The 57,671-nt window shown below is 47.5% G+C and carries 42 protein-coding genes, 1 tRNA gene and 1 pseudogene (2 of these 44 cut by a window edge); 30 read left to right on the plus strand and 14 right to left on the minus strand.

The genetic code is table 11. The features are described 5' to 3' along the window. From SOHN41_RS03895 to SOHN41_RS03915, 5 genes are all read left to right on the plus strand, one after another. Positions 1-1,481 carry the 3' portion of a peptidase M17 gene (locus SOHN41_RS03895; RefSeq protein ID WP_007645864.1) on the plus strand. The gene continues 58 nt to the left of window position 1, outside the view, so 1,481 of the gene's 1,539 nt are visible here — the last part of the coding sequence; the start codon falls outside the window, past its left edge; the stop codon is at positions 1,479-1,481. Between the two features lie 1,207 nt (positions 1,482-2,688). After that, on the plus strand, positions 2,689-4,860 hold the full coding sequence (locus tag SOHN41_RS03900; protein ID WP_007645866.1) for a TonB-dependent siderophore receptor: 2,172 nt from the start codon (positions 2,689-2,691) through the stop codon (positions 4,858-4,860). Positions 4,861-5,274: 414 nt separating this feature from the next. Continuing rightward, entirely contained in the window at positions 5,275-6,564 is a 1,290-nt protein-coding gene (locus SOHN41_RS03905; protein ID WP_007645868.1) for an NCS2 family permease, read from the plus strand. A 184-nt stretch (positions 6,565-6,748) separates the two neighbouring features. Next, positions 6,749-7,867, plus strand: coding sequence for a glutamate 5-kinase (proB, locus tag SOHN41_RS03910; RefSeq protein WP_007645870.1), 1,119 nt, complete (start codon positions 6,749-6,751; stop codon positions 7,865-7,867). 12 nt (positions 7,868-7,879) lie between these two features. Next, complete coding sequence (locus SOHN41_RS03915) at positions 7,880-9,157, plus strand: glutamate-5-semialdehyde dehydrogenase (protein WP_007645871.1); 1,278 nt, start codon at positions 7,880-7,882, stop codon at positions 9,155-9,157. Positions 9,158-9,293: 136 nt separating this feature from the next. Here the strand turns inward: SOHN41_RS03915 and SOHN41_RS03920 are convergent, their stop codons facing one another. From SOHN41_RS03920 to SOHN41_RS03930, 3 genes are all read right to left on the minus strand, one after another. Further along, positions 9,294-9,596, minus strand: a complete 303-nt coding sequence (locus SOHN41_RS03920) for a hypothetical protein (protein WP_007645875.1) — start codon at positions 9,594-9,596, stop codon at positions 9,294-9,296. A 120-nt stretch (positions 9,597-9,716) separates the two neighbouring features. After that, the gene (gene ybaK / locus SOHN41_RS03925; protein ID WP_007645877.1) at positions 9,717-10,193 is read right to left on the minus strand and encodes a Cys-tRNA(Pro) deacylase; all 477 of its coding nucleotides are present in this window, start codon (positions 10,191-10,193) and stop codon (positions 9,717-9,719) included. A gap of 89 nt (positions 10,194-10,282) precedes the next feature. Then, the gene (locus SOHN41_RS03930) at positions 10,283-11,209 is read right to left on the minus strand and encodes a DMT family transporter (protein WP_007645879.1); all 927 of its coding nucleotides are present in this window, start codon (positions 11,207-11,209) and stop codon (positions 10,283-10,285) included. A 291-nt stretch (positions 11,210-11,500) separates the two neighbouring features. Between SOHN41_RS03930 and dnaK the strand changes: the two genes are divergently transcribed. The 3 genes from dnaK to SOHN41_RS03945 all read left to right on the plus strand — a co-directional run bounded on the left by dnaK (position 11,501) and on the right by SOHN41_RS03945 (position 15,678). Beyond that, entirely contained in the window at positions 11,501-13,420 is a 1,920-nt protein-coding gene (gene dnaK / locus SOHN41_RS03935; RefSeq protein ID WP_007645881.1) for a molecular chaperone DnaK, read from the plus strand. Positions 13,421-13,529: 109 nt separating this feature from the next. Next, positions 13,530-14,663, plus strand: coding sequence for a molecular chaperone DnaJ (gene dnaJ, locus SOHN41_RS03940; RefSeq protein ID WP_007645883.1), 1,134 nt, complete (start codon positions 13,530-13,532; stop codon positions 14,661-14,663). Between the two features lie 694 nt (positions 14,664-15,357). Next, complete coding sequence (locus SOHN41_RS03945; RefSeq protein WP_158091849.1) at positions 15,358-15,678, plus strand: hypothetical protein; 321 nt, start codon at positions 15,358-15,360, stop codon at positions 15,676-15,678. A 561-nt stretch (positions 15,679-16,239) separates the two neighbouring features. Here SOHN41_RS03945 and SOHN41_RS03950 read toward each other — a convergent pair. Next, positions 16,240-16,509, minus strand: coding sequence for a hypothetical protein (locus SOHN41_RS03950; protein WP_007645885.1), 270 nt, complete (start codon positions 16,507-16,509; stop codon positions 16,240-16,242). Between the two features lie 325 nt (positions 16,510-16,834). On the opposite strand from SOHN41_RS03950, the gene SOHN41_RS03955 reads away from it, so the two are divergent. The 3 genes from SOHN41_RS03955 (at position 16,835) to SOHN41_RS03965 (ending at position 19,600) form a co-directional block, all read left to right on the plus strand. Next, positions 16,835-17,383 (plus strand): DUF4256 domain-containing protein, encoded by a 549-nt coding sequence (locus SOHN41_RS03955; RefSeq protein ID WP_007645886.1) that lies wholly within the window; start codon positions 16,835-16,837, stop codon positions 17,381-17,383. 151 nt (positions 17,384-17,534) lie between these two features. Beyond that, entirely contained in the window at positions 17,535-18,878 is a 1,344-nt protein-coding gene (locus tag SOHN41_RS03960) for a DEAD/DEAH box helicase (RefSeq protein ID WP_007645887.1), read from the plus strand. A gap of 137 nt (positions 18,879-19,015) precedes the next feature. After that, on the plus strand, positions 19,016-19,600 hold the full coding sequence (locus SOHN41_RS03965) for a GNAT family N-acetyltransferase (RefSeq protein ID WP_007645888.1): 585 nt from the start codon (positions 19,016-19,018) through the stop codon (positions 19,598-19,600). Between the two features lie 529 nt (positions 19,601-20,129). On the opposite strand, the gene SOHN41_RS03975 is transcribed toward SOHN41_RS03965, so the two are convergent. Further along, on the minus strand, positions 20,130-22,283 hold the full coding sequence (locus SOHN41_RS03975) for a TonB-dependent receptor (protein WP_007645892.1): 2,154 nt from the start codon (positions 22,281-22,283) through the stop codon (positions 20,130-20,132). Between the two features lie 311 nt (positions 22,284-22,594). On the opposite strand from SOHN41_RS03975, the gene SOHN41_RS03980 reads away from it, so the two are divergent. The 6 genes from SOHN41_RS03980 (at position 22,595) to SOHN41_RS04005 (ending at position 30,501) form a co-directional block, all read left to right on the plus strand. Continuing rightward, positions 22,595-23,398, plus strand: coding sequence for a M48 family metallopeptidase (locus tag SOHN41_RS03980; RefSeq protein ID WP_007645894.1), 804 nt, complete (start codon positions 22,595-22,597; stop codon positions 23,396-23,398). Positions 23,399-23,594: 196 nt separating this feature from the next. Further along, positions 23,595-24,212: an FKBP-type peptidyl-prolyl cis-trans isomerase gene (locus tag SOHN41_RS03985; protein WP_007645896.1), complete on the plus strand. Its 618-nt coding sequence runs from the start codon at positions 23,595-23,597 to the stop codon at positions 24,210-24,212. 73 nt (positions 24,213-24,285) lie between these two features. After that, positions 24,286-25,098, plus strand: a complete 813-nt coding sequence (dapB, locus tag SOHN41_RS03990) for a 4-hydroxy-tetrahydrodipicolinate reductase (protein WP_007645901.1) — start codon at positions 24,286-24,288, stop codon at positions 25,096-25,098. A 170-nt stretch (positions 25,099-25,268) separates the two neighbouring features. Then, positions 25,269-26,429, plus strand: a complete 1,161-nt coding sequence (gene carA, locus SOHN41_RS03995; protein WP_083820730.1) for a glutamine-hydrolyzing carbamoyl-phosphate synthase small subunit — start codon at positions 25,269-25,271, stop codon at positions 26,427-26,429. 27 nt (positions 26,430-26,456) lie between these two features. Further along, a complete protein-coding gene (gene carB / locus SOHN41_RS04000; RefSeq protein ID WP_007645906.1) occupies positions 26,457-29,681 on the plus strand; it encodes a carbamoyl-phosphate synthase large subunit in 3,225 nt (1,074 codons plus the stop codon). An 88-nt stretch (positions 29,682-29,769) separates the two neighbouring features. Next, positions 29,770-30,501 (plus strand): RluA family pseudouridine synthase, encoded by a 732-nt coding sequence (locus SOHN41_RS04005; protein WP_007645908.1) that lies wholly within the window; start codon positions 29,770-29,772, stop codon positions 30,499-30,501. A 29-nt stretch (positions 30,502-30,530) separates the two neighbouring features. Here SOHN41_RS04005 and SOHN41_RS04010 read toward each other — a convergent pair whose 3' ends face one another. The 4 genes and pseudogenes from SOHN41_RS04010 to SOHN41_RS04025 all read right to left on the minus strand — a co-directional run bounded on the left by SOHN41_RS04010 (position 30,531) and on the right by SOHN41_RS04025 (position 34,150). Further along, positions 30,531-31,304, minus strand: a complete 774-nt coding sequence (locus tag SOHN41_RS04010) for a substrate-binding periplasmic protein (protein ID WP_007645910.1) — start codon at positions 31,302-31,304, stop codon at positions 30,531-30,533. A 196-nt stretch (positions 31,305-31,500) separates the two neighbouring features. Next, a complete protein-coding gene (locus tag SOHN41_RS04015) occupies positions 31,501-32,589 on the minus strand; it encodes a methyl-accepting chemotaxis protein (protein WP_007645912.1) in 1,089 nt (362 codons plus the stop codon). 237 nt (positions 32,590-32,826) lie between these two features. Beyond that, positions 32,827-33,381 (minus strand): annotated as a pseudogene (locus SOHN41_RS04020) (magnesium transporter); the annotation flags it as partial. A gap of 55 nt (positions 33,382-33,436) precedes the next feature. Beyond that, entirely contained in the window at positions 33,437-34,150 is a 714-nt protein-coding gene (locus SOHN41_RS04025) for a hypothetical protein (RefSeq protein WP_007645916.1), read from the minus strand. A 588-nt stretch (positions 34,151-34,738) separates the two neighbouring features. On the opposite strand from SOHN41_RS04025, the gene SOHN41_RS04030 reads away from it, so the two are divergent. Beyond that, the gene (locus tag SOHN41_RS04030; protein ID WP_007645917.1) at positions 34,739-35,950 is read left to right on the plus strand and encodes an endonuclease/exonuclease/phosphatase family protein; all 1,212 of its coding nucleotides are present in this window, start codon (positions 34,739-34,741) and stop codon (positions 35,948-35,950) included. Positions 35,951-36,059: 109 nt separating this feature from the next. On the opposite strand, the gene SOHN41_RS04035 is transcribed toward SOHN41_RS04030, so the two are convergent. From SOHN41_RS04035 to SOHN41_RS04045, 3 genes are all read right to left on the minus strand, one after another. Beyond that, positions 36,060-36,872, minus strand: a complete 813-nt coding sequence (locus SOHN41_RS04035) for a DNA-binding domain-containing protein (RefSeq protein WP_007645919.1) — start codon at positions 36,870-36,872, stop codon at positions 36,060-36,062. After that, complete coding sequence (locus SOHN41_RS04040; RefSeq protein ID WP_007645920.1) at positions 36,869-37,768, minus strand: DUF692 domain-containing protein; 900 nt, start codon at positions 37,766-37,768, stop codon at positions 36,869-36,871. Before SOHN41_RS04040 ends, SOHN41_RS04035 begins: the two co-directional genes overlap by 4 nt. A 102-nt stretch (positions 37,769-37,870) precedes the next feature. Then, positions 37,871-38,323 (minus strand): hypothetical protein, encoded by a 453-nt coding sequence (locus SOHN41_RS04045; RefSeq protein WP_007645921.1) that lies wholly within the window; start codon positions 38,321-38,323, stop codon positions 37,871-37,873. 497 nt (positions 38,324-38,820) lie between these two features. Here SOHN41_RS04045 and SOHN41_RS04050 point away from each other — a divergent pair, with 497 nt between their 5' ends. After that, on the plus strand, positions 38,821-40,011 hold the full coding sequence (locus SOHN41_RS04050) for a class I SAM-dependent rRNA methyltransferase (protein WP_007645923.1): 1,191 nt from the start codon (positions 38,821-38,823) through the stop codon (positions 40,009-40,011). Between the two features lie 132 nt (positions 40,012-40,143). On the opposite strand, the gene rpiA is transcribed toward SOHN41_RS04050, so the two are convergent. Then, positions 40,144-40,806, minus strand: coding sequence for a ribose-5-phosphate isomerase RpiA (rpiA, locus tag SOHN41_RS04055; protein ID WP_007645925.1), 663 nt, complete (start codon positions 40,804-40,806; stop codon positions 40,144-40,146). A gap of 250 nt (positions 40,807-41,056) precedes the next feature. On the opposite strand from rpiA, the gene SOHN41_RS04060 reads away from it, so the two are divergent. Genes SOHN41_RS04060 through SOHN41_RS04070 form a run of 3 tightly spaced genes read left to right on the plus strand, consistent with a single transcriptional unit; the run spans position 41,057 to position 43,938 of the window. After that, positions 41,057-41,992 (plus strand): DUF808 domain-containing protein, encoded by a 936-nt coding sequence (locus SOHN41_RS04060; RefSeq protein WP_007645930.1) that lies wholly within the window; start codon positions 41,057-41,059, stop codon positions 41,990-41,992. A gap of 58 nt (positions 41,993-42,050) precedes the next feature. Further along, complete coding sequence (locus SOHN41_RS04065; protein WP_007645931.1) at positions 42,051-42,953, plus strand: 3'-5' exonuclease; 903 nt, start codon at positions 42,051-42,053, stop codon at positions 42,951-42,953. Between the two features lie 34 nt (positions 42,954-42,987). Further along, on the plus strand, positions 42,988-43,938 hold the full coding sequence (locus SOHN41_RS04070; RefSeq protein ID WP_007645932.1) for a hypothetical protein: 951 nt from the start codon (positions 42,988-42,990) through the stop codon (positions 43,936-43,938). Positions 43,939-44,026: 88 nt separating this feature from the next. Here SOHN41_RS04070 and SOHN41_RS04075 read toward each other — a convergent pair whose 3' ends face one another. Then, complete coding sequence (locus tag SOHN41_RS04075) at positions 44,027-44,365, minus strand: PBPRA1643 family SWIM/SEC-C metal-binding motif protein (RefSeq protein WP_007645933.1); 339 nt, start codon at positions 44,363-44,365, stop codon at positions 44,027-44,029. Between the two features lie 345 nt (positions 44,366-44,710). Between SOHN41_RS04075 and SOHN41_RS04080 the strand changes: the two genes are divergently transcribed. The 8 genes from SOHN41_RS04080 to SOHN41_RS04115 form a co-directional block, all read left to right on the plus strand. After that, a tRNA-Trp gene (locus tag SOHN41_RS04080) sits at positions 44,711-44,787 on the plus strand. 489 nt (positions 44,788-45,276) lie between these two features. After that, positions 45,277-48,015, plus strand: a complete 2,739-nt coding sequence (locus SOHN41_RS04085) for a TonB-dependent receptor (protein WP_237703901.1) — start codon at positions 45,277-45,279, stop codon at positions 48,013-48,015. Positions 48,016-48,108: 93 nt separating this feature from the next. Beyond that, the gene (locus SOHN41_RS04090; protein WP_007645935.1) at positions 48,109-50,454 is read left to right on the plus strand and encodes a glycoside hydrolase family 2 TIM barrel-domain containing protein; all 2,346 of its coding nucleotides are present in this window, start codon (positions 48,109-48,111) and stop codon (positions 50,452-50,454) included. 26 nt (positions 50,455-50,480) lie between these two features. Then, positions 50,481-51,524, plus strand: coding sequence for a UDP-glucose--hexose-1-phosphate uridylyltransferase (locus tag SOHN41_RS04095; RefSeq protein ID WP_192825500.1), 1,044 nt, complete (start codon positions 50,481-50,483; stop codon positions 51,522-51,524). Positions 51,525-51,526: 2 nt separating this feature from the next. Then, positions 51,527-52,756: a galactokinase gene (gene galK / locus SOHN41_RS04100; RefSeq protein WP_007645937.1), complete on the plus strand. Its 1,230-nt coding sequence runs from the start codon at positions 51,527-51,529 to the stop codon at positions 52,754-52,756. Positions 52,757-52,796: 40 nt separating this feature from the next. Beyond that, entirely contained in the window at positions 52,797-54,359 is a 1,563-nt protein-coding gene (locus SOHN41_RS04105; RefSeq protein WP_007645938.1) for a sodium/sugar symporter, read from the plus strand. Between the two features lie 4 nt (positions 54,360-54,363). Then, the gene (galE, locus tag SOHN41_RS04110; RefSeq protein ID WP_007645939.1) at positions 54,364-55,392 is read left to right on the plus strand and encodes a UDP-glucose 4-epimerase GalE; all 1,029 of its coding nucleotides are present in this window, start codon (positions 54,364-54,366) and stop codon (positions 55,390-55,392) included. Between the two features lie 12 nt (positions 55,393-55,404). Then, positions 55,405-57,671: the 5' portion of a hypothetical protein gene (locus tag SOHN41_RS04115; protein WP_007645940.1), read on the plus strand. It continues 352 nt past the right edge of the window; 2,267 of the gene's 2,619 nt are visible here — the first part of the coding sequence; it begins with the start codon at positions 55,405-55,407; the stop codon falls past the right edge of the window.

Genomic DNA, 57,671 nt, shown 5'->3' on the forward strand with positions numbered 1-57,671 from the left:
GTTGGGATGCGGTTGTGGTGGTGACGCCAGATCTGGATGCCATCAATTTTGATGAGATAAGTTTATTGGCCAAGCACGGTGCCCACGTGGATAAGCGCGTAGGTAAGAGTCCGACATTACTGTTTGCCCCGGGTCTGGCGGGAGGCCGCTTGATTATCGCGCCTGTTACCCAAGTGAACGACGAGTATGTCGACGTGCGAGTGTATGCCGATGCCGCAAGGGCGGCGATTGCCATTGCCAAAGACGCGGGAGCAAAACGTCCGCTGTTATATGTAGTGCCATCGAAGGATCTGCGTTTTGGTTTTGCCGCTGAAGTCGCGGCGTTAGCCTGCGGTCAAGAATTGTGGCAGACCTTAGAGCTGCGTGAGGCGACGGGTCTAACACCTGCATTTGATGCCATAGGGTTATTATCCTTATCAACCCATAACAGCAATTTACTCAATGCTTTAGAAGCGGGCCGCGTATTAGCGCGGGATTTATGCGGTACTGAGCCCGAGCGCATGTCGGCTAAAGCCTTTGCCGATTATTGTCTGCAATCCTTTGCGGGCAGCGTGATTAAAACGGCAGTGGTGGAGGACCGAGATATTTTAGAGCGTGACTATCCTCTGCTCAGTGCCGTGGCGCGTTCCTCCTTTGCCGTTGGACGTCATCAACCCCGTGTTGTGAAATTAGAGTATCTGCCAGAGGGAGAGGTGACTCGCACTTTCCTGTTTGCGGGTAAGGGGGTGATTTACGATACCGGCGGCGCCGATCTAAAGGTCGGTGGTGCTATGGCGGGCATGAGCCGTGATAAGGGTGGAGCATCTGCAGTGGCGGGGTTATTCAAAACCCTATCAATGCTCAAGCCTAAGGGAATTCGAGTGATTGCCGAGTTAGGTTTAGTGCGTAACAACATAGGTAGTGAAGCCTTTGTGACCGATGAAATCATCACCAGCCATGCGGGTGTGCGGGTACGAATTGGTAATACCGATGCCGAAGGGCGTTTAGTGCTGGCGGATTTATTGAGCCATTTACGGATTAAAGCCGTGTCGGCGGTGCAACCTGAACTATTTTCGGTGGCAACGCTTACCGGGCATGTTGTGCGCTGCTATGGCGGGTATCCTGCAGCGGTGGAAAACTCGGTGGCGGGTGCGCAGCAATGCGCCGTGACTTTACAACGGCAGGCGACTCAGTGGGGTGAGCCCTTTGAAGTGTCTAGCCTGCGCCGGGAAGATTTTGCCAAGATCCGCGATGTGTCTGGTGCTGCTGAAATATTATCCTCAAATAATGCGCCGTCATCGGTGACTGCCCGTGGACATCAATATCCTGCGGCGTTTTTACTGAAGGCGTCGGGGCTATTTGACCATGGGATAAGTGCTCCTATTCCTTTAGCTTATACCCACTTAGATATCGCAGGCAGTGCGACCGAAGGGGATCCGCTCTATGGTAAACCGACGGCCAGCCCACTCGTGGCGTTGTATCAATATCTGATCAATCGATAACGGATAGGGCGTGTTGACGTTTCAGGGGGATTTTTACAGCGAGTTGGCTGGCTTTTATGCAAGGTAAAGTCCGTGCGGTGTACTTATTCTACATAAACGGGCGATAACGCAGCAGAAACGCTGCCCGAAGGGGTCGTCTGGCAAGCTCTTGCTCTTACTTTCTTTCATACGAGCCGCTCGTCATTTGAGTAGAATAACTACACGTCATTCCTCGTTTCGCGAGCACGAGTTTGCCAGATCGAACAAAATTTAATCTCGAAAGGTCAACACACCCTAGTAACAAATAGAAATAATTCTGTAATATCCTACTTATTAGGTGGTTACAGGGTTATTCCCGTTTTTTTGTGAAGCAGATCGCCATTAACCCCACTATAATTGTGTAATTTAATTACATCAAAAAGCGTTAATTAAAAAAATACAAATAAAGGTTGTAATAAAACTACAAATCCATATAATAGCTTTCGTGGATTAGGCACTGAGCCTTTCCTCTCTAGTCTATCCAGGATGGATATTTTTCTCCAAGGACCCGAGTGACAAGTCGTCTCAACGGATTTGAGAATCTCTAGTTCCAAGGAACCGAGCCAAGCTTCACTAGAGCACTTAATCACAACTTATTTAGGAGCATTGACTATGTCTTATACAGGCAACAACCCTTTTTATTGGCAGAACACTTGGTTCAACACTGATGTTTTGCGTGGCGGTTTATTCGCCATGAGCTTTAAGGCCTAACCCTCTTTAAAGTTTAGTTTCCATCATCCATCATCCATCATCCATCAACCTTTGTATCGCCTTTTTTGGCGTGTTTAGACTCAAGTAGCATATCGGTGTTTTTGCATGGGTATGCCAGGTTTTCCCGCTAGCGCGGTAATGTACTTCCCCGAAAGGGACGCTTGAAATATGTCTTTGCCTGCTCATTGAGCAGGCTTTTTTTTTGCTTTTTTCCTCCTAACGCTTAAAAACTAATACCCATGAACGGATACCTGTTGCACATAGGGGGATTTATTCATGCATGACAGCGCCATCTCTGGGAAAAAGAGATTTTATAACGTCATGTTATTTGTAATAAAAAATAGCTGTTGATGTTCGATGGCAATGTTATACGACTAAAGAATGACAGAATTGCTATCCTGGTCACATAAATTGCAAATGCAAACCATTATCAATAGTGTTACCGTATGCGCATCCTGAAGCAACGACCTAACTAACTATGCGCTTTAATCTACTTCCTCTTGCGGCTGCTGTGACTCTGGCATTAAACCCCTTGGTGGTTTGGGCTGAAGAACAGTCTTCCGCTGCCGATGCAAAAGATCAAAATATCGAAAAAATTACTGTGATGGGTAAATACACCATTAGCAGAACCATTGATACTGCGACGGGCTTAGGGCTATCGCTACAGGAAACACCGCAGTCAGTCAGTATCATGACCGCCGAACGGATACAGGATCAGGCATTAAATACCGTTGTCGACGTGGTTAATAATACTGTGGGTTTGTCTTCATCTAAGACAGATAACGTGCGTAATGGTTTTTCGGCCCGTGGGTTTGATGTGCAAAACTATCAAATTGATGGGGTGCCTCTATCTTGGAGCTTAGGTGGGGATGCGGGGGAAACTGTCTCCGATGTCTCTATTTACGAGCGCGTTGAAGTGGTTCGGGGAGCGACAGGATTACTCACTGGTGCAGGGGATCCTTCAGCCTCCATTAACCTTGTTCGTAAACACGCAGATAGTTCCGAACTTAAGGGCTACATCGATGTGGCGACGGGCAGCTGGGATAAAAAGCAAATTACCGCCGATGTCTCCAATGGTTTGAATGACAGCGGTAGTGTGCGTGGCCGTATGGTGGCTAAGTATGTTAATAGCGATTCTTATCAGGATCTCTATGAGGATCGTAAGACGATTCTTTACGGTGTTGTCGATACAGATATCACCGAGAATACGCTGCTGAGAGTCGGGGGAAGTTACAATCATAATGACCCTAAAGGTGCGATGTGGGGGGCATTGCCGGCGGTATTCAGTGACGGTTCTGCCACCGATTGGGATGTTTCTACGACTACGGCCGCCGACTGGAGCCGCTGGGAAACGACCAATATCAACTACTTCGCTAACCTTAATCACTACTTCAGCAACGGCTGGCAATTGGTGGCGAACTATAATCGCATGGAGTATGAAACCACCACCAAAATGATTTACATGTCTGGCTTACTTGATGAAGAGACGGGGGCCGGATTAAGTGGCCAGCGTTATCATAGCCATGGCGAGAGTAATTCCGACAACTTCGATTTGCAGTTGAAGGGCGATTATCAGTTATTTGGGCAAAACCATGACTTTGTGACCGGTGCTCTCTATAGCAAACAAAAATCCTATGCCGATACCTTTGAACCTATCCGTGACAATATGTCGGAGTGGGATTCTCAGGTGGTCGATAACTTCTATGAATGGCAGCAAAATCAATTTGCAGAGCCTGAGTGGTCGAGCAATGCGAACCGTCAGCTCAATATGGATACGGAGCAGAAAGGCTTCTATGCGGCGACTCGCCTAGCCATTACCGATGATATTAAAGTTATTGCCGGTGGACGTATCTCCAGTTGGAATCGTGAAGGTGTTAGTTATGGCACCGATACTAACTTCGGTGATGATGGGGTATTTGTGCCCTATGTGGGCGCCTTGTACGACATCAATGAAGCGCATCGGGTTTATGCCAGCTACACCGAAATCTTCAATCCGCAAAACTATGTAGATATTAATGGTGATTATCTTGATCCATTAGAAGGTAAAGCCTATGAGGTGGGCCTTAAGAGTTCCTATCTCGATGATCGTCTACACACCACTGTGGCATTATTTCAAATCGATCAGGATAATTTAGCCATTCTTGCGGGCAGTGTGGTTATTGGTGGCCAACTAGTGAATTATTATGAGGCCGCCCAAGGGACTAAGAGTAAGGGCTTTGAGTTGGAAGTCGTTGGTGAGCCCGCCGATGGTTGGAATATCTCCGCAGGTTATTCGCAGTTTAATGCTGAGGATGAAGAGGGAGAAAGGGTTGCGACGACCAATCCTCAAAAACAGTTTAAGCTATTTACCACTTACCAGTTTGTTGAGCTTCTACCTGAACTGACCGTAGGTGGAGGTATTAATTGGCAAAGTGAAAGCTATTCTGAGGGAGGCTCTGTACGGATTGAACAGGATGCCTATTCATTAGTGAATCTGATGGCGCGCTATGATCTGGCCGAGAATATGGATCTGCAGTTCAACTTAGAGAACCTATTCGATGAAAAATATTACGCTTATATGTCGACCTCTGATTATCTGCCCGAAGCTTATAGCGTATATCATTATGGTGCACCGCGTAATTTTACCGTAAGTTTTAACTATCGGTTTTAAGTGCTTAAATCATTTGAGTTAAAAGCAGCCGGTGTTCCTAAGGACACCGGTTTTTTTATGTGCAGATATGTCTATCTTAGTAAATATGATGTGGCGTAATGTGTAGTGGCATGAAAGAAGTTGCCATTCATCAAGATTATTCTGCTTAAAAAACAATGTGCTGTTAATGCTGAACGAGGTGTGATCCGCACTTAGGTCAAGATTGGCTCGCTAGCCCCTATTTATGGTGAGCTTTAATACGAATTGCTTACGGCGGTTTTTTGTTCTGTTTAGCGATTTCTATCAATCATTTTCCTATCAATTTTCTGGCCTGACCAGCACAAACTCCCTATAATCGCCTGCGAATAATACACAGCAATATCGTATTTACATTTTTAGCCCCTACCTACTCAAAATAAAAAGGAACCCAGTTCCATGTTAGAAAAGCTGTTCAAACTTAAACAGAATCAAACGAATCTCAAGCAGGAAGTGATAGCAGGTTTGACCACATTTATGACGATGGCCTACATCATTTTTGTCAATCCAATGATGTTAGCCGATGCGGGTATGGATCATGGCGCCGTTTTTGTGGCGACCTGTTTAGCTGCCGCCGTAGGTTGTTTAGTGATGGGATTAATGGCTAATTATCCCATAGCCCTCGCCCCTGGCATGGGACTCAACGCCTTTTTTACCTATACTGTCGTGGGAGAAATGGGTTATAGCTGGGAAACGGCCCTAGGTGCAGTGTTCCTATCGGGAATTTGCTTTTTAATCTTATCCTTAGTGCGTATACGGGAATGGATTGTGAATAGTATACCTATGTCATTGCGCCTAGGTATCGCCGCGGGGATTGGGTTATTCCTCGCGTTAATTGGTCTTAAGAGTGCGGGCATTGTCGTGGCAAGTCCGGCAACCTTAGTGACTATGGGGGATATCACCGCATTTCCTGCCGTGATGGCGGTGTTAGGTTTCTTCCTTATCATTGCCATGGTGCAACGTGGGATGAAGTCGGCGGTGATTTTAAGCATCCTGATTATCACCGGACTTGGATTGGCTTTCGGTGATGTGCATTACAATGGCATAGTCTCTATGCCACCTTCGATCGCCCCCACCTTTATGAAGATGGATTTATCCCAAGTATTTGAAGTCACAATGCTATCAGTGGTGTTTGCCTTCTTATTTGTGGATCTCTTCGATACCTCAGGTACCTTAGTCGCCGTCGCGCAGCGCGGTGGTTTTCTCGATGATAAAGGGCGTTTACCGCGCTTAAATCGTGCCTTAACCGCCGATAGCTTAGCCACAATCGCGGGCGCGGCTTTGGGGACTTCGACTACGACTAGTTATATTGAGAGTACCTCGGGTGTGAGTGCGGGTGGTCGCACAGGTTTAACTGCCGTCGTCGTTGGATTACTCTTTATTGCCGCATTATTCCTGTCGCCATTGGCGGGAATGATCCCAGCCTACGCGACGGCGGGCACCTTGTTCTATGTGGCGATCCTGATGATGTCTGGTCTAGTCCACGTGGAATGGGAAGATTTAACCGAAGCAGCCCCTGTGGTGGTGGTGTGTATTTTAATGCCGCTCACCTTTTCAATTGCGACTGGCATTGCCTTTGGCATTATCTCCTATGCCGCGATCAAGTTACTGACAGGACGTTTTAGTGATTTGAACCTAGGTATCATCGTCTTGGCGGCATTATTTGTGGCTAAATTCATTTATGGCTAATGATTAGTCCTTAGTGACATAGCCTATTGTTGGGCAAATTTTTGAGGGTCATCTAACCGATGACCCTTTTTAATGCGCTATCCCAAGCAAAATAGAAAATTTATGGTGACTTAAGGACTCCTCGCTACCAATTAGCCAATGGATTAGGTATAAGGATTGTTCGGTTATTTTTTACAAATGAATAATGAACTTAAGTGAGATAGCGTATCGCCGCGTGGTAGTGAAGTTGGGGACGAGTGTGCTGACTTCTGGCAGTAAACAGCTAGATAAAGCCCATATGGTTGAGCTTGCTCGTCAAATGGCCGTACTGATGAGATCAGGGGTCGAAGTCGTATTATGTACCTCTGGCGCAATAGCCGCTGGGCGTGAACACCTCCAATACCCGACACTGCCCGACACTATGGCCAATAAGCAATTGTTAGCCGCTGTCGGGCAAAGTCAGCTGATCCTCGCTTGGTCCCAACTCTTTAGTATTTATGGGCTACATGTGGGGCAACTCTTGCTAACCCGGGCTGACTTACAGGACAGGGAACGTTATCTCAATGCCAGAGATACCCTTAATGCCTTGTTAGCAAACAATATTGTCCCCATCATCAATGAGAATGATGCCGTAGCCACCAACGAAATCAAAGTGGGTGACAACGATAATTTATCGGCTCGTGCGGCGCTGCTGTGTGATGCCGATCTGTTGATTTTATTGACGGATCAAAAGGGTTTATTCGATGCCGATCCCCGCACCAATCCCAATGCTAAACTGATTTCTCAAGTCGAGAAAATTGATGATAGCCTGCGTCTGTTAGCGGGTGGTTCGGTTTCGGGTTTAGGTACGGGCGGAATGTCGACTAAGCTAGAAGCGGCGGATATTGCTCGTCGTGCGGGCATCGAAGTGGTGATCGCCTCGGGTCATCATCCCGATGTGATCAAAAAAGTCGTCGGTAAAGAGTCCGTCGGTACGCATTTTAGTGCGATTGAAAACCCGCTCGAAAGTCGTAAACAGTGGATATTGGCTGGCCCTGCGACTCAAGGTTCCATCGTGCTGGATGCGGGCGCGGTAAAAGCCGTCACCGATAAGGGCCGTAGCCTATTGTCTAAAGGCATTATTGGGGTTAAAGGCGAATTTGAGCGCGGTGCAACGCTGCAATTAGTTGATCAACAAGGTAAAGTGATTGCTAAGGGGATGACGAGGTATTGTGGTCAAGCTCTCAGTTTGATTGCGGGCAAGCATTCCGACGAGATCGAGTCAGTGCTCGGTTACGATTATGGTGACGCCATAGTGCATCGCAACGACATGGTGGTCTTATAAGCGAGGTCTGTTTTGAATCAAATTAATCAAGCACAGTATTTACAGCAACTTGGCACCAATGCCAAACAGGCAAGTTATGCCTTAGCCAATTTAACGGCGAGGCAAAAGGCCGATTTACTCCAGGCCATTGCCGAGGCGCTGACGGAAAACGCTGCCGCCATTTTAGCCGCCAACGCTAAGGATGTGGCCGCTGCTAAGGCCGATGGATTAACGGATGCGATGATCGACAGATTGTTGCTAGATGATGCGCGCCTTACTGGCATTATCGGCGATATTAGCGATGTGATCCGCCTTGCCGATCCCGTTGGTGAAGAGTTCGGTAGCCAATTATTGGATAGCGGTTTAAGGCTGACTCGTCGCCGGGTACCACTAGGGGTGATTGGGGTGATTTATGAAGCTCGGCCCAATGTGACCGTCGATATCGCGGTGCTTGCCCTTAAAACCGGTAATGCGGTGATCCTCCGTGGCGGTAAAGAAACCCTTGAATCGAATAAGCTTATCAGCGAAGTGATCCGCGGCGCGATTGTTGCCCAAGGTTTACCCATAGATGCGGTGCAATTTATTGATTCACCAGATAGAGCTTTAGTGACGGGTTTACTAAAGCTCGACCAATATGTCGATATGATAGTGCCCCGTGGTGGTCAAGCACTGCAGCGCCTATGTGCCGAGCAGGCGACGATTCCGGTGATCTTAGGCGGCATTGGTATTTGCCATTTGTATGTGGATAAAAATGCCGATCTTGAGCGCGCCTTGGCCGTGATTGCTAATGCTAAAGTGCAACGTCCAACCGTGTGTAATGCGCTTGATACCTTGCTGGTGGACGAGCGCGTGGCGAGCACCTTTGTGCCGCAAATTGCCGAGTATCTGCATCGTTTAGGCGTGCGGTTTTCAGTCTGTGAGCAAAGTTTTGCTCTGTTAGATGGTTTAGGCTTCGATGTGACGCTCGCTAAGGCTGAGGATTTTGGCATCGAATGGTTGTCGTTAACCTTAGGCATTAAAGTGGTAAGCGATATCGACGTTGCCGTTGACCATATTCGCACCTATTCGAGTGGCCATTCGGAAGCGATTTTGACCGATGATATTCACGCCGCGGCGCATTTTATGAACCAAGTGAATTCGGCGGCTGTGTATGTTAATGCCAGCACGCGTTTTACCGATGGTGGCCAATTTGGCCTTGGCGCCGAAGTGGCGGTTAGCACACAAAAGCTTCACGCCCGCGGCCCTATGGGGCTCGAGGCGCTAACCACCTATAAGTGGTTGGCATGGGGCGATTACACCAGTCGTGTTTAGGGTTCAAAACCCAAAGTCAAAAACCAGTAACCAATAATAAAAAGCCGTCGATGCAGTGCATTAACGGCTTTTCTATTGGTGCTATCTAACTGAATACTTTGATAATGAATTGTATAGCTCACCATTTTAGGTTTTATCAATGGATAAGTGGTGTATAGGTGGCAAGTAGCCAAAGACAGAAGAAGCTCGCCGACATAAAAATAGTGAATTTACGAAAGGCCTTAATGTATTCCAAGGTATAAATGAAGTACTTTTCTTGCACTCGACGGGTGAGTAATACCGAGGGCAGCATAAAACTGCAATAGAGCATCACTACCATAGTGGTAAAACCATTCCCCCAAAAATGTTCGTAGATAAAGAGTGCAATACAAAGCAACATGGCGACCCAACCTATAGGTCCTATACCGTCCTCTTGCCTCCACTGAGTTGATTTTTCCATCTGACTGTCCTTAGCCTTTTTTGTTGGGCAATACCATTTATAGATGGAAATACCCGCTTTTACAAACGCTTTCCAAGCATAGATTTAAAGGGCTAATGTTGGGTGGTTTGTTGAGCCTTATTAACGTGTTTTGATATCGGCAAATGAGCCTTTACATAACTGGGCTAATTCATTGGCGCTTAGACAGATCTCCAACCCGCGACGTCCAGCACTGACATAGATTTTTTCAAATGTGAGTGCACTTTGATCTATTAAGGTGGGGAGTAGCTTTTTTTGGGCTAAGGGACTAATACCACCCACTAGGTAGCCCGAGGATTTTTGTGCAAGGTCTGGGTCAGCCATCTGTAGCTTTTTCTGGCCTAAGGATTTGGCCACAGCTTTAAGATTAAGTTGATGATCTACGGGGACTAACGCAACGGCGAGGGGGGCGTGGGCCTTATCCGTGGCAACTAATAATGTCTTAAATACCTGTGCGGGTTCGAGCCCTAAAGTATTTGCGGCCTCTTCACCATAGGCGGCGCAATGGGGATCGTGGCTATATTCTAAAATTTCAAAGGCAATCTTGGCTTTTTTTGCCAGTCGGACGGCAGGCGTCATGCAATATTCCTTCACAAAAAGGGGGATATTAGCCGCTAATTCGGCGTAAAAATGTTAGCCGCTTCATTTTTTGCCGCTTGGTGCAAAAGTTAAGTCTTATCGGCAAGTTTTGGGTTTATTTTTGCCTTTCGTTCCCAATATCGAGGTAAAAGCTGTTGCAACATCATCCCCGAGAGAATAAACGCAAGGCCAATATAGGTCGTTATCGCAATGGGTTCCTGCAAAATCCAAGCAATAAAACCAATCGACATGACTGGGGACAGAAAGACTAAGGTGCTGATATTTGCCGTGCGGGTGGCAGTTTTTAGTGCCATTAGCCAAAGCACAAAAGTAATGCCCATCTCAAATAACCCCACATATATCCCCGCCATTGCTGCTTTAGGGCTGAAACTTGGCAACGTATCGGTCAGTAGCAGAGTCACCACAATAAAGGGCAAACCAATCAGAAAACTCAGTAGCAGGCTGACGACAGGATCACCTTGATCTTTAGTGTTCACAATCCAATATAGACACCAAAGTAGCGTACTTGCTAGGGCTAGGCCAATCCCGAGTGGGCTATCGAAGCGAAAGCCGCTGATATCACCGCCAGTGGCAATAATAAACACTCCTGTGTAGGCAATCAGTGCGGCAATGATATCGCTCTTACGTAAATGTTGCTTTAACAAAGGCGCTGCGAGCAGTGGCAGTAACACCGCCCAAGTGTAATTGAGTGACAGTGCCTGCTGCGCAGGCAGTAAAGAGTACGCCTTAAACAGCACCACATAGTAGAGGAAGGGATTGATTAGCCCAGTGATCAGGTAAAAGGTTGGACGGCGTAAAAATTGTTGCTTAAGCAAAGAGAGCTTCTTTTGCCAGGCGAGAATACAGCCAAGGGCAACAATCGAAGTGAGCACTGCAACAAACACCAATTGCAAAGGACTGTAATATCCGAGGGCAATTTTAAAGGCAGTGGCAACAGTCGACCAAAGGAATACCGCCGCCATGCCATACAGGTACGCTAAATTTGAAGACTGCACTGTTAATTACCTTACCCACTGAAACACCCGCCCGAATATGGGCAGATTGAATAACAGCTTAAGCTGATAATCAAGTGTATTTTGCTTATTTGGATATTTTATACAATCAAAGGTGTGTCAAAGATAAAATAAGAAAATTTTTTTGTTCACCCTTGTAATTAAATTCCCTGTCCCAATATAGGTGTTAAGGCAGAGAAGGTGGCCAACAATGGACTTGATAAACAATGCGTCCGGCCCCATATCGAAACCAACTAACAAATTTAGATTGAATGAAATTTTTCGGAGGACCTCATGGGTAAAATTATTGGTATCGACTTAGGCACAACAAACTCTTGTGTAGCTGTCCTCGATGGTGGCAAAGCACGCGTACTAGAGAACGCTGAAGGCGATCGTACAACCCCGTCAATCATCGCTTATACCGATGACGAAACTATCGTGGGTCAACCAGCAAAACGCCAAGCGGTAACTAACCCAAATAACACATTCTTCGCGATTAAGCGTTTGATCGGTCGTCGCTTTAAAGATGACGAAGTTCAACGTGACGTGAACATCATGCCATTCAAAATTATCCAAGCCGACAACGGTGATGCTTGGGTTGAATCCCGTGGCAACAAAATGGCTCCACCACAGGTTTCTGCTGAAATCTTGAAAAAGATGAAGAAAACGGCAGAAGACTTCTTAGGTGAAGAAGTGACAGAAGCGGTTATTACCGTACCTGCTTACTTTAACGATTCACAACGTCAAGCCACTAAAGATGCGGGTCGCATTGCAGGTCTTGAAGTTAAACGTATTATCAACGAACCAACGGCTGCAGCACTGGCCTATGGTATCGATAAGAAGCAAGGCGATAACGTTGTTGCTGTATACGACTTAGGTGGCGGTACATTCGATATCTCTATCATCGAAATCGACAGCAACGACGGCGACCAAACCTTCGAAGTATTGGCAACTAACGGTGATACCCACTTAGGTGGTGAAGACTTTGACAACCGTTTAATCAACTACTTAGCTGACGAATTCAAGAAAGAGCAAGGCTTAGATCTGCGTAAAGATCCATTAGCAATGCAACGTCTGAAAGAAGCGGCTGAAAAGGCGAAAATCGAGCTTTCAAGCACCAACCAGACTGAAGTTAACCTGCCATACATCACGGCAGACGCAACAGGTCCTAAGCACTTAGTGGTTAAAATCACCCGTGCTAAATTGGAATCTCTGGTTGAAGACTTAATCGTCCGCACATTAGAGCCGCTAAAAGTCGCTCTGGCTGACGCTGACTTATCCGTATCAGACATCAACGAAGTGATTCTGGTCGGTGGTCAAACCCGTATGCCTAAGGTTCAAGAAGCAGTGACAAACTTCTTCGGCAAAGAACCTCGTAAAGACGTCAACCCAGACGAAGCGGTAGCCGTAGGTGCTGCGATTCAAGCGGGCGTACTGTCAGGCGATGTGAAAGATGTTCTGCTGTTAGACGTAACACCACTGTCTCTGGGTATCGAAACCATGGGCAGCGTAATGACCAAGCTGATTGAGAAAAACACGACTATTCCGACTAAGGCACAGCAAGTGTTCTCAACCGCCGATGACAACCAAAGCGCCGTGACCATTCACGTGTTGCAAGGTGAGCGTAAGCAAGCGAGCGCGAACAAGTCATTAGGTCAGTTCAACTTAGACGGTATTGAGGCTGCACCACGCGGCATGCCACAAATTGAAGTGATGTTCGATATCGACGCCGACGGTATTCTGCATGTTTCTGCCACCGACAAGAAAACCGGTAAGAAACAAAACATTACCATCAAAGCCTCTTCAGGCTTAAGTGAAGAAGAAGTCGCACAAATGGTACGTGATGCAGAAGCGCATGCGGAAGAAGACAAGAAGTTTGAAGAGCTAGTGCAAACTCGCAACCAAGCTGATGGCTTAGTTCACGCAACTAAGAAACAAGTTGAAGAAGCGGGCGATGCATTACCTGCAGACGATAAAGCTAAGATCGAAGCCGCTATGGCCGCCGTTGACACTGCCAGCAAAGGCAATGACAAAGACGCCATCGAAAAAGCGACTCAAGACTTAATCGAAGCGTCTGCGAAGCTGATGGAAATTGCCCAAGCTAAGGCTCAAGCTCAAGGTGGCGCAGAGGCCAATGCGGGTCAACAGTCTAACGCTACTGCCGATGATGTTGTCGATGCTGAATTTGAAGAAGTGAAAGACGACAAGAAGTAATGACTTGTTTTCAATCAAATAGATTGATTTCAAAGCGTTAATTTCTAGGCGGGCGTTATGGGGAAACTCTAACGCCCGTTCGTTCAACTTAAGCCAGAAGCATGAGATTATGTCAAAGCGAGATTATTACGAAGTATTAGGTGTCAGTCGTGACACCAGCGAACGTGAAATTAAAAAGGCCTACAAACGTCTGGCCATGAAATTTCACCCCGATCGCAACCCCGGCGACAAAGCCGCAGAGGCTAGCTTCAAAGAAGTGAAAGAAGCCTATGAAATCCTTACCGATGCCGACAAAAAAGCGGCCTATGACCAATTTGGCCATGCGGGCGTGGATCCTAATCGTGGTGGCGGTGGTTACGGTGGTGGACAGGGCGATTTCGGCGATATTTTCGGTGATGTCTTTGGCGATATTTTCGGTGGTGGACGTCGTGGCGGTCAACGTCAAGCGGCCCGCGGCTCAGATTTACGTTACAACCTAGAGTTATCACTGGAAGAAGCCGTTAAGGGCCTGACCAAAGAACTGCGTATCCCAACATTAGCGACCTGCGATCTGTGTGACGGCAGTGGCGCGAAAAAAGGCACCTCGGCAACCACCTGTGGCACCTGTCATGGTCAAGGCCAAGTACAAATGCGCCAAGGTTTCTTTGCGGTGCAGCAACCCTGTCCAACCTGTCATGGCCGCGGCAAGATCATCAAAGATCCCTGCACTAAGTGCCATGGTGATGGCCGAGTTGAAAAGAGCAAGACCTTATCGGTTAAGATCCCCGCCGGCGTCGATACGGGCGACCGTATTCGTTTAGCGGGTGAGGGTGAAGCGGGTGAGTTTGGCGCGCCTCCAGGGGATTTATACGTTCAGGTCAGTGTGCGTGAGCATGCAATTTTCGTCCGTGATGGCAACAACTTGTACTGCGAAGTGCCGATATCCTTCAGTAAAGCGGCGCTCGGTGGCGAGATTGAAGTGCCAACACTGGATGGTAAAGTCAGCCTGAAGATCCCAGCCGAAACCCAAACGGGCCGTATGTTCCGTCTGCGTGGCAAAGGGGTTAAATCGGTTCGCAGCCATGCGGTAGGCGACTTGCTCTGCAAAGTGGTTATGGAAACCCCAGTTAACTTAAACGAGCGTCAAAAAGAACTGTTACGCGAATTTGAAGCCACCCTAACCGGTGAGTCGAAAAAACACAGCCCAAAGGCTGAGGGCTTTTTCGATGGCGTGAAAAAGTTCTTTCAAGATCTGAATAGCTAACTTGATCGAGTGGCGCAGCGGCTAGCAGCGCACTAGAAGAAAAAAGCCCTGCAATGTTTAACACCGCGGGGCTTTTTTATGTTCGAATTTTAGCAAATACATTTTGATAATATTTGGCATCACTGATGTGTTTTTTAGCTCTGCACTTATAGGTTTTAAGTATTCGTTTTCTATTTCTATAAGAAAAGTCAAAGTCGTGGGGCTTCACCCCACACCCGACCAAAAGGGGAAAAGCGCCTGTTCCCCTTTTGGCTTATTTATAAAACATGGCCCTGCGTCCCCAACGGAGTTGAAAGCCCCTTGTGCTTAAAGGCAAATTTGCTATTGCTTCCGATGGTTCGGCTTTACGTCCATGTAAAGCATCCCAGTTCGGTAATCCCTGCCTCTCGCTCATAAGCGCGAAAATCACCGATTTTCATTCGCCCCTGCACCTGCGAAAGCTAGCTCGGCATCTGATAGGCTGGATGCCTGAATGTCGTGAAGTGCATGGATGCACGAGAACGACCATGACCGAACACACGCACTCTTTATTAAATCAAGAGCTCTATTCGCCCTGCGGCAACTCCGAGGGGATGTGATATGAGTGCACCTTTAGAAACATCCTCTGAGAGTACTCTAAATACTGGTGGCTTTGATTATACTAATAAAGGACAAGGATTGCGGAAGGCTGGTGGATTTGACTGGGGTGGTGGATATGGAACAAGTGTTTCAACTGTCACTGGTGAAAGAATCGAATTATTTAGGTATTGATATGACATATAGAACATACCACTTTTCTATTTTTATTGTTGGCATTTCAGGGCTAATTATTTCTTTTAATTATCCATGGTTTTTTGTGGTGTATTTCTTAATTATGATATTGGGGATGAATTTCGTTGGCATGATTTGGGTGAAATGCCCTCGTTGCAAGAGGGGACTCATATGGGCCGATGCCCCATCCAATTGGAAAACATTTCTCACCAATAAATGTGAAGACTGTATGGATGCAGAACGCGAAGAAAAAGGAAAAATCTAAAATAAAATGAATGGATCTTTCAGCAGGGTTGACTCATCAGAGTTCATAATTTGAACAACCCCATTGGCCAATGGGGAAAGCGAGGGCATATATGGTCACCTCGGGGTTAGTAAGGCCAATGTCCTATTTTTTCAAACTAGATTTGCGTTAATCGATAATTCACCTTTCACAACGGGGTATTGGGCGTTAATGGTTCGCGGTCTTGCGACCTGATGTTGAAAATAAAGGCTGACGTCTGTTGCACCCTAATGAGATCCAAATTGACGTCTTACCCTCCTTGGCACCCACATGGCCTTTAAGGCCACTGTCCTCATCAAAAAAGAAAGGACAAAAGAAAGGACATATATGGTCACCCCGGGGTTAGCAAGGCCAATGTCTTAGTTGTTTACCTATGCCCAAATCTGTTGATGGTATCAAAGCCTTTAGATAAGCGTGTACGAACAAGGCTAACGCTGAGTTGGTTTGGGTTTAATCATTAATCGACATTAATGGAAAAGTATATGAATTCAAGCTTTTAGCCAAGCTTTACACCCACAGGTTTAAAGTTGATACAATCTTGTATTATTCAGTAAATGCGGCTTCTACTTTTTCTAACTCTTGCTCGGTTTTAAGCTGAAACGCTTGCTGCTTTTTTAGCTTGGCTTCTGCTTCGAGTGCGGCTTCTCTTTGTTTAAATTCGTGTCTCTCTGGTTTAGTCAGAAACTTAAACGCGAGCTTGTTGCCCAGCACGTAGGCGACAACGTCTTCACCTTTTGTGCGGCGTTCATCGACGCGTTGTGAAAAACGGGCGTTATCGCGGGCTTTACGTTCTTCGGCATTTAACTTACTCATAATCTTTTCTCCTCATTTAGTTAATCACGGTAGTGTTCCACTACGTTCAGTAAAACAAATGAGTTGTGTTGCACATTCATTCATAAGGCTGATTGTGCGGGATTCTATCATAAGCGATGTTTAAACCCACGAGGTAAAAGAGCCAGCCTAAAACGGCGCATTGAATGTTGGATTGAGATGTTTAGATGAGCTTGGTATTGGGTTAACCTGCTAGATGAAGTAGGTATATTTTGTCTGGTATGGCCATTATCCTCAGTTATGGTAAAACGGTTTATGATTAACAACCCAACGCGCTGATTTTCAACAATCACTAAAGGAGATAACTGTGAATGACTCACTATTAAGCGAATTACTCGCAAAGCTAGCGCCAAGATTTGCGACGAATATGCCGCGTCATCAGGGGATTCATTGGGCTGATGTTGAGGCCAAAATTCGCCAAAGCGGCACGCAGAATCAAAATGCGCTACATGGGATGGAGCTTACTGGCGGTGAGCCTGATGTCGTGGGTGTTGATCCACTGACGGGCAAATTTATTTTTGTTGATTGTGCAGCGCAAAGCCCTTTGGGGCGACGCAGTCTTTGCTACGACCAAGCGGCGCTGGATGCGCGTAAGAACAATAAGCCTGTTGGCAGTGCAATGGAACTTGCGACGCAAATGGGCGCACAAATGCTGACTGAGGCGCAATATCGTGAGTTACAAACCTTAGGTGAGTTTGATACTAAGACTTCCAGTTGGCTGCAAACACCAGTTGAGATCAGAATGCTGGGCGGTGCAATTTTCGGCGATAGACGTTATGGGCAGATCTTTACCTATCACAATGGTGCCGATTCTTATTATGCCGCGCGTGGGTTTCGGACTCGGTTATTAGTGTAGCGAGCGTCGGGCTGCTAGGGAGGAGCGCGCGGGTGGAAAACTGATCACATCCACACCGTAGCTGCACTATTTACACAATAGTGAAAGCAAGATTGGTAATCTGATCCCACTCTCAGTAAACTTTTGCTCCCGTTTCTTAACTGGTGCAGTAATGACCTTTCCCAAGCTTTCTTCTTCCCTAGAGCCGCTAACCTTTGCCGAGCTTGGCTTAAATACGGCGTTAGTTAAGGCCTTGCCTACAACGCTTAACTATCCGACTCGGGTTCAGCAATTGGCCATTCCAGCCATTCTTGCAGGGAGGGATTTGTTAGCCTTAGCACAAACCGGTAGTGGGAAGACCTTCGCCTTTGGTTTGCCCATGCTGCAAGCCATCTATCAACAAATTCAACAGCAAACACAGTTACAGAGCGCTAAGTCTGTGCAGGCCTTAAATGCGCTGGCGTTAGTGCTGGTGCCTACACGGGAGTTAGCGCTGCAAGTGACCGAGGCGTTGCAAGCGGTGGCGAGTCAGTTATCGACATCGGCGCCTTTACACATTCAGCTGCTCTGTGGCGGTGTTGCGTTGGAAGAGCAATTAGCCGAACTTGCAACCAAGCCGCAGCTTTTAGTGGCAACCCCTGGGCGTTTACTGGATTTATGCAAGCAATCCCATATTAGCCTCGATTCGATAAAACATCTTGTGCTGGATGAAGCGGATCGCCTGCTGGAAATGGGTTTTTGGCCCGATGTGCAAAAACTGATGACGTTGATGCCTAAGCGTAAGCAAACCTCGTTGTTTTCTGCCACTTTGCCCGAGGCTTTGGATGCCTTAGCGGGCAAATTGCTGGTGAATGATCCGTTACGGGTTGAAGCCCACAAGGTCAATTCAGTGGTTGGTGAAATCGAAGAACAACTCTATTTAGTGAATAAGGGCAGTAAAGCGCAGGCATTAATTGCGCTGTTAAAACAATACCAATGGCCACAGGTGCTGGTGTTTATTAGCGCCCGTGATGATGCCGATGCTGTCGCTAAACGGCTCACCAAAGCAGGGATGAAAGCTGCTGCGCTGCATGGTGAAAAAGATCAAACCGTGCGCAGCCAAACCTTAGCTGACTTTAAAGCCAATCGCATTCAAGTATTAGTGGCGACCGATTTGATGGCCCGTGGCATTCATGTGGATGCCTTGCCCGTTGTCATCAACTTAGATTTACCCATGAGTGCACCTGTGTACGTGCACCGCATTGGCCGCACCGCCCGCGCAGGCGAAAAAGGGCTGGCGATTTCCCTCGTGTGCCATGGTGAAATGCCTAGCTTAACGGCGATCCGCAGCTTAACTGCGCGGGAGTTACCGCTGGCATTATTGGCCGATTTTCCGGTAACGGATAAGCCGAGTGATAAATCCGGTGATGGCGCTGCGGGTGGTAAGGTTGAGCGTAAGCGGCCACTGCGGGATAAACAGGCGAACCGCCGTAGCATTAATAAACACAGTGCCAAAGCGTTTAAAGGTAAGCACTGAGCTTGAAGCTATTCATAGCGTTCAAGCTTGGCGTGCCACAATCACTAAATTGATAACAGAATAAAGCTCATTGGCCGCTGTTATCACTTTCGCTCTGGGTGTAACTTAGTGACTTATTTACATTAAGGAGCTAAGTCATGGGATCGACATTGGCGTTAAGTAAAGCACTTCATAAAGTGGTGAATAACGGTTTAACGACCGAGCACTTTGTACTTAGACCATTCCAGCGGGCGGATCTGGAGGCTTTTACCGCCTATCGAGCCGACCCTAAGGTCGCCAAATATCAAAGCTGGACCGATTACAGCTATAGCGATGCAGTCGCGCTATTTGAGAAGATGGATTATGCGCAATTTGGTGCCACGGATACTTGGTTTCAACTGGCGATTGTCAGCGCGGCGTCGGGAACGACATCGACTAAACTAGTTGGCGATCTGGCGCTACATTTTATTGATGAACAGCAGGTGGAGATCGGCTTTACGATTGCGCCTGAGCATCAAGGTCAACATGTCGCTTTTGAGGCCGTCAGCGCATTGCTGGATTACCTCTTTATTGAATTGCATAAGCATAGAGTCATTGCCATCACCGACGTAGAAAATCTTGCCTGCTGTCGCTTACTCGAAAAACTCCGCTTTAGGCGCGAAGCCCATTATGTCAAAAATATCTTCTTTAAGGGCGCGTGGGGTGATGAGTATCTCTATGCCTTGTTAAAGGAGGAATATTAAAAAAACAAGGCAAAAATAAAACCACATAAAAGAATAACCGCACAAAGGTAGCTAATGCGTTTTTCATTTCGGGTAAATTGAGTAAGCTTTGGATCAGCTTGTGTTGAGAGAAAGCCATGTTGTAGTGACTCGTGAAGATAGGCACTTCTGGCTGTCCTGAGTCGGATTTTCATCGGATTCGCCGAAGCTTTACGCCATTCTTCTGGATAATACTTTTCAACATAACGCTGGATTTTAGCAAAATTATTAAATTGAGCGATTAATAGAATAGATATACATAGGTTCGCGATTACGATGAAATACATGATGGTAAAGAGTTTATTCAATAAAGACAGATAGCAAACTTAATCTAATCTAAGCTTAAAAATCTAGCAGTAACGGTTTAGGTCGTTAAAGTCCGACTTTTGGATGAGCCATATAACTCATTGACCTGCAGATTTTGTTCTTGGTATAGAGTATGAAGCCAAGCAGAACGCTCTATCCTATTTGGCTTCATTTACTCTGTGATTAACTCTTTTTCGAGAGCATCTTAAAACTGATAGCTTACGCCGACATTCATTGTCGTCCCTAAGCCTTTGGTGTTGTAGCCCTTAAAGGTAAAAGATTGCGAGCGGGCAGAGTAGTAATCTTCGTTGAGCAAGTTTTCCACTCCAAGTGATAAAGTCCAATCATCTATTTGGTAGCTACTGCTCAAATTGACAATATTGTAATGCTCAACGGGTCCTTGGCTGCCAACATACGCGCCATTCACTGGCTCGAATCGGTCGCGGTCACCGACATATAGATAGGCAAGGCTAATATTGCTGTCATCTGTGGGTTGCCAGTCTAAGGTGGCGGTAAATTTAGGTGGCGAGATGACTTGCCCATCTAAATATTCATCCTTTTCGGTATCTTTCCCTTCGACGAAGCTATAGCTCATGCCAGTGCTGAGATTGTCTCGCCAAGCGTAACTGACTTGCGCCTCGTAGCCCCAAATTTCTTGCGGGGCGCGAATAGGCACATATGCGCCTGATACCGCGTCATATTTGCTGCTAGTGCCGAGTTCTGATTCGCTGAAAAAGGCGGCTAGCTCATAGGAAAAGAGATCAATATAGCCTGATACACCTATCTCATAGTTATCAATTATGGCTGCCTCTGTTTTGATTAGGGCGATGTCATTTACCGATGCCGTACGTAACAACAGACCAAGATCAGAAATATCTGCGCCTTGGGAATAGCTGATAAACGGGCTAGCAAAGCTACTGCCTGTATAACGTAACCCTAAATTATAGGTGGTGGCGTTAAAGCCTAAGTCGCCGCCTTTTACATCAACTGATTCGGTACACTGAGTTGCACTCGCACACAGCTTTAACGTGCTGTAATCCTTAACACTTAAATCAACACTATCCTGACGAACTCCCGCCTTAATGACCCAATCATCAAACATGACCCACTTAGTTTGCAGATAAAAAGCAAGGTTGGTCATGTCCATTTCAGGGACCCAAATACGGCCATCTTCGAGCGGCTGACTGCTGATATCCTGCAAGGCATCGACACCATAAATAAAGTTGGCGGCTATGTGGTCCCAATCGACCTCGGTATTAAAGTTAGCGCGTAAGCCAATTTTTTCAGACAGAATAATCGATTGCCCACCGCTGTATCCTTCAGAAGGATTCGCGAGTGAGGACGAGAAGAAAAACATGTTATCGATTTTTTGGCTGTAGGCGTCTAGCACCATTTGCGTGTTATCTAATAATGCATCGTCAACATATTTTAGGGTCAGGTTATGGTTGCCCTTAGGCCCCTGTGGTTCGCCGAGTTTAGGCTTGCCTGAGGTATCTTTAATGGCGTAGGTTTTAACGCCCGAATTGACACTGCCTGTGACATCGACTAGGTCGGCATCCTGTTGTGCTTCATAGTAGTTGTAGGTGAATTGCAGCGATCTGGCACCGGTAAACTGATATTGCAACTTGGTAAATAGGTTTTGAGTTTTCGTTTCGGATAATCCATAAACTAGGCCCGGTACATCACCTTCTGCATCACGCTGCAGACCCGTTTCTTCGGTCACGGCATTTAATACATAACTGAATTTTTCAAGTGAGCCATCCACTCCCGCATTAAAGCGATAGCCAGCGCTGTCTTCAAACTTAACGGTACTGAATTTACTCGAGGCGCCAAGGTTAACCTGCGCTTTACTGTCGCCAGGTTTCTTGGTGATGTAGTTGATAATACCGCCGGCGGCTCCATTACCGTAGATTGAGGTCGCGCCTTTAATCACTTCAATACGTTCAATGGCATTAACATCCACAGAGCGTATATCAAGCGAGCCATTACGCAGTGGTGTTGATTGCGGTACACCATCAATCAGTACTAGTGCCTTACGCCCGCGTAGCGTTTGCCCGGCATTACTCGAGGTACCTGAGGATGGCGCTAAACCAGGGACGCGTATTGTGAGAATATTCTGTAGCTCAGAGCTGACCTTGAGATCTTGGTTAAGAGTGGCGTTATCAATTAAGGTAACTGAGGAGGGGACTTCATCAATGCGTTCCACGACGCGGCTCCCCGTTATAATTAGGCGTTCAACGTTTGCTGGTGGTGTGACAGAGTCTACTGGTGAGGTGGCAAAGGCCATACCTGAAAATAACGCTGAACCAACTAAAGCATAACGTATTGAAGCAGCACATGGGGTGAGCGCGAGTCGCATAGTAAATCCTATTAAGTGAACACGAAATTAAGGCGTAGTATTGGGTCCTGCTAAAGACTGATATCAAACCTAAGACGCACGAATGATAATTATTATCGAATGGTTTTGCAGGTTATTTACATTTGTTAATTTTTATTGAAATAAATAGGTTTTCCCGTCATAGCGATGGTAAAAGTGGGCTTGAGTTACTGTTATGTGTGGCACAGACATAATTTGGCTTATTGATCCTATCTCAGTAAAATCTTTCCATTAGTTGAGCCCGAGTAGGCTCAAGGATCTTCACACCCGTCATGGGATTTAAGGAGTGTCACATGAAATCAATGCGTTTAGGCATAGTGGCGTTCGTGCTCGGTTTATCGGCCTGCGCGACGACACAATCACCAACGGGGCGGGGGCAGACTTTGCTCTTTTCTGCGGCGCAGATGCAGCAGATGGGGGATACTTCCTTTGAGGAGATGAAAAAGCAACAAAAGGTGAGTAGCGATAAAAAGCTGACGCAATATGTGAATTGTGTTGCCAATCGTGTGACCGCAGTGCTGCCGGATCAAACCCAGCGCTGGGATGTCGTCTTGTTTGACTCTGAACAAGTTAACGCCTTTGCACTGCCGGGTGGCCACATTGGTGTGTATAGCGGCTTACTCAAGGTCGCAAAAGGTCCCGATCAACTTGCTACGGTATTAGGTCATGAAGTGGCACATGTGTTGGCACAACATGGTAACGAGCAGGTATCTCGCGGACAGTTAACGAACGTCGGCATGCAAATAGCAGATGTGGCGCTGGGGGCGAGTGGCGTGTCTAATCGTGACTTATATATGTCGGCCTTGGGTCTAGGCGCTCAGGTCGGCGTTATTCTGCCCTTTGGCCGCGCCCAAGAGAGCGAGGCCGATGTGATGGGCTTGGAGTTAATGGCGCGTGCCGGATTCGACCCGGCGCAGAGCGTGGCGCTCTGGCAAAATATGTCAAAGGCGGGCGGTAGCCAAGGGCCTGAATTATTATCGACTCATCCATCGAACAGCAATCGCATCGCCCAACTTGAGCAGTTACAAGGGCAAATGCAGCCGCTTTATCAGGAGGCTAAGGCCAATATGAACAGCCAATGTGTGGTGCCTAAATAACGCTTAAATGCCGAGGGAAAAGTCATTCTGCCAAGTACAGCACTTAAGCCAGATTAGTCGCTGCTGGTGGATAAATACGCATTCAGAATAAGAAATTATTGCCAAAGTTAAATAAGCAGTCAGTTTATCGGCATAGCTCGCTGAACTATGGTAAACTGGCGCGCAAAATTCCACTGATAATTGAGAGTCGTTAATTATGTCTGATAAATTCAGTACTGTTGAACAGCAAGCAAGCTACGGTGTAGGCCGTCAAATGGGTGAGCAACTGGCCGCCAATTCTTTTGATGGTGTGGATATTCCAGCCGTGCAAGCGGGTTTAGCCGATGCGTTTGCCGGTTTAGAAAGTGCTGTGTCTATGCAAGATCTGCAAGTTGCTTTCACTGAAATTAGCGGTCGTATTCAAGCTGCTCAAGAGCAAGCTGCAGCTGCTGCATCTGCTGAAGGCGATGCGTTCTTAGCTGAAAATGCTAAGCGTGATGGCGTGACTGTGACTGGATCTGGTCTGCAGTATGAAGTATTAGTTCAAGGTAGTGGCGCTAAACCTACCTACGAAGACACAGTTCGTACTCACTACCATGGTTCTTTCATCAATGGTGATGTGTTCGATAGCTCTGTGGTTCGTGGCCAACCTGCAGAATTCCCCGTATCTGGTGTTATCGCGGGTTGGACTGAAGCTCTGCAACTGATGCCTGTTGGCACTAAGTTAAAATTATACGTACCACATCATTTAGCCTACGGTGAGCGTGGCGCGGGGGCTTCTATTCCTCCATACTCAACTTTGGTATTTGAAGTTGAGTTGTTAGACATCGTCTAATGTGATTGAAACGCCTAAGCCAGTCTTAGGCGTTTTCTTATGGACTAGAAGAACGGGTGTTGAGGAGATTGAAATGGGTGGACAAGTGAGAGTTGCCATCGTCGGTGCGGGTGGTCGCATGGGACGCACTCTTATTGAAGCGGCTTACAATCACGACCATATTTTGCTAGGCGCCGCCATTGAGCGTGTGGGTTCTAGCCTAGTGGGTGTGGATGCGGGTGAGCTTGCAGGAATAGGTAAATTGAATGTCATCATTATGGATTCGCTCGATTATACGACCGATGATTTTGATGTCTTGATTGATTTCACCGCGCCCGAAGCCAGTATTGTCCATTTAGACTGGTGTGTTCGCCATAAGAAAGCCATGGTGATCGGCACTACGGGCTTCAATCATGCTCAGAAAGAACAGATTAATGCCTTTGCCGAGCAAACCCCTGTGGTGATGGCGCCCAATATGTCTGTGGGTGTCAATCTGATGTGGAAATTGCTCGAGTTGGCTGCCGAAGTCATGGGTGACTACACTGATATCGAAATTATCGAAGGTCACCACAGACATAAAAAAGATGCACCATCGGGCACAGCGCTCAAAATGGGTGAAGTGATCGCAAAGACCTTAGGTCGCGATCTCGAAAAATGTGCTGTATACGGCCGTGAAGGGATCACGGGTGAACGTGACCGTGAAACCATAGGTTTTGCGACCATCCGTGCCGGTGATTTAGTGGGTGAACATACCGCCATGTTTGCCGATATCGGTGAGCGTTTAGAGATCACCCATAAAGCCTCGAGTCGTATGACCTTTGCCAATGGCGCTATGCGCGCCGCCCACTGGTTAGTGGAGCAGAAGCCGGGTCTGTATGATATGCAGCAGGTATTAGGTTTGAATTAATTCATTAAAAACGCCAAATTGGCGTTTTTTTTTGCACCCAGTTACCAATGGGTGGACGGTTTAGCGTTTTTCCTGTAAACTCGCTGGAATTTGTCAAAATTTCGTAAATCAGCGGAAATTGGTATCTTAACATAACATAAAAACATTATATTTCAGTGGCTTGGCTCTTTATGGAGGTCGCGTTGACAAAGTCTGCCTTACTCGTACTCGAAGATGGAACCGTATTCACTGGCACAGCGATTGGTGCCGATGGACTCTCTGTTGGTGAAGTGGTTTTTAACACTTCCATGACAGGATACCAAGAAATTTTAACTGATCCATCCTACTCACGCCAGATTGTAACTTTAACCTACCCACACATAGGCAACACTGGTACTAATAATGAAGATATTGAATCCAATGGGGTTCACGCCTGTGGTCTTATCATTCGCGATCTTCCGCTCATAGCAAGTAGTTTCCGTAACCAACAGACATTAAGCGATTATCTTAAAGCGAACAATGTCGTTGGCATAGCCGATATCGATACCCGCAAGTTAACTCGCATTCTGCGCGAAAAAGGTGCCCAAGCTGGTTGTATTATGGCGGGTGCTGACTTAGATGAAGCCAAAGCCCTTGCTGCTGCTAAAGCCTTCCCAGGTTTAAAAGGCATGGACTTAGCCAAAGAAGTTACCACAGATAAAGCCTATCAATGGCGTAAAGGCAGCTGGCGTTTAGTCGGTGGCTTACCCGCTGATACGCCAGTAGAAGAGCTTAAATACAAAGTGGTCGCCTACGATTACGGTATTAAGCAAAACATTCTGCGTATGCTAGTGGACCGTGGCTGCGACGTGACCGTAGTGCCGGCTAAAACTTCGGCCGCCGAAGTGTTAGCGATGAACCCTGACGGGGTGTTCCTCTCTAACGGCCCTGGCGATCCAGAGCCATGCGATTATGCCATTGAAGCGATTCAACAAATCCTCAAGACAGAGGTGCCCATTTTCGGTATCTGTTTGGGCCACCAGTTACTGGCTCTAGCATCGGGCGCGAAAACCTTAAAGATGAAGTTTGGTCACCACGGTGCAAACCACCCAGTGAGCAATATTGAGAAAGGTAATGTGATGATCACCAGCCAAAACCACGGTTTTGCTGCCGATGAAACCACCTTGCCTGCCAATATTAAAGTGACCCATAAGTCGCTGTTCGATGGTTCATTGCAAGGTATCCATCGTACGGATAAACCTGCGTTTAGCTTCCAGGGTCACCCCGAAGCGAGCCCAGGCCCGACCGATGCAGCCCCGCTGTTCGATCACTTTATCGAGCTTATCGAAATATACCGTCAGAACGCCAAGTAGTACGCTAGCTAGGAGAAGAGAAGAGCAATGCCAAAACGTACAGATATAAAGAGTATTCTTATCCTAGGCGCCGGTCCGATTGTTATTGGTCAGGCATGTGAGTTTGATTATTCAGGCGCACAGGCGTGTAAAGCGCTGCGTGAAGAAGGTTACCGTGTCATTCTAGTGAACTCTAACCCAGCCACCATTATGACCGACCCAGAAATGGCCGATGCGACTTATATCGAGCCAATTCACTGGGAAGTGGTGCGTAACATTATCGCTAAGGAACGTCCCGATGCGATTCTGCCGACCATGGGTGGTCAAACCGCACTGAACTGCGCCCTAGAGTTAGAGGCTAAAGGCGTACTGGCGGAATTTAATGTCGAGATGATTGGCGCAACCGCCGATGCCATCGACAAGGCAGAAGATCGCAGCCGTTTTGACCAAGCGATGAAACGTATTGGTTTAGAGTGTCCACGTGCGGGCATCGCCCACAGTATGGAAGAAGCCTATGGTGTACTCGACCAAGTGGGTTTCCCTTGTATTATTCGTCCATCATTCACTATGGGTGGCTCGGGTGGCGGTATCGCCTATAACAAGGAAGAATTCGAAGAGATTTGTTCCCAGGGCCTCGACTTATCGCCAACGAAAGAGCTGCTTATTGATGAAAGCTTAATCGGTTGGAAAGAGTACGAGATGGAAGTGGTCCGTGATCGTAACGACAACTGCATCATCGTCTGCTCTATCGAAAACTTCGATCCTATGGGCGTGCATACCGGTGACTCTATTACCGTTGCGCCAGCTCAAACCCTGACCGACAAAGAATACCAATTGATGCGCAATGCCTCTATGGCGGTACTGCGTGAGATTGGGGTTGAGACAGGTGGTTCAAACGTACAGTTTGGTATTAATCCGAAAGATGGCCGTATGGTGATCATCGAGATGAACCCAAGGGTATCGCGCTCATCGGCATTAGCATCGAAGGCAACGGGTTTCCCAATTGCGAAAATCGCCGCTAAGTTAGCCGTAGGTTTCACCCTCGATGAGCTGATGAACGACATCACAGGTGGCCGTACGCCTGCGTCATTCGAGCCAGCAATTGACTACGTTGTGACTAAAGTGCCTCGTTTTAACTTTGAAAAGTTTGCGGGTTCTAACGATCGTTTAACCACACAGATGAAGTCTGTGGGTGAAGTGATGGCAATTGGCCGTACTTTCCAAGAGTCACTGCAAAAGGCCTTACGTGGTTTAGAAGTGAGTCGCCATGGTTTAGACCCTATCACAGATATGACTAAGCCAGAGGCTATGTCACGTATTCGCCTCGAGCTGAAAGAGCCCGGCTGTGACCGCATTTGGTACATTGCCGATGCGATGCGCGTTGGTCTAAGCCTAGATGAGATCTTCCGTCTGACCAATATCGACCCTTGGTTCTTGGTACAAATCGAAGAGCTTGTTCAGCTAGAAGGTCAAGTTGCCGAAGCAGGCCTTGCGGGCTTAAATGAAGATTTACTGCGTAAGCTGAAGCGTAAAGGCTTTGCCGATGCGCGTCTGGCCGATGTATTAGGCGTGAGCGAAGCCGAAGTGCGTAAGCTGCGTGACCGCTTCAATCTGCACCCTGTCTACAAGCGCGTGGATACCTGTGCGGCCGAGTTTGCGACAGATACGGCTTATATGTACTCGACCTACGAGGAAGAGTGTGAAGCCAACCCTTCAAACCGTGACAAAATCATGGTGTTAGGTGGTGGACCAAACCGTATCGGCCAAGGCATAGAGTTCGACTATTGCTGTGTACACGCGGCGTTAGCGCTACGTGAAGACGGTTATGAAACCATTATGGTGAACTGTAACCCTGAAACCGTTTCAACCGACTACGATACTTCAGACCGTCTGTACTTCGAGCCAGTCACACTGGAAGATGTATTAGAAATCGTCCGTATCGAGAAGCCAAAGGGCGTTATCGTGCAATACGGTGGCCAAACGCCACTGAAATTGGCTCGCGCCCTTGAGGCGGCTGGTGTGCCAATCATTGGTACTAGCCCTGATGCGATTGACCGAGCGGAAGACCGTGAACGTTTCCAACAGGCAATCCAACGTCTAGAGATGAAACAGCCTGAAAACGATACAGTCACTACCGTTGAAGGTGCGGTGATTGCCGCCGAGCGTATCGGTTATCCACTGGTGGTGCGGCCATCCTATGTATTGGGCGGGCGCGCGATGGAAATCGTGTACGACCAACAGGATTTACTGCGCTACTTTAGCGAAGCCGTGAGCGTATCGAACGCCTCACCAGTACTGCTCGATCACTTCTTGGATGATGCCATCGAAGTGGATATCGATGCCGTGTGCGACGGTGAAACTGTGGTGATCGGCGCCATTATGGAGCATATCGAGCAGGCGGGTGTTCACTCGGGTGACTCTGGTTGCTCACTGCCACCGTACACGCTAAGCCAAGAAATCCAAGACCGTATGCGCGTGCAAGTGGGTAAATTGGCGATGGAACTCGGTGTTATCGGTCTGATGAACGTACAGTTTGCCGTGAAAGATAACGAAATCTACATGATTGAAGTTAACCCACGTGCAGCCCGTACCGTGCCATTCGTGTCCAAAGCGACGGGCGTGCCTTTAGCTAAGATTGCCGCGCGTGTGATGGCGGGTCAAAGCTTGAAGTCGCAAAACTTCACTAAAGAAGTGATCCCACCTTTCTACTCAGTGAAAGAAGTGGTGTTGCCCTTTAACAAGTTCCCTGGTGTTGACCCACTGTTAGGCCCAGAAATGCGCTCTACCGGTGAAGTGATGGGTGTGGGCGATACCTTCGCCGAAGCCTATGCCAAGGCACAGTTAGGGGCAACTTCTGAGGTGCCTAAGTCGGGTCGTGCATTATTGTCTGTGCGTAACAGCGATAAGAAACGTGTTGCCGATTTAGCGGCTAAGTTAATTGAGCTCGGTTACCAAATCGACGCCACCCACGGTACTGCGGTTATCCTAGGCGAAGCGGGTATCAACCCACGTCTAGTAAACAAGGTGCATGAAGGTCGTCCACACATTCTCGATCGCATCAAGAATGGTGAATACACTTATATTGTGAACACCACCGAAGGTCGCCAAGCGATTGAAGATTCTCGTCAATTGCGCCGCGGTGCACTGCGTTACAAAGTGAACTACACCACGACCATGAACGCCGCATTCGCCACTTGTATGGCCCATGCTGCCGATGATCGTACCAATGTGACTTCGGTACAAGAACTGCATCAGCGCGTGCTGGCTAAATAAGTCAGACTGTTAATGCACGTCAATAAGGCCGTATAACTTAGGTTATACGGCCTTATTGTTTGTCATTGTTGCTAATATCTGGAACCTTATGCCCCTTACCTATGATCCCCATGTGAGAGTCGATACTTTTATTGCACCGCCCTGTGAGGGACAGATTAAGATCCTTTACCAAGATAGTGATATTTTACTGATAGATAAACCGAGCGGCTTATTGAGTCTGTCGGGGAAGAATCCGCTGAATCTTGATTCGGTGCATCATCGCTTAGTGCAGGATTTTCCGAGTGCAACCTTAGTGCACAGACTCGATTTTGGTACTTCGGGTATCATGCTAGTGGCGCGCAGTAAAATCGTTAACGGCTTGTTGACCAAACAGTTTCAGGCTCGCACTGTCCAAAAGTGTTACACCGCTTTGCTCCATGGGCATTTAACCTATGATAGTGGCGTCATTAATCTGCCGATCGCTAAGGATAGTGACAACTTCCCGCTGCAGAAAATTTGTCACAGCACAGGTAAACCTGCGATCAGCGAATATCGCGTGCTGGAACGATTAGCCGAACCTTTTGCTACGCGGGTCGAATTCACCCCAGTCTCCGGTCGCACCCATCAACTTAGGCTCCACAGTCAGCAATTGGGCCACTCGATACTGGGGTGCGATCTTTATGGTGGTGTGGGAGAGAGGAGGACTGACACAGTTGATGCACATGATGAGATCTCTAAGACTAAGTGTCATCCCAGATTGATGCTGCATGCGACCCGCTTAGCCTTCGATCATCCTATAACGGGCGAGCGTATCGACTGGATTTGCGAGAGCCCTTTCTAAGAGCTGTCGATGGACCTAACAGATTCGATTTAGTTGCCAAGCCCGATTCGCTCGGTTTGCATCGGCGGAACATCCTTGGGGAGCCAAGCGTGGTAAATTGCTTTGAAGGTGCCGTCCGCTTTTATTGCAGCGAGACTGGTTTTCCATTGTTCGATCACGTCATTGGGCGTGCCCTTTGAAAAAGCAATATACAGATGATTGGCGCTGATGGTATAGAGGGACTCGACCTCATCGATACTGGCGCCCGCATCGGCAAGAATGCTCGGCGCGGTGAGATTGGCATTACACCAAAGATCGATACGGTGTTTCATCAATTGCTTTGCGCTCAATAATGGGGTCGATGAGGCGGCAAGATTGCTAAAACCATGCTCAATGAGCAATTGTTCCTCCACTGAGGCACGATAGACGCCAATCGCCATAGCTGTTTTAGCATCATCTAGGGTGGTGATTTTTATGCCGCTATTTTTTAAGGCATAAAAATTGGTCGTGCCGACGGCAACTGGCCCTATCATAGTAAACATCTGCTCCCTTTCGGCCGTACGCGTCATAGTAAACAGCACTGTATTGGGTTGTTCGGTTAGCATTTTCCAGCCCCGAGCCCAAGGTACGACCCTGATAGGATCTGAGTTTTTGATGCGCTGTTGAATTTCTTCTACGACCTGCACCGCTAAACCAGCGGGTTTACCCTCAATGGAAAAACTGATCGGCGACCATTCTTCGGTATAGATGTTTAGCGGCTGTGCACCTAGGGGAAAGGTGCTGCAGAGAAAAATAGTGAGCAAAGTGCCTGTGACAAATTTCATTAATAACCCTAAAAATTAGAATGTTATAATTGAGTCTCACGGCTTGCTCTAACGCTATTAAAGATGAGATGCCTTCGGCTAGCAAGTAGGGCTTTGCTTATTTTTGTAAATTGAAATTATGGATTGGGTTTATACCCACCGAAAGCGCAGATATCTCGCTCTTCGGTGGGGGACTGGGGTTGAGAAACTGAGGTATTTAGACCCGATACACATCACGCATAAGATTATCTAGGCAATAGACAACGCGCATACTGGCATCTTCCATTAAATGCAGTTGTTTAACCATCTCAGGCAGATGACCTTTTTGCCTTGCATTGAGCGCCGCTTTACCCGCCTCGTGCACTGCCTTATGTGGTACATCTAAGGCCTTGAAGTTACTCAAATGCTGGTAATGTTCAGCCCCAAATCCTTTGAAATACCATTGCCCTAAGCGACACTCAGTATGCGAGTTTATATCGTGGTTATGTTTTGGTTTTTCAATCAGTTGGTATATGTTGCTCTTCCAAACTGCATGGTCCAGTTTAGTGGTATTTAAGAAAGAGGCTGTGGCGGCGTTATGGATAACCTGTTGCATTTTTTTAGAGCGCTGTAATACGTCTTCAACCACTTGGCCTATCTGGGTCGATGATGAGGCGACATCCATGGCACTGCTCTGATTATTATGAACAATCTCTTTAATACTCGCCGCTTGAGTGACGATTTGTTTCACCAGTTTTTCAATTTGGCTGCTGGCTTCATGGGCTTTGCTGGCCAGTTGGCGCACTTCATCTGCGACTACGGCAAAGCCCCGTCCCGCTTCGCCAGCTCGGGCGGCTTCGATGGCGGCATTCAATGCTAGAAGGTTAGTTTGTTCTGAAATCCCTTGAATTGCCGCGACAAATTGATTGATCGATGAGGTTGTTGTATCTAACTCGGTCACGGCTTTCATACTGCCCATGGCCTGCTCATTAATATAAGTCGCCCTGCTGCCTAAATTCACGATAGCGACACGGGTCTGATCGAAAATCTTATCGAGTTCTGACAGTTCTTCTTGTTCGGCGGTGAGTAATTCAGCACTGTTGGCTAGGCCATCGCGCACTGTATGTAGCATCTCCCCCCCTTGGTTTTGGCAGGCAATCACTTCATTAAAGAGATCGGTATTTTGGCGTGATTGCTGTTGCATGGTTTCGTTTTCACGCACCATAGCTTTGAGTTCATCAATTTCGATTTGATATCTATGCTGCTGCTCGGCGAGTTGTTGCTTGAGTCTATTATTTTCCGTGTTGAGCTTGGAATTAAACCACATAAAAACCTCTAAACCTTTGTTAGTATCGTAATGGCTACTGCTTGTTGAATGGCTGTGGATTTACGAATGTTAAGGATAGGTAAAAATTAATCTTGCTACCGAAATATTACGCGATCCCTAGGGTTTATTCTTATATTTTTTGTGGTTACTAGTCGATTTAGCCGAGGGCAAAGTGAGACCCTAGTGTTGATGGGAAGCACGGCTAAGGCAATCGGCAGTGTTCCCCATTGATATTATCTAAGGCATTGGTAAATCGAGCACTAGGGTTGCAATGCTAAAGTAAACCAACACACCAATGATATCGGCGATGGAGGTGATCAGTGGCGCACTCGCCGCAGCAGGATCCATCTTTAATTTGCTCAGCAGGAAGGGCAGTGACATACCAATCAAGCTGCCAATAATCACCACAATTTGCATCGTGAGCGCCACAACCAATGCGATTTCAGGCCCCCCGCGCCAAAATCCTAGCAAGGACACGGCCGCAGCCATGCTGGCGCCCAGTAAACCCGCCACCAGTAACTCCCGGCTGAACATAGATAGCCAGTCCTTGATTTTAACTTCCTCCGTGGCTAAACCGCGGACCATTAAGGTGGCCGATTGTGAGCCCGCATTACCGCCGCTATCGATCAGTAGCGGCAGGAAGAAGACCAAGGACACATAACTGGCGATGGTATCTTCGAAAAAGGCGATACTTGCCCCAGAGAAGATATTGCCAAAGACCAAAATCACCAACCAAACTACACGCTTACGATAGAGTAAGCCAATACTAGCGGTCCTAAGATTATGGATGATTTGTTTAGTGTTGTTTGTGCTGTTATTCATGTTCATAGTTCATTCTCTCAACGATCTAGTGACCAAAGTAAAAAGTGATGTCTGCGCCAAGTTGCAGCGCGTTGCCGCTAAGGGCATTACCTAGGCTCAATTCCAGCTGTAGCTGCCGTTGCTGCGTGTGTTGATAGGCGAGCTGATAGGCCGCATTGCTCAACTCTTTTTGGTAAAGCTCGGCGATCAGGTGATGGTGACTGCTGAGTTTATAGGCCGCCGCGATGCCCGCCAGTAATTGGGTTGGCTCATTAAACCCATAGGTCAACCCTAAGTTGGCATAGAGGCTGACATCGGAGTCGCCTAAGGTTTTGCCTACTATGCCGAAGATTTCGGTGGCAAATCCGTTGTCGATATCGAGGTTTTTTTGCAGATTGATCACCAGTGCACTGTGCCAATCGTCCTGTAGTAGCAATGGATCTGAGTGGGAGAGATAGCTTAAGTTGAGCGGTAGCTTGATGCCGACTTCAGCCTGCTCTTCACGAATATTGTCATTGGCATTAGACGCTAGTCCTAAATGCCATTCCCATTGACTGCGGCTGCAGGTGATGGCTGCATTTAATTGCGCCCGAGCATGATCCGATCTGGGTTGTTGCCAGCCCATTTCTAATTCGCAGCGATCTGCGAGGGCGGGATCATCCATTTCGAGGTGTGATGCCGCCGCACGCATGCTGTAGTACAAACTGATGCTTGCACAGGATAAAGACCGTAAAATGAACGTGTTGTTTATATAAGCCATGTTGAGGCTCCTCAGGTGTAAACCCTTAGGTGTTAATCCATAGGGGTAAACGGAGGGTACCGAGGCAAAAACTTGCTTTGAGATACAAAAAATACCCATAACCCAACCCCAGCGAACACGCTGGAATGGCGAAAAGCGCAGCCAGAGGCCTAGGCTTTACGGTTTGTGATTGATATTTTGGGGGAGGCGGAGTGAAGAATGGTTCACACTACTACCCTGCTTAGCAGGTAGCAGCAATTATTGCGGGCTAGTGCTAGGCGTTAAATCCTGTCTTTTGGACAGGGCATCTACTGTCGCTTATGTGTGTGCCCACAGTGGGTCTCCGCAATGATGAAAAGTGGCTTGATTTTAAGGGACTCAAATCGAAAGTCAACCGCACAAAAAATTACATATGTTTTTGTTTGGATTTATATTTTAAATAAAAGTTAACGCTTGTGTGGTGCTGGGTTTCGTGTGAATTTATTGCGGCTGTTGATGGATTTGCACGCAGGAAAAGGTTGTCAGTATGTTTTTTAAACTGCTCTTTGCTGATAAGGCAAAGGGAACATAAATATCCACCGCCGTATTCAGAGTTAGAGGTATTAAGCTATGACACATGATATCGATGATCCTAGGCCAATGACGGCAGCCGTTCTCCATACTAAGCTGGCGAATATTAAGATCGCCAGTGTCAATCTGTTTAACTTTATTGAGCCACCTTTGGCTTACTACGATTTTGAAAATATCTATAGCCATGGCCAGTGGCAGAAAAAGTGCCTATGGCTGAGTGAGTTTCTCGCCCATCGTCAACCCGATGTTGTCGGATTTCAAGAAGTGTTTAGCCCTGAACCGCTCAAGCGTATCGCCAGCGAGCAAGGGTTAGTGCATTTTGCCATTGTCGATGAACCTACGCTTATCAGTGACTACATTTATCGTAGCCCTGTGGTCGCGCTTGCCTCCCGTTATCCCATTATGGACATCAGCAGTGTCGAACCTGATGCGCGCTTAGTGGCGGCCATGGGATTATCGAATGAATTTGCCTTTAGCCGTAAGGTGCTGCGTGCAACCATTGAGGTGCCGCAAATCGGTTTGTGCGATCACTATGTGGTGCACTTTAAGTCAAAACGCGCGGGATTAGCCCTCGAGCCTAAGCCACTTGAACCTAAGCTATTTGAACATCAGCCCCTTGGCTTAGATGACTTGGCGCCGCAGGTGGCGAGCATGACACTGCATTCAGAAACCCAATTGCTCACCGAGCAAGCCTTGGGCCGCTGGGCATCTACCATGCAGCGCGGTGCAGAAGCTGCGTTATTATTCCATGGCATATTGGTGCGCAGGCAAGCATCTAAATATCCCGTCGTAGTGATGGGTGACTTTAATGACAGCCTGACGATGGGCGCCTTAGATGCGCTAACGATACAGGGCGAGAGTATTCACAGTAATGATATTAAAGCCGCTGGCCTCGGACATTTATCGGATGCGGCGTTAGCGGCGGTGTTTGCTCAATATCAACTTAAAGATGCCTATGAGTTATTTATCGAGGCCAACCTATTTATTAATGCCAATCAGCAGGGCAGTTTAACGGGTAATACCGCTTACCATAGGGAACACAGGGCGGCGACCCATTACTATGGCCCTAAAGGTTCTGTGCTGGATTATATTTTGCTTTCGAGCGAGTTCGATGCGAGCCATGGCCGCAGTTTAGCCCAAGTGGTGGATTATCAAACCTGCGACAGGCATTTAGTCAGGCCCGAATATGAGCGCGACGCCTACAGTACTGACCATGCGCCCGTAATCGTTGAGCTAGCGCTACGTAGCTAAGTTTTATGCTTCAATTAAGCGAGCTAAATCAAGCAACCTAAACTCACTCAAGCGGACTCTAGCTTACTTTAAATCACGCTAGCGCTCACTCACACAAACCCCATTGAGATTAAGCGATATCGCGGATAAGCCCCATTTGAAACCAAGCTTGCAGTGCCTGCAGCACTTGCATCGGCGCCTGCGCATCACTAAAAAATGCCAACATCATTTCGCATTGCTCGGCAAAGGTAGCGCCGCCGATAAAACCCAGCAATAGGGCGAGTTGATACTCGGATAGGGAAATAAACTCAGTTAACCGGCTTTCGCCGCGCCAAAGTAACCAAGCTCGCTTGCCTTGATAATCGGGATTGGGCGGTGATGCTTGCTGTTTTAATGCTTGCCAAGTTTCAACCGCATTACTGTTGCATTGGAATAGCTGCACGCTGGGATGAAAACGCAGTTGGCAACCCGGCCATTGCTCGGCGGGCAGCGCTTGCAGGCGCGCAAAAGTGGCGCGCTCGCTATCAAACGCATCGAAGGCATTTAGTAAACGCCGCTCGAAGCGGGCAATATCGGCAATGATCGGATACTGACTGAAAAACGCATCTTGGGTTAAATAGTCGGGCAGGGCATCGGCAAAACTGCGCAGTGAGGTAAACGTCGATGGCTGACTGGCAATGTAACCTTTTGCCATACGCTCAAAGAATTCATCACCCAGATAGATACCCAGCATTTCGTGGTCGGTTTCGAGGGTTTCGGTCAAACGAATGCGATAGGCATTGGCATAGATCTGCATCCGAATATCGGCATTGATGCCGCCTTGCTCGGCAATCTTATCCTTGAAGGTTTGCGTGGTTTGCTCAAGGGTTGACGGCGTATCGACCGCCGCGCTCGCCAGCAGATAATCCATAAATGCGTGTTGCAGCTGCTGAAGTTGGCTCATGGGATAACCTTTCCTTCCTGCATGTTGTTTCTACCCTTGGCGGCGGTGAGTGGATGCGCCTCACTTAAGGTATCGCGGGCGATATTTCTGGCAATCGTGAGTTCGGCTTCGAGGGCGGAAAACGCGGGGATATTGGCATCGCGCTCTATCATAGTGCTGATGCCGCCAAAACGTTTCAGTGCTGCACGGTAGAGGTCCCACACGCTGCTTGGTACATCATGATCATGCGTGTCTATCACATAGTCGCCATAGTCGCTGTGTCCGGCGAGGTGGAATTGCTGCACCCGTTTGGGATTGATTTTATTCAAGTAGTCCAACGGATTGAAATTATGGTTACGGGCACTGACGTAAATATTATTGATATCTAACAAGATTAAACAATCAGCGGCCTCGGCCACGGCATTAACGAATTCCCATTCGTCCATGCTGGAATCTTGATAGGACAAATAGCTAGAAACGTTTTCCATCAAAATGCGGCGACCTAAAAAGTCTTGGACGGTTGTAATCCGCTGCGCGACATGCTTGACGGTTTCTTCGGTATAGGGCAGTGGCAGGAGATCGTGGCTGTTCACCCCGTGGATCGAGGTCCAGCAGATATGATCGGAAATCCATTGGGGCTGCACATCGTTGGCTAGCTGCTTTAAGGCTTTAAGGTAATCCATATTGAGGGGATCGGTACTGCCAATCGACAGGGAAACACCGTGCATCACCAGGGGATAACGCTCACCTATTGCTTTAAGGTAATAGCGGGGTTTACCGCCAGCGACCATGTAGTTTTCCGAGAGTACTTCAAACCAATCGATATCGGGCTCTGTGTTGAGTACGGCATCAAAATGTTGCGTCCTAAGGCCTAAGCCAAAACCTAATGGTGCTTGGGTGATGACATCTTGCGCCACATTGACTCCTTATCCTTAAGTCTGCTGCTGTCGGTGTGATAAACAGGGTGATAAGTGTGACCAGCACTGAGCTGGCCACGACTTCTAATCAGCATATGGCGTTTAAGCACCCACTTTGCCGCCGATATCACCACAGGCTTTTGCGGGGGTGACAACAAAGCCACTGCCCTTGCAGCTTGCGTGCCCGGCGCAGGCGTTGTCGGCGGTTTTACAATCGTTATGGCCTTTGCAGGTATTGACGCCATAGCAGTGGACCAGTTCGGTATTGGCCATCTTGCCAACCCAGTCATCAGCCACTTTACCGCCGACATCACCACAACTTTTTGATGGCATAGCGACAAAACCACTGCCCTTGCAGCTGGCGTGTCCGGCGCAGGCGTTATCGGCGGTTTTACAATCGTTATGGCCTTTACAGGTATTTACACCATAACAATGTACGAGATCGGCACTGTTGGCGCCAGCCATAGGTTCGGCGGCATTGGCATAACCTGCCATGCTTGCCATCGCCATTGCGAGTGCGGCGCCAGTGAGTGCGGTTTGTGCTTTCTTATTCATGATCTATTCCTTTTGAGTATGACTGCTAATCAGTGATCTTGATTGGGTTGCTTTGATAACGACAGCTGTAAAATCGACGGCTTAATAAAGCATTGACTAATAAACACAGGAATAAGCCTAGTTGTTATCGAGCGATTCGTTTGAATATTTTGTGCGCTGGCTAAACGAGTCTTTCGAAGGCGCAGTGCTTTTCCTGTTGCGTTAATGAGACCCGCACTCGGACCAATATCTTTCAACTTAAGTTAAAATAATGTTGTAAAAATCGAGACCGGCGCGATCTCGTTCGCCGGGGTATTGCTCAATTGATGGAAAAAATGGTGTCTCTTGCGCAGGTTTAGTGGCGTAAATAAGGTATGATCGACAACCCGTGGATGATGGTAAATAAGCGCTGCGGCGCGTTCGGTACTCGCACTTAGGTGACATTGGGTATATCATCCGTTTCCCATTTTTTAGACTGCAGCCCTTTTTTAAAGGCGGCACTATTTTACAGGCAGACTATGGCTATCAGGATCAAACTTAAACCCGGCCGTGAGAAATCGCTCGAACGCCGCCATCCTTGGGTATTTTCTAATGCGATTCATAACATTAAGGGAAAACCAGAAGCGGGTGAAACTGTGGATGTGGTTGCCCATGATGGCCATTGGTTGGGCCGTGGTGCCTGGTCGCCTGAGTCACAAATCCAAGTGCGGATTTGGACTTTCGATCGCGAAGAAGAAATTGATCGCGAGTTTTTTGCAAGACGCTTACAGCGAGCGCAAATTGGCCGTAATGATTTAATCCGCGAGCAAGGGCTAACGGGTTATCGTTTAGTCGCCGCCGAGTCCGATGGTTTACCCGGTATTACCATAGATAAGTACGCCAACGTGTTGGTGTGTCAGTTACTCAGTACGGGGGCGGATTTTTGGCGTGATACCTTAGTCGAACTATTGGCCGAGCAATATCCTGATTGTGCTATCTATGAGCGCTCCGATGTGGATTCCCGTAAGAAAGAAGGCCTGCTGCCTGTGACGGGGTTACTGCATGGCACTCTGCCTGAAATGCCGGTGATTATCGAAGAAAACGGCATCAAGATCGCCGTCGATGTGACTAAAGGTCATAAGACGGGGTTCTACCTCGATCAACGTGATAACCGCGCGATTGCCGCCCGGTTTGTGAAAGATAAATCGGTATTGAACTGTTTCTGCTACACAGGCACCTTTGGTCTGTACGCCGCGAAAGCAGGCGCCGCCAGCATAGAAAACGTCGATGTGTCTTCTTTAGCATTAGCGACGGCGCGCCAAAATATGCAAATAAACGGTTTGAGTGATGACAATGTGCATTACAACGAGGCCGATGTGTTCAAGTTGCTGCGCCAATACCGTGATGAAGGCAAAACCTTCGATGTGATCGTACTTGACCCGCCTAAATTTGCCGATAACAAGGCGCAGTTGAACGGGGCTTGCCGCGGTTATAAAGACATCAACATGATTGCATTGCAGTTGTTAAATCCGGGCGGGGTGTTATTGACCTTCTCTTGCTCGGGATTAATGCCTGCGGATCTGTTCCAAAAAATCGTGGCCGATGCGGCGCTGGATGCGAAACGTGAAATCCAGTTTATCGAGCGCTTAAGCCAAGCGAGCGATCACCCCATAGGTAGCGCCTTCCCCGAAGGATTCTACTTAAAAGGTCTAGTCGCCAGAGCTTGGTAAGTTTTGTTTTTGTATAAGCGGCCAGATATTAGTCGTTTAGCCGAATAAAATTGAACCATAAAAAATGCCAGCCCTTGAATAAAGTGGCTGGTATTTTTATCGCGTATTTTTGCGAAAGTTTTTACACGTTACTTATTTGGCAGTAAAGGTTTTTACGCCATCAGGGGTGCCAACGAGTAACACATCCGCGCCGCGTTTAGCGAACAGACCATTAGTGACAACACCGACTATCTCATTGATCTGGCTTTCCAATTCTTTTGGATTAAGGATCTTAAGGTTGTACACATCGAGGATCACGTTGCCGTTATCGGTCACAACGCCTTCACGGTATACAGGATCGCCGCCTAGTTTAACTAACTGACGCGCCACATAGGAGCGAGCCATAGGAATGACTTCAACTGGCAGAGGGAACTCACCTAGAATGTCGACCTGTTTAGTGTTATCGACGATACAGACAAACTTCTCGGCCACGGCTGCGACAATCTTCTCGCGAGTTAACGCCGCGCCGCCGCCTTTGATCATGTCCATATGGCCGTTGATCTCATCGGCACCGTCCACATAGACAGATAAACGATCGACGCTGTTTAAGTCATAAACGGGAATGCCCAGCGCCTTCATCTTCTGAGTGGAGGCCTCAGAGCTAGAGACTGCGCCTTCGATATCGGCTTTCATGGTCGCCAGTGCATCAATAAAGTGATTCACAGTTGAACCTGTACCTACACCGACAATACTGTCTCTTTCAACGTATTTGAGTGCGGCCCAGCCGGCTGCTTTTTTCATTTCATCTTGAGTCATGTTGACATCCTGTTAAGGCAAATGAGTAAAAATTTTGAGCTTAGTATACTCTTTTCCGATAAATAATGTGGCGCAATTCCGCCTTAGCTGTGATCTAGATTGCAGGCAGGTCAATATCAGTCTGTGGTCCCAATAACCTAAGCAACTGAAGTAGTTAACTTGGAAAGCATTTCGCTATACGCCACTAATCTAACTAAGTTACTATGGCAAAAGCAGAATGATTTATAGATGATTTATAGAGGGATTTAGCATGGCAGGCGCGAGTTTATTGACTTTACTCGATGATATTGCATCCATTTTGGATGATGTTGCGGTAATGAGTAAGGTGGCGGCGAAGAAGACTGCGGGGGTGTTAGGTGACGATTTAGCCCTCAATGCCCAGCAAGTAACAGGGGTGAATGCGGACCGTGAATTACCCGTCATTTGGGCCGTGGCCTTAGGATCATTCCGTAATAAATTGATTTTAGTGCCCGCAGCCCTGTTGATCAGTGCGTTTATTCCCTGGGCCGTCACGCCACTATTGATGTTTGGTGGATTGTTTTTGTGTTTCGAAGGTTTTGAGAAGCTGCACCACAGTTATCGCCATAGAAAAGATCAGCCGGAGGAGAGCCCCGAGGTTCACGAACAGCCAGAAATCACCGATTGGGTTGCCTTTGAGGCTGAAAAAGTCAAAGGCGCGATTCGTACCGACTTTGTATTATCGGCAGAAATCATCGCTATTACCTTAGGCATAGTGGCGGATAAGTCCCTGTCGACACAGTTTCTCACCTTAGCCGCTATCGGCATAGTAATGACCATAGGTGTGTATGGCTTAGTCGCCGCCATTGTGAAAATAGACGATGCGGGCTTGTATTTAAGCCAGCGCCAAGGTGAGTCAGCCATCACCCAATTCAATCGTAAACTCGGTTTTGGCCTATTAAGTGCCGCGCCCCTATTGATGAGAAGCTTAACCATCATCGGCACTGCGGCCATGTTTATGGTGGGCGGCGGAATTTTAACCCATGGTTTGCATATAATTGGCGAGCAAATTCATCATGCAGAACAAGTGGTTGAGACAGTTAGTGTTGTTGGTCCTGCGCTTGCCCTATTAACGCCAAGCATACTTAACGGTTTATTTGGTGTGTTAGCGGGTGCGGTTGCTGTATTCCTGATAACGGGAATACAAAAACTGCGCAATAAGTCTTAACCCCAAATAATGATTGTGGTATCCGATTATATCGCCATGGCTGCTCAAGGAAGGTGCGATGAAATTAATGAAGTATTGTCTATCGCCCAATAAACTGGCCTGGTTACGCCAGGAATTAGGCGAACATGCCGATGGGATGATCGCGACTATGGATGCGGCGGGTAGTGCCTATTTAGCTCAAGCCGTAGCTCCCGATACTTTATTAGCTGAAAAGTCCCCTGTTAAGGCCGAAATACTTCGGCTTAAGTTTGCATGGTTTAAGCAAAAGATGGCCTTGGTCACTCGCCTAGATGATAACGAGCTCGCCCAACTATCCCCTTTTACCCTTAATGGAGCAAAGGTTGTACTGGTGCAATCCGAAGACATGGCTTCGGTGTTGCAAACTCTGAGCCGTGAGTCGGTTTTGGGGTTTGATACTGAGACCCGGGCGAGTTTCGAAGCCAATGTTACCCATCCCTTAAGCCTGATCCAAATTGCGACCCACGATACCTGCTATTTGTTTCAACAGGCGTTATTGGGGCAGCAATTAGCCTTGCTTAAATCTTTGCTCGAAGATGAGGCCATCTTAAAAGTGGGGATTGGTCTGAGAAGTGATGCACAAGTATTGCGGCGTGAGTGGGGCATTAATGTCGTACCTAGATTAGATCTCAACTGGGCGATGGCGCAACTTGGAGCGGGCAAAGAAATGGGAACCCGCCAACTGGTTGCCGCCTTGCTACAACGCCATATACAAAAGCCTAAAAAAGTCACCCTGTCGAACTGGCAGCAGCTTCCGTTATCGAATATGCAGATCGATTATGCCGCCCTAGATGCCTTGGCGGCACAACATTGTTTTATCCAGCTAATCGCCATACTCAAGCCGTTTTATCGGGCCGGAGTCGGAGCGGGGGAGTCATTACTCTCCCCCCATTTAACGGCGAGACTGAGTCACTATTTTGAACAGGCTAATGGGCCGGGATAAACGATTTACGCCATAGGGGGATAAGCAGGGCGCCATGCTAGATGCAATTTGTGAACTGACCAGCGAACAGGGCGAAACGACTCGGGTTACTTACCAAGTGTTCACCTTTGCACGTATGCCAGAGGAGGACATTGACCGTCTACGTCAAAGGTTATTTTGCCCCGCCTGTGGCGGTCGAGCCTATTTCCGCAAAGCTTCAAAGGACGGTAAGGCGGCCTGTTTTGGCTCCCGATACCATAGATTCGATTGCATCGAATTTAAACCCTCGGCGCAAAAATCCCGTGAGGAGCAAGATGCCATCGAAGTACATCAACAGCTGGTGGATGCCGATGCGTTGATGATCGATTTCAGCCTTAAGCCGAGCAAAGGTCATTCGATTAAAGCTAAGTCCAAGGACAGTGTGGCTCACACCCAACACAAAGCGGTGAATACGGCGGATTATTCCTCTAATAGTGTTAGCCATTTAGCAACGAGTGGGGGTGTTCAAGAGGCGGGGGCTGACTATCGGACATTGCAGCCAGCCAATGGGGATATCCAAAAAACACAAGCGAAACGCGTCCCGAGCCAAGGACTCGAGAAATTACTCCATAGTTTGCTGCGCGGCTCAGATCTCGCGAGTTCTGATCTCTGGGTATACACGGACAGTGAGCGCAAGTACCGCTGGCGGGCCAAGAATCTGTTTGTGAATTTTGCCGATGCGGATCCAAGCGATCATAAACCCCATATGTATTGGGGCACTATCTCCCATACGGATCCGACGATGAGTTGGCTTAACCCTGCCGACAGTAAAGATATCGGCATCCCCATCGACGGGATAAAACAGCCATTATTGGCGCAATTTGAGATAGAAGATAAACGCGGCCTCGAAGGGGCTGGTTTGATTTTATTTGGTAAATGTTTTTGGAATAAAGAAAAGACCCGCAAAATTATTCAGCTATGGAATAACGACTTACAGCGGATTTTTATCTCGAAGTTGGAAGATTAGGTTTTAGGGATAGAGACTTAAAATAGGGGAGAAAAGGGGCTATTCCCGACGCACAAAACGTCACAGTAAAAGTCCCTCTTACTTGCGTTTATTTACCGCAACACTTTTTGAATTTTTGACCGCTACCACAGGCGCAAGGCTCATTTCGGTTCGGTTTTTTCTCGAAGGTGGTGGTCTTAGGTTTATTTAATAAGCCTTCCAGCTCAAGGATATTCTCAGCCACATCGGCATTGACTTCAATATTAGCGAACAACTGGTGCTCGGCAACAATCGCCTCCACCTCGAGTTTACGAGCCTCGCTTCCGACCACGAGTTCCAGCGGTGAGGCTTCGGTGCCTGGTTTAGTCACTCGCTTAGTGTTGTAGCCATAACTTTCATGTTTTGGCTTAGGCGTGCGGCGGCCTTTAAAGAAAAATTTGTCAGACATTTGGGGTCCTGTGGATCTGTGTATGAAATTGACGACGCTTATACTATAAAAGCCCACTTTTATAAATCGAACTCAGATATTTTTTCGATAACTGCGTTTATAGCGGCTCTTTTGGCCTAGGCAATTGGCCATCAAGCTTGCAGACGACTGGAAAAGGTTTATCTAGCGGTACAAGTACCACAAGGCTTTGCAACTAGGCGGATTTTAGTGGCGTGTTTTTCAGCATTATGTCTGCAAAATCAACATGCATAGTAAAACTTGTTTGAAAAATCCCCAGTTAATAGGGTTTGTCATAAAAAGTCCTTTACCTTTGGGAGTGCTTTTAGCATAATGCCCCACGTCAACAGGGGTGTAGTTCCAATTGGTAGAACAGCGGTCTCCAAAACCGATGGTTGCGGGTTCGAGTCCTGCCACCCCTGCCAAATTCTAGAAGGCCTAGCAGAAATGCTAGGCCTTTGTCTTTTCTCGGATTCTAATCTTTTATTCGACATTCCGGCCCATATTCCGACATTGATCTCACTCTGCAATATCCCATTTACCCCGTTGAAGATTTAGCCTGTAATGCCTCCTATATTTTTTAATTTACCTTCCTTGAGTAACATCTTTTCCATAATCCTTTTTACCCTGTTTTCCCTTTATTCCTTCTGGCTCGTTTGCGCTATCTTGATGCGCTCAGTAGGGGGAATGCGCGATATTAGGGCGAAAAACACCAATTACCATAATTTTGAATAAATTTTAATCCATTTTGAAACATGAGTTTACCCTATATTTACCCATTATTGTGCAAATTGATGTGGAAAACGTTTACCCTTGGTGTTATAAATTAGCCCCAGATGGATACATCTAATTAACAAAATGGTTGTCACGCTCTCTACTCTACACAAATGAATGTTCAGAGAATGGATAAGATAATGAAAAATAATAAATTCAAGCTCAGCAAAGTCGCAATTGCATTGCTCCCTTTATGCTATGTAAGCCATGGCTTTGCTGCGGAAGATGAAACTAAAAAAGACACCACACCAGTTGCGGCTACTGCCGAAGAAAAAATTGAGGTGATAGAAGTTAGGGGATTTGCCTCAACCCTAAAACAATCGCTGTTTAGCAAACGTACTTCATCGCAAACGGTGGAAACGATTTCTACCGATGATCTTGGCAATATGCCTGATGTGACCATTACCGATGCACTTGCTCGTCTGCCTGGGGTGGCAGCCGATCGCGATCGCGGTAACCCAAGTCGTATTTCAATTCGTGGTATGGGACCTCGTTTGAATATGGCAACAATGAATGGCCGTGAAATTGTTAGCGGTGAACCAAGTCGTGATGTGCGCTACGAACAATTTCCCGCAGAACTGATTAATGCGGTACAAGTTTATAAAAGTCCGACGGCCAGTAATATCGAAGGCGGTATTTCTGGCTTAGTGAATATGGACTTTGTGAGTCCATTGGCGCAAAGCGAACGTAAAGTGACCTTGAGTGCCAATGGCATGTATTACGATCTGGCCGATGAATTGCCGGACGGACAAACGACAGGCTCTAAATTGAGCTTTAGTATGGTTGATAAAATCACCGATGATTTAGGCTATGCATTTGGTATTGCTTATCAAGATCAGCCTTCTGTGCAACGTGGAACTAAGAGCTGGAATTACAATAATGGCGCAGATAGAGGCGACATTAATGGTAATGGCATCCAAGAGTCTGCACCTTGGGGCGGGCAATCTGGCACTAAAATTGGTAATAACAAACGCTTAGGCACTATGGGGATCCTAGAGTGGCAAGCGAGTGATAAGTTAAAACTCAAATACGATCTGTTCTACTCTAAGTTTAAAATTGAAGAACATGAAGATCAGATGTATTTCAATAATTTAGGTAACTATCAAAGCGGCCAAAATTGGAACTACAACCATTCTGCGGCTCAGCCTGACATCATTACCAAAGCCGATGGCAGCGAACAGTTAGTGGGCGGTGGATTGGCTTATGCCAGTCACGAAGTGCATAACGCGACTTGGTTCCAAGAAAACCAATTGCTGAGCACAGGTTTGAATGCCGTATGGGAAGGGGACGTTTGGCGAATTAAGGCCGATGTCGGTTTTTCTAAGGCGCAAATCGATTCTGTCTGGGTCGATATCATCTCTAGCTACAACGGCCCAAGCTACGACTTAGGTTGGAGTGTGGTCGATGGTAATAGTTTTAGCACAGAAGTACTTGATAATCCTGCGGAAGGATTAAGCGCGATAGACATAGCTAACCCAGATTATTACACCTTAGGTGCAATGAAATGGGTGGAAACCACACCCGGTGTTTGGGAAGAGCAACACATTGGCATGATCGGGGATAACGACCGTGATCTGTCGGATAAAATGGTCAATACCCGTTTAGACTTCGAGCGTTATGTCGATTGGGGGATTTTTGATCAGCTGAGCTTTGGCGTGCGTTATTCGGATAGAGATAAACAAAACCGTGTTGTCGATTGGCAAAAAGCCGTTATCGCGGGCAATGGTTTAAGCAACTATGGCAGCAGTTATGCCGTTGGTGGCGATTATAAGGTCCCTAACCTTTATGCACTGAAGGATTGGGATAATGTGGCGAGTGTTGCCTTTGGTGGACGAGGCACAGCGGATTACTCACTGCAAAACAATGCTGACAAGCTTGCTTCTTGGGGGCTGACTGAAAAGAACAGTGCTGCCTATGCCATGTTGAATATCAACAGTGAATGGGGTGATATGCCTTATTCGGGCAATATCGGCATTCGCGTTGTCAACACGCGTTCAACCTCAGAAGGCTATGAGCAGTTGCTCGACGGCTCCCTCGCTCCAGCAAGTGTCGATCATGAATACACAGAGGTGCTGCCGTCACTTAACTTGCTGTTTAATGTGACTGATGATTCGCAAATCCGTTTTGGCCTAGCTCGCACTATGTCACGTCCTCCATTGATTGAGATGCGCACCGGTTTCTCCATCGATACCACAGTGACGCCCAATACCGCTTCTGGGGGTAATCCTGAGTTAGACCCATATATTGCCAATCAGGTTGACCTTGGTTACGAGTATTACTTCTCTGACAGTGGCGCCATGACAGTGTCTTTCTTCTACAAAGACATGCAAAGCCACATAGGTATCGCGACCAGCACTAAAACCTTAGAAGGTGTCGATTATGAATATAGCGGCCCAATTAATGGTGATGGTGGAGCGATTAAAGGTTTTGAAGTCTTGTATCAACAAAGCTTTGATTTCTTACCGGCACCCTTCGATGGTTTAGGTGTTTATACCAACTACTCCTACACAGATTCCGCGGTGGAAGAGTTCACACCAGAGGATAATCCATACACTTTGGCGGGTTTATCTAAAAATGTGGGTAACGTGACATTGTGGTATTACAAAGAAGGATTTGAAGCTCGTGTAGGCTACGACTACCGCAGTGAATACACAGGTATTAATAGCTGGGACCCGAGTCAAATCTCTTTATATGATGCTCAAGGTACGGTTGATGCGAGTCTTTCTTATCAGTTCACTGATAACTTTAAAGTGATGTTGCAGGGCCAAAACCTGACCAACGAAGCGTCAACAAGTTACTGGGACAACGATAAAACCCGTCTAGCAGAAAATGTGGAATGGGGTCGCCGTTACGTGCTGGGCTTTACGCTCGCGATGTAATGGTTACTGGGGCGCCCGCCGAGGCGGGCGCCTTATTTCATATTGTTTCCCTTACGGGATTTCTGGTTTATTCCGTCAATAAGGTACCTTGGTATGTATTTCAAGTTGTTGTTTGCAATAGCATTGCTGTGTATCTCCAGCGTGCAAGTGCAGGCTTCGCCACAGGCGCAGACTGCCATCAAACTGTCGTTCAACGAAGATTGGCAATTCCAAAAGTCACCCGCCCACGCTACCGCGTTTCAACCTGAGGCTAAAGCATGGGAAAAAGTGAGCTTACCCCATACACCAAAGCTTGAACCCCTATTGGTCAATGACCAATGGCAGGGTATTGCCCTGTATCAAAAGCAATTTAATGCCCCTAAATCTTGGCAAGGACAGCGTCTTTATCTGCGTTTCGAAGGCGCAATGAACCACACTAAAGTCTGGTTAAACGGTAAAGCTGTGGGTGAACATTTAGGTGGATACCTTCCTTTTAGCATCGATATTTCAGCAGCGGTTAATTACGGTGCGGACAACCAGTTACGGGTGGCGTTAGACAATAACGACAATCCAATTACCGGTCCTAAACCACTACATTTACTCGACTTTAATACCTATGGTGGTCTGTACCGCGACGTTAATTTATTCATTAAAGCACCGTTGCACATCAGCGATGAGATGCTGACGAATTTACCGAACCGTGGTGGTTTAGTGATTTCGAGCAAGATAGACAATAAGGCTAAGGCGAGTGTCGCCGTTCAGGCCGATATCCGTAATCAAGGCAGTAAAACGGCTCAGTTCACCTTAAAACAGATGCTTGAGTTCGATGGTAAAGCGATTGCAACAACAGCGCAAAGCTACACTTTGGCAGCTAATAGTCAGCAAGTTTTCAGCCAGAACTTAACGGTAAAACAACCAAAGTTATGGCATCCAACCCATCCGAATCTTTATCAATTACAGACGGAACTCTGGCAAGGCAACACCTTGCTCGAGCGAAGCAGTAATAAGGTCGGTATCCGTGAATTTGCCTTCAATGCCAAGCATGAATTGTTGATTAACGGGGAGCCCTATTTCCTGCGCGGTATAAATCGTCATCAAGATTATCCCCATGTCGGTTATGCCACCTCAAAACAAGCCGATTACCGTGATGCCATCAAGATCAAAGAAGCCGGATTTGATTATGTCCGCTTATCTCACTATCCCCATTCGCCCGCCTTTATGGACGCCGCCGATGAAGTTGGGCTAGTGCTGATTGATGCCGTACTAGGTTGGCAGTATTTCTCACCTGAGCCTGAGTTTGCTGAGCATGTGTATCAGTCTTGCAGAGATCTACTGCGCCGCGATCGTAACCACGCCAGCGTGTTAGCGTGGGAATGCTCGCTTAATGAAACCCCAATGCCAGAGGCCTTTATCGACAACCTGAAAGCCATCATTCAGGCGGAATTACCCGGTGCAATGTCTGCAGGTTGGCAAACGCAATACGATATCTATCTGCAAGCTCGTCAACATAGAATGCAGCATTATCAAACACCGACTCAGCCATACAATGTGTCTGAATACGGCGATTGGGAATACTACGCCCAAAATGCAGGCCTAAACCAACAGGCGTGGGCCGATCTAAAGGATGATGAACGCACCAGTCGGCAGTTACTCGGTGCTGGTGAGAAACGTTTACTACAACAGGCAATGAACCTACAGGAAGCCCATAACGATAATTTGCACACGCCCGCGTTTGCTGATGGCTATTGGGTGATGTTTGACTATAACCGTGGCTATGCGAATGACTTAGAGTCCTCGGGCATTATGAGCATCTATCGTCAACCTAAGTTCAGCTATTACCTGTTCCAAAGTCAGCGCGATCCCGCGTTAACGTCAACCCAATACAATGTCGGACCTATGGTGTATATCGCCTCAGATTGGCAAGCGGACTCTTCACCAAATGTGCGGGTGTTTAGTAACGCGGATGCCGTCGAGTTATGGCTAAACGGCAAATTAATTGCCCGTCAAATGCCCGATAACGGCGCCAATACCGACAAGTTGCCCCATCCACCTTTTACTTTCCATCTGCCCAGTTTTGAGGCGGGAGAGCTAAGTGCTAAAGCCTTTATTGGCAATCAGTTAGTTGCGACCCACAGAGTTCGTACTCCCCAAGCGATTCATGCGCTTGAGATTTCACTCGATACCGCTGGTGTGCCGATTAATTCCGCTGGCAGTGATGTGCTATTTGTGAATGTCAGACTGGTTGATGCCAATGGCACCACAGTGCCAGTGAATGACAAGGTGGTGAGCTTTGAAGTCAATGGCGCGATTCAAGTGCTCAATCCGGATGCGATAGTGACAGAAAAGGGCGTCGCCAGCGCGTTGGTGAGAGTGCATAACGGTGCAAAAGGCGTGCACTTAAAAGCCTCTTTTGCGGCAGAAAACACAGCTGCGCCGTTAACTGCTGAGCTGAAATTCTAATTTCCATGAATGAGTTGAGTAATATCATGAACACTGAATTTGATCCGACTGAACATCCTCATCGCCGCTTTAATCCGCTGCTAGGGGAATGGGTTTTAGTGTCGCCCCACAGGGCAAAACGTCCTTGGCAAGGCCAAGTGGAAGCGGTCGATGACGCACCAAAACCGAGTCATGATCCACACTGTTTTCTATGTGCAGGTAATACGCGTATCAATGGTGAGGTGAATCCGAACTACGCAGATACGTTTGTATTTACCAATGATTTTGCGGCATTAAAAGCCGACACACCTAAAGCGCAGCAGGATTCTCCGCTGTTTCGTATGCGTACTGAACAAGGTGAGAGTCGTGTCATTTGCTTCTCGCCTGACCATGGGAAAACCTTGCCTGAGCTATCTGTCGATTCAATCATCAAGGTGATTAGCACATGGCAGCGTCAGTGTGCCGATTTATCCCAGCGTTATATTTGGGTGCAAGTGTTTGAGAATAAAGGCGCCGTCATGGGTTGCTCTAATCCACATCCCCATGGCCAAATTTGGGCACAAACCCAATTACCCACGTTGGTTGCGCGCAAGCAACAGAGCCAGAGCGAGTACTTCAAACAACAGGGTAAAGCCCTGCTTGCCGATTATGTTGAGCAAGAGGTCGCTAGCGGTGAGCGTTTGGTGGTGAGCAATGAAGATTGGGCGGTTGTGGTGCCTTATTGGGCCGCTTGGCCATTCGAGACCCTATTATTACCGCGTTTTGCGATTCAACGTATGACGGAATTGACCGCCAGCCAGCAGGCGAGTTTGGCCGATATTCTCAGCCAAATCACTATACGCTATGACAATTTATTCCAGTGTTCATTCCCTTATTCCATGGGGTGGCACGGCGCGCCCTTTGATGGCGAACCACACGATGAATGGCAATTACATGCCAGTTTCTTCCCACCCCTGCTGCGCAGCGCTTCAGTACGTAAGTTTATGGTGGGCTACGAAATGCTCGCCGAAACACAGCGCGATCTCACCCCTGAGCAGGCCGCCGAGCGCCTACGTCAGTTGTCACCCGTTCACTATAAAATGAAGCCCTAAACATGAATCAAGATACGTTGAACCTTACTCAACATAGCGCTAACGATATTAATACCCATGCTATGAGCCAAGCCGTGACTCAGTCAGATATTCTCGTTCAGCTTGAGCAGGCGTTTGTACAACACTTTGGCTATGCGCCCCAGCAAGTTTGCCATGCGCCAGGTCGAGTCAATTTGATAGGTGACCATACTGATTACAACGGCGGTTTTGTACTACCCGCTGCGATCAATTTTGGCACTTGGGTGGCGGGTCATACTCGAAACGACCGCATTATCAATGTGGTGGCGTTGGATTGTGCTGGCGAGCGCGTCAGCTTTTCCCTCGATGACATCACCTTCGATGAGGTTTCGCCGTGGAGCAACTATGTCCGCGGCAGTTTGATCGCTCTGGCGAAAGCATTACCAGACTTTGGCGGCGCCGATTTAGTGGTGAAGGGTAATGTGCCTCGCGGTGCGGGATTAAGCTCATCGGCCTCATTTGAAGTGGTGATCTTAAAGACCATGGCAGCACTTTACGGCTTGCCCTTGTCCGGCGTGCAAGCGGCGCTGATGGGTCAACAAGCAGAGAATGAGTTTGTGGGGTGTAACTGCGGCATTATGGACCAAATGATTTCTGCCATGGGTAAACAGCACAACGCTATGTTACTTGATTGTCGCAGCCTCGAAATCCAATACGCCCGCATGCCTGAAGATCTCGCCATCATCATAGTTAACTCCAATGTGAAGCGCGGTTTAGTCGATAGCGAATACAACACGCGCCGTGGTCAGTGTGAACAAGCGGCGGCCTTTTTAGGAAAAGCCTCACTGCGTGATGTGACTTTGGCTGAGCTTAATGCCGCTAAAGCCGAACTCGAACCTGTGCTTTATCGCCGTGCCCACCATGTGATCAGTGAAAGTATCCGTACCTGCGACATGTTAGCCGCACTGAATCGCCACGACATGGCAGAGATCAGTACGCTGATGGCGCAGTCCCATCGTTCACTCAAAAATGACTTCGAAGTCACCACCTCACAGTTAGACAATCTAGTGTCCTTGTTGGCCGACAAGCTCGGCGAACATGGCGGTGCTCGCATGACTGGCGGTGGTTTCGGTGGTTGTGTGGTCGCGCTGACTGAGCGTAGCCATGTGGATGAGGTGCTGGCCACATTAGCCGAGGACTATCACGCGGCGACAGGGCTTAAGGCTGATATCTATTTATGCCATGCGGTCGATGGGGCCTTCGTCGCCGTTTAGCGTATCAACATAAGATAAAACAATAATAAGAGTACAGAATATGAAGCTCGCCACACTCGATATAGCCATCATAGCCATTTACGCCATTGGTCTGTTGTTGGTCGCGTTATGGATTTCACGCTCGGAGAAAAATCACGAACGTAATACGGAAGATTACTTCCTCGCCAGTAAAGCCTTACCTTGGTGGGCGATTGGTGCCTCGCTAATTGCTTCAAACATCTCGGCCGAGCAGATTATCGGCATGTCAGGTTCAGGTTATGCCATAGGTTTGGCCATAGCCTCCTATGAATGGATGGCGGCGATTACCTTACTATTGGTCGGCAAGTATATGTTGCCTATCTTTTTGAAAAACAAGATTTTCACTATGCCGCAGTACTTAGAGCAGTGCTTCGATAGCCGAGTGAAGACAGTGCTGGCACTATTCTGGCTCGCCGTGTATGTGTTTGTAAACTTAACCGCTGTGCTATGGCTCGGTGGTTTGGCGATTCAAACGGTCACGGGAATCGATTGGTTTACGGGCATGATGATGCTGGCCATCTTTTCAACGGCATACTCGCTTTATGGTGGCTTAAAAGCCGTTGCCTACACAGATATCATCCAAGTGGTGTTATTGGTGTTTGGCGGATTGATCTTAAGTTATTTGGCTTTGGATGCGGTGTCCGATGGTGCGGGTGTGATAGCCGGTTTTAGTGTGCTGACCGAGAAGTTACCTGAACATTTCGACATGATCTTAAGCAGTGATAATCCAGCTTACATGAGCTTACCCGGCATTTCTGTGCTGGTGGGCGGCATGTGGATCATGAACTTAAGCTATTGGGGCTTTAACCAATATATTATTCAACGCGCATTGGCGGCGAAAGATATCCGTGAAGCCCAAAAAGGCATGGCGTTTGCGGCTTACTTAAAACTACTGGTACCGGTTATTGTGGTGTTGCCTGGTATCGCCGCGGTTGTGTTATATCCTCATCTTTCAGCACCGGATCAAGCTTATCCGTCGATGATAGAGCTGATGCCCATTGGGATTAAAGGTCTTGTATTTGCGGCGCTTGTGGCGGCAATTGTTTCGTCATTAGCCTCGATGACCAACAGTATTTCAACCATTTTCACTATGGATATCTATCGTCACCTCAAACCGGCTAAATCACAAACTCACTATGTGTTTGTGGGCCGCGCGGCTACCTTAGTTAGCCTAGTGATTGCGATGATCATGGCTGAGCCGCTACTGGGTAAATTTGACCAAGCCTTCCAATATATTCAGGAATTTACTGGCGTATTTACGCCGGGTATTGTGGTGATTTTCTTACTGGGCATGTTCTGGCGTAAAGCGTCACCCGCGGGCGCCATTGCGGCGGCACTGGGATCTGCCGTGGGTTCATTTGTGCTTAAGTTTACTTGGCCGACATTGCCCTTTATGGATCGCATGAGCGTGGTGTTCCTTTTGTGTTTAGGACTCGGTGTGTTGGTGTCTTTACTGCGCCCAAGAACCCAACCAAGCAAGACGGTGGATTTAAGCCAAGTGTCTTTTGCGACCACGCCATCCTTTAATCTGCATACTGCGATTATCGCGATTATCTTAATCGCACTGTACACAACTTGGTGGTAACACAATGAAAGTATTAGTGACAGGTGGCGCAGGCTACATAGGTTCGCATACCGTGTTAGCATTATTACAACAGGACCACCAAGTGGTGGTGTTTGATAACTTGTGTAATGCCAGTGAAGTACCTTTAGCACGAATCGAAGCGATGACGGGTAAACACATCGAGTTTTTCCGTGGTGATATTCGTGATGTCGCGGCATTAGATGCCGTGTTCGGGGCGCATCAATTTGAGGCTGTGATCCATTTCGCCGCGCTCAAAGCGGTTGGCGAATCGACACAAAAACCGCTGGCCTATTATCAAACCAATGTACACGGCAGTGTGTGTTTGCTTGAGGCGATGCAGCGCCATCAAGTCACTGATTTTATTTTTAGTTCATCGGCGACAGTCTATGGTGAGCAGGCAAGCGTACCTTATCTTGAGTCAATGCCATTAGGGTCTCCTTCGAGCCCTTATGGCGCGACTAAGGTGATGGTCGAGCGCATTATGGCCGATTATGCGGCCGCTAACCCTGAGTTTCGTGGCGTATCCCTACGTTATTTCAATCCTATCGGTGCCCACGAAAGCGGTAACTTAGGCGAAGATCCCAAGGGGATCCCGAATAATTTATTACCTTATTTAGCCCAAGTCGCAGTGGGGCGCCGCGCCCATTTAAGCGTCTTTGGTGGTGATTATCCAACGCAAGATGGCACCTGTTTACGGGATTATCTGCATGTAATGGATTTGGCCGAAGGCCATACGGCGGCGCTTAATTGGTTGGCAGACCATCCTCAGCAACGTGGTGTTGAAGCCTTTAATTTAGGCACGGGTCAAGGCGTGTCCGTGCTGGAAATTATCGCAGCCTTTGAGCAGGCGAGCGGCGTGCCCGTTCGCTATGAGATCTCGCCACGTCGAGCGGGCGATCTCGCCGCATTTTGGGCCAATGTAGATAAAGCCAGCACTGTGCTAGGTTGGCGAGCCAAACGCAATCTCGCCCAGATGATGCAGGATACTTGGCGTTGGCAAAGTCAAAATCCTTCGGGCTACAGTCAAGAATAAAAGGAATTGAGCATGAAAATACTCACAAAATTAGCAGCTGTGCTTGCGTTATCACCTTTGTTACCGTTATTGAGCGCGAGTGTTTTTGCGGCTGATGCGAAGGTTAAAGACGGAGTGTTATACCTAGATGATGGTAGCGAAGTCCGTCATTTTGGGGTGAACTACTCAGCGCCATTTGCTTTTACTTACCGTGCAATGGTTCAAAGCGGCGTCGATATGCACGCCGCTATCGATATGGATGTGGCACATCTTAAGCGCCTTGGAGTGACAGGTTATCGCGTGCATGTGTTCGACCGAGAAGTGTCCGATGCCAAGGGCAACTTGCTCGATAATGTTCATTTAGAACTGTTGGATTACTTACTGAATAAGCTTGCCGCTAATGATATCCGCGCCATTATTACTCCAATTGCGTGGTGGGGTAATGGTTATCCAGCGCCGGATACTGAGACTCAGGGATTTGCTAATGGCTTTACAAAAACCGAGATGAATACCGATCCTAAGGCTATTGCGGCAACGCACACTTATCTTAAACAATTCTTTGCCCATAGGAATCGTTATAGCGGTGTGACTTATGGTCAGGATGCCAACATTATTGCCTTTGAGTTGTTTAACGAGCCGAGTCACCATGGTGATGTTAATCAGAGTCAAAGTTATATTAATGGCTTAATTAAGGTGAGCCATGAGAGTGGCGTAACTAAACCGCTGTTTTATAACATTAGCGAGCAGGGTGATAATCAAGCCTTTGCAAAAGCGGTATGCGATTCTAATATCGATGGTATTGCCTATCAGTGGTATCCGACTGGGCTGGTAAAAATGAGCCGTATCAACAGCAATACTCTGCCGAATGTTGCCCATTACACCAATCCCTTCGCCGATATTGCTGCCTGTAAGACGAAGGCGAAAATGATTTATGAGTTTGATGCTGCAGATGTCACGGGCAGTGTCATGTATCCGGCTATGGCGCGCAGTTTCCGCGAGGCGGGATTCCAATGGGCGACCCAGTTTGCCTACGATTCAGCTGTGATTGCTACCAGTAATGCTGAGTACAACACCCATTTTCTCAATCTGCTGTATACCCCATCCAAAGCCATCAGTTTTTTGATTGCAGGTGAGGTATTCAGGCAAGTTCCCCGCGGTTTTGAGGGCGGTAGTTATCCGACAACCTATCCTAAAAATAATCACTTTGCTGACGTGACTTTAGATTATTTGCATGATGTCAGTGTGCTAAATCAGCCTGAACGTTTTTATTACAGCAACAGCACTGACGTTAAACCACAAGCACCTAAAAAGCTTGAGCATATTGCTGGTGTTGGCAGTTCTGCGATCGTTGATTATGACGGCAATGGTAGCTACTTTTTAGATAAGCTCAGCGATGGTTTATGGCAATTAGAAGTGTATCCCGATGCCTTAGCCTTAACCGATCCACACCAGAACTCGAGCTTAAAGCGTGAAGCTGTGCGTTTGTACCAAGCCTCGCGGCATTTTAATCTGGCTTTACCGGATTTAGGCCAACAGTATTGGCTACAAGGTATCAATCAAGGCAAGGTTCAAAATAAGACGGTTTCGCTGCAAGCCAGTCAAGGCTCTGTGCAATTGATGCCGGGCAAGTATTTACTCGCTAAAAATAAATCCTTACTTGCTTCAACTCAGTCCAAGATTGATGACCATTATTATCTGCCGCCTATGCCACATCAAACCTTAGCCTTAGTGCACCAAAATCTGCAGGCGCTGAATCAAGGCGATGCGCTCACCTTTAGCGCCAGCGTGATGGATGCCAAAGCCATAGATAAAGTTGAGCTTTATGTTCGCTATCTTGGTGATAGTGAGTTTAAGGTTTATCCGATGGAGGCCCATGGCAGTGTCTATCGTCACACCCTCACCGATCTCAAAAACTGGCAGCGAACAGGGGGGATTGAGTATGCCTTTGTGGTGACTCAAGCCTCAGGTCAAACAAGCTTTCCCGGTAATGCCGAGGGAAATCCGAATGAATGGGATTTTGTGAAGGGTGGCGGTGCAGCTTTTTATCAATTTGAGTGGCGTGCGAAAGGCACTCCGGTGAGCTTGTTTAATGCTTCGTTCGATAGGGACAATTTAATCTACCCACAAAATGCCCGTAGTGAATGGCGTTTCCAAAGTGGTGTGCGCGATCAAGGGCTTGGATTGCAGCTTTATATCCCAAGTCTAGTGACATCAGCGACAGGTTCAGAGGCGGACAATATGCTTGTGCGTATTTCACCCGCCAAGGATAATGCACTGTCACAACGCAACCTTAAGGGATA

The sequence above is a fragment of the Shewanella sp. HN-41 genome, assembly GCF_000217915.1.
In the GTDB taxonomy this organism is placed as follows: Bacteria; Pseudomonadota; Gammaproteobacteria; order Enterobacterales; family Shewanellaceae; genus Shewanella.

Excerpts from the sequence above, each read along its gene's own strand:
- SOHN41_RS04010 (WP_007645910.1), bottom strand. The coding sequence starts at position 31,304 with ATGAAATTTGTCACAGGCACTTTGCTCACTATTTTTCTCTGCAGCACC.
- SOHN41_RS04090 (WP_007645935.1), top strand. The coding sequence starts at position 48,109 with ATGTATTTCAAGTTGTTGTTTGCAATAGCATTGCTGTGTATCTCCAGC.
- galE (WP_007645939.1), top strand. The coding sequence starts at position 54,364 with ATGAAAGTATTAGTGACAGGTGGCGCAGGCTACATAGGTTCGCATACC.
- SOHN41_RS03920 (WP_007645875.1), bottom strand. The coding sequence starts at position 9,596 with ATGGAAAAATCAACTCAGTGGAGGCAAGAGGACGGTATAGGACCTATA.
- ybaK (WP_007645877.1), bottom strand. The coding sequence starts at position 10,193 with ATGACGCCTGCCGTCCGACTGGCAAAAAAAGCCAAGATTGCCTTTGAA.
- SOHN41_RS04005 (WP_007645908.1), top strand. The coding sequence starts at position 29,770 with ATGCCCCTTACCTATGATCCCCATGTGAGAGTCGATACTTTTATTGCA.
- galK (WP_007645937.1), top strand. The coding sequence starts at position 51,527 with ATGAATCAAGATACGTTGAACCTTACTCAACATAGCGCTAACGATATT.
- SOHN41_RS04060 (WP_007645930.1), top strand. The coding sequence starts at position 41,057 with ATGGCAGGCGCGAGTTTATTGACTTTACTCGATGATATTGCATCCATT.
- SOHN41_RS03980 (WP_007645894.1), top strand. The coding sequence starts at position 22,595 with ATGAAATCAATGCGTTTAGGCATAGTGGCGTTCGTGCTCGGTTTATCG.
- dapB (WP_007645901.1), top strand. The coding sequence starts at position 24,286 with ATGGGTGGACAAGTGAGAGTTGCCATCGTCGGTGCGGGTGGTCGCATG.
- carB (WP_007645906.1), top strand. The coding sequence starts at position 26,457 with ATGCCAAAACGTACAGATATAAAGAGTATTCTTATCCTAGGCGCCGGT.
- SOHN41_RS03960 (WP_007645887.1), top strand. The coding sequence starts at position 17,535 with ATGACCTTTCCCAAGCTTTCTTCTTCCCTAGAGCCGCTAACCTTTGCC.
- SOHN41_RS04095 (WP_192825500.1), top strand. The coding sequence starts at position 50,481 with ATGAACACTGAATTTGATCCGACTGAACATCCTCATCGCCGCTTTAAT.
- SOHN41_RS03950 (WP_007645885.1), bottom strand. The coding sequence starts at position 16,509 with ATGAGTAAGTTAAATGCCGAAGAACGTAAAGCCCGCGATAACGCCCGT.
- SOHN41_RS03945 (WP_158091849.1), top strand. The coding sequence starts at position 15,358 with ATGGAACAAGTGTTTCAACTGTCACTGGTGAAAGAATCGAATTATTTA.
- SOHN41_RS04025 (WP_007645916.1), bottom strand. The coding sequence starts at position 34,150 with ATGGCTTATATAAACAACACGTTCATTTTACGGTCTTTATCCTGTGCA.
- rpiA (WP_007645925.1), bottom strand. The coding sequence starts at position 40,806 with ATGACTCAAGATGAAATGAAAAAAGCAGCCGGCTGGGCCGCACTCAAA.
- proB (WP_007645870.1), top strand. The coding sequence starts at position 6,749 with ATGAACTTAAGTGAGATAGCGTATCGCCGCGTGGTAGTGAAGTTGGGG.
- SOHN41_RS03975 (WP_007645892.1), bottom strand. The coding sequence starts at position 22,283 with ATGCGACTCGCGCTCACCCCATGTGCTGCTTCAATACGTTATGCTTTA.
- SOHN41_RS04030 (WP_007645917.1), top strand. The coding sequence starts at position 34,739 with ATGACACATGATATCGATGATCCTAGGCCAATGACGGCAGCCGTTCTC.
- SOHN41_RS03965 (WP_007645888.1), top strand. The coding sequence starts at position 19,016 with ATGGGATCGACATTGGCGTTAAGTAAAGCACTTCATAAAGTGGTGAAT.
- carA (WP_083820730.1), top strand. The coding sequence starts at position 25,269 with ATGGAGGTCGCGTTGACAAAGTCTGCCTTACTCGTACTCGAAGATGGA.
- SOHN41_RS04065 (WP_007645931.1), top strand. The coding sequence starts at position 42,051 with ATGAAATTAATGAAGTATTGTCTATCGCCCAATAAACTGGCCTGGTTA.
- SOHN41_RS04085 (WP_237703901.1), top strand. The coding sequence starts at position 45,277 with ATGAAAAATAATAAATTCAAGCTCAGCAAAGTCGCAATTGCATTGCTC.
- SOHN41_RS03900 (WP_007645866.1), top strand. The coding sequence starts at position 2,689 with ATGCGCTTTAATCTACTTCCTCTTGCGGCTGCTGTGACTCTGGCATTA.
- SOHN41_RS03985 (WP_007645896.1), top strand. The coding sequence starts at position 23,595 with ATGTCTGATAAATTCAGTACTGTTGAACAGCAAGCAAGCTACGGTGTA.
- dnaK (WP_007645881.1), top strand. The coding sequence starts at position 11,501 with ATGGGTAAAATTATTGGTATCGACTTAGGCACAACAAACTCTTGTGTA.
- SOHN41_RS04075 (WP_007645933.1), bottom strand. The coding sequence starts at position 44,365 with ATGTCTGACAAATTTTTCTTTAAAGGCCGCCGCACGCCTAAGCCAAAA.
- SOHN41_RS04105 (WP_007645938.1), top strand. The coding sequence starts at position 52,797 with ATGAAGCTCGCCACACTCGATATAGCCATCATAGCCATTTACGCCATT.
- SOHN41_RS04050 (WP_007645923.1), top strand. The coding sequence starts at position 38,821 with ATGGCTATCAGGATCAAACTTAAACCCGGCCGTGAGAAATCGCTCGAA.
- SOHN41_RS04015 (WP_007645912.1), bottom strand. The coding sequence starts at position 32,589 with ATGTGGTTTAATTCCAAGCTCAACACGGAAAATAATAGACTCAAGCAA.
- SOHN41_RS04045 (WP_007645921.1), bottom strand. The coding sequence starts at position 38,323 with ATGAATAAGAAAGCACAAACCGCACTCACTGGCGCCGCACTCGCAATG.
- dnaJ (WP_007645883.1), top strand. The coding sequence starts at position 13,530 with ATGTCAAAGCGAGATTATTACGAAGTATTAGGTGTCAGTCGTGACACC.
- SOHN41_RS04035 (WP_007645919.1), bottom strand. The coding sequence starts at position 36,872 with ATGAGCCAACTTCAGCAGCTGCAACACGCATTTATGGATTATCTGCTG.
- SOHN41_RS04070 (WP_007645932.1), top strand. The coding sequence starts at position 42,988 with ATGCTAGATGCAATTTGTGAACTGACCAGCGAACAGGGCGAAACGACT.
- SOHN41_RS03905 (WP_007645868.1), top strand. The coding sequence starts at position 5,275 with ATGTTAGAAAAGCTGTTCAAACTTAAACAGAATCAAACGAATCTCAAG.